This is a genomic window from Pseudomonas rubra, assembly GCF_028656935.1.
Taxonomy (GTDB): Bacteria; Pseudomonadota; Gammaproteobacteria; order Pseudomonadales; family Pseudomonadaceae; genus Aquipseudomonas; species Aquipseudomonas rubra.
This window is the reverse complement of record NZ_JAMDGZ010000065.1, coordinates 1-45,843: the sequence shown is the minus strand read 5'-3', so window position 1 is coordinate 45,843 and position 45,843 is coordinate 1. Positions and strand designations below refer to the sequence as shown.

The following is a 45,843-nucleotide window of genomic DNA, read 5'->3' as shown; positions in this document are numbered from 1 at the left end:
TAGATGTCACGGGACAGGCCCATACTTACTTTTTACTTTGGTTTCACTTGTCTCCCTGACCGCGAATGCAGACACCATCGCGGAAAAGCTCACCACTTTGAGCCTTGATAAAACGGTCAAGGAGAGCTCGCCAGAGGTAAAGCGCACACAGGCTGCGCTTACTAGAGGCCTAACCGTATGCAACTTTGAGAGTGAGGAAAAGCTAGCCAACGTTGCGTGGTTCATCACGAAGAAAATTCGTGAAAGCGGTCAGTACGCAGAGTCAACGGATATCATCGAAGGGGTCAACGCAGCCCTCTTGGGGGCAAAGGCCAAGCAGGACTGCTCTGAGGTTATGTCCCTGTATGCAGTGAACCGTATCGAAGGGAACACTCACTCGGATGCTGTAACTGGAGCTCGTGGAATTTACCGGGCAATGGGACTGGTTAAGTAACCTTGTAGGAGTGCACCCTTTACTTTAGCCATCTCTTTAAACCCGATTAAAAGCGCCTCCCACACACACCGCCGATCATGGCGGTGTGTGCATTCTGGCGCCTGAACTTACCAAGGGCGCCTTAATCAGGAGGCGTCCCATGCGACCCGAAAAGCAATCCCCTCGCGGCATCCGCAACTACAACCCCGGCAACATCCGTCACGCCAAAGGTGTGCGCTGGCAAGGCCAGGCTGCACTCCAGGGCGACAGTGCGTTCGTCCAGTATGTAGACCCACGCTGGGGTATTCGTGCCATTGCTCGGGTACTGATCACTTACCAGGACAAGCGCCGCGCCGCGAACGGCACCCGCATCGACAGCGTGCGGGAGATCATCGAGCGTTGGGCACCGGCCTCTGAAAACAACACCGATGCATACGCCATGGCGGTCGCGCGTGCCCTGGGCGTAGCCCCCGATGACGAGCGCCTGGATGTCTACAACTTTGACACCATGCGCGCCCTGGTGCTGGCCATCATTCGTCACGAAAACGGCCCAGGCCCGCTGCCAGGTGGGCTCTGGTACGGCGAAGCAATCGTCGCCGATGGACTGCATTTGGCCGGGATTGAGCGCGGCGCTACCCATGGCCGAGGCGCTGGGGTGCCAGCATGAAGCCGATCTGCGGCTGGCGTTGTTGCTACAAGCTCTACAGCGTCCAGATCAGTGTGCTGATCGCGCTGTTCGGCTTCGCGCAACTGGAGTTGCTACCGATGTGGCAGGCACAACTTTCACCCAGGGCGTATGCCGTACTCAACAGTGCCCTGGGTCTGCTCCTGTTCATTGCCCGCCTGATCAAACAAGGCCCTGACCAGGACATTCAATCATGAGGCTGCTGGCATCTGCATTGGTCTCCTGCCTGACCAGGCTCTGGACCTGGTCGTCACCCAGCACTGCAGCAGGTAGTTGGCTGACCTGCGCCACCAGGATGCCGGTAAGCCGCAGACATTCTGGTGTTGCTGCAGCCAAGCGACGTGCACGTAAGCCCCATAACCGCAGGAGCCACCAGCATGGCCGTTCTTAGTGCTTTGCCCCTGCGCAATGGGTTGGCCTGGGCGCTGGCCGCCTGCGTGCTAAGCGCAGCGGCTGGTGGTTCGGTTGCCTATGGCCTGGGGTTCCGCCACGCCCAGGCCCTAGGCGACACCGCGCTGGGAGATCTGAAAACCAAGAACGCAGAGCAATCCGCAACCAATGCAAAACAGAGCCAAGAGCAGCTATTGGCCCAGGTCATCCGTGCCAATGCTGCCGATGCCTTGCTGATCCAACTCCAGGAACAACATAAAACCGAGCTGCAGCTGCTGCAGGAGCGCATCCCTCATGTCACCACCCACTACCGTCCTGCACCTGGTGCGACGACTCAGCCCATTCCTCGTTGCGTGTTCACTGCTGGCTGGTTGCGTGACTACAACGCCGCCCTCGGTGTGCCAGCCACAACCCAAGGCGCCGCTGCCAGCCACCCTCAAGCAGCGACCAGCGCCGCCCCCGGCACTGACGCCGAACTACTGGAAAGCGGCGTCACTCCCGCCGACATCCTGGCTCACGCCCAGGACTATGGGCTGTGGGCTCGCAACAACCTGGCCCACCTCAATGCCTTGCTCGATCTACAAGAAAAGGACTGACAGCGTATGGATGTAGCGGACCTGGCCAATGACAACGACTTCACCGAAGCCGCGTTGCTGGCTCACAACAGCGGCCTGCAACGTCGCTCGGGCCCCTCGGCCTATCGCTGCGAAGAATGCGGCGATGCGATACCTGAAGACCGCCGCCAGGCAGAGCCCGGTACCGAGCACTGCTTTGACTGCAAGACCACCCTGGAACACTTGGCCAAGCGAGGGTTGCGATGAACCTGAACGAATTGAACTTCGGCTTTCAAACCGTGCAGTGGCTGATTCTCACCGTGCTTGGCATCTACACCTGGTTGACCAAACGCCAGGCCGCCAGTGCCCAGGAACTGCTGGAGCTGCGTACCCGCATCGTCGCCCTGGAAGAGCGCGTGCGTCACCTGCCGGACCACGCCGCCATCGCCGAGCTGCTGGGCGATATGAAAGCGGTGCGCGCCGAGCTGGCCGGGATGCAGGCTATCTCCCGTGCGGTGGACCGAATCAATGATTACTTGCTGCGAGAAAAGCCATGAGCCAATACGCCGAATTCCTGCGCCAGGACATGCGCCTGGTGATCCTGCGCCTGTTGGTGGAAATGCCTGCCTACCGGGCCAACAGCTCCGTACTCAATGCCGCCCTGGATAACTTCGGGCACAGCGTCAGCCGCGACCAGGTCAAGACAGAGCTGCAGTGGCTGTTGGAGCAAGGCGCTGTTTCGTTGGAGGACATCGGCCCAGTGCTGGTGGCCAGCCTCACCGAACGTGGCCAGGACATCGCTGCAGGTCGTGCGCGTGTACCTGGCATCAAGCGTCCGGGGGCCTGATCATGGCGGGAAAATCCTCCATCAGCCGCTTGCCGCCCATGGTCAAGGCGTACATCCAGAAGCTCTTGCGCGAAGACCGCATGACCCTGGATGACATGATCGCCGACATCCAGGGGCGTTTCCCGAACGAAAAAGCGCCCAGCCGCAGTGCGCTGGGGCGCTTCAAGCAGGGCTTCGAACAATTGACCGAGAAAGCCCGGCAACACCGTGAGCAGGCTGAGGCCTTTGTCGGCGCTTTCGGCGAAGACGCCAGCGACAAGACCGGTGCCTTGCTGGTCGAAGCGATCTCGACCCTGACCTACCAGGCTGCCATGGGCGCTCATGAAAAGGACGAGGTGACCATCAAGGAAGTGGCCACCTTGGCCCGTGCAGCCAAGGCCACGATGGAGGCCCGCACCCTCAGCGTCAAAGAGCGCCAGGCTATCGCCAAAGCCGCCCGCGAACAGTTGCTGGCCGAGCAAGCCGCCGAGCTGGAGAAGTCAGTCCAGACTGGCGGCATGAACGAAGATCAAGCGCTGTTCTGGCGCGAGAAATTCTTGGGGGTCAAATGAGCGCCCCAGCGGTCAAGCCCTCTTCGAGCACGCTGCGCGTCGTCGAGTGGGACGAGCTGCCGGACAGCGTTCGGCAGATCCCAGAGGGTTACAACCCGATTGCCGAAGGCATCCTGATGGCGCACCAGGTGGACTGGTTGCGCATTCAGGCGCAGATCAAACTCTGCGAGAAAGGTCGCCGTACCGGTATCACCTTTGCCGAGGCCCTGGACTCGGTGATCACCGCCGCTTCACGCAAAAGCGCGGGCGGCATGGACATCTTCTATGTCGGTGACACCAAGGAAAAAGGCCTGGAGTTCATTGGCTACTGTGCCAAGTTCAGCCGGGTGATCGCCGAGGCCCAGGCCTCCGGTGTCAGTCAGATCGAAGAGTTCCTGTTCGAGGACCAGGACGAGTCGGGCAACACCCGACAGATCAACGCCTACCGCATTCGCTACGCCTCAGGCTTCAAGATCGTCGCGTTGTCGAGCAACCCGGCCAATCTGCGCGGCCTGCAGGGCAAGGTGATCATCGACGAAGCCGCCTTCCACCGCGATGTGTCGGCAGTGCTCGATGCCGCAACCGCCTTGCTGATCTGGGGCGGTCGCATCGTCATCATCAGCACCCACAACGGCAAGAGCAACGCCTTCAACCAGATGGTCAACGACATCCGTGACCAGCGCTATGGCGACGCCGCCCAGGTCTATAGGGCGACCTTTGACGATGCCGTGGCCAACGGCTTATTCGAACGCGTTTGCTTCATGAAGGGCGAGCCCGCAACACCTGAGGGCAAGGAGGCCTGGTACAAGAAGATCCGCAACGCCTACGGTCCACGCAAGGCCCAGATGCGTGAAGAGCTGGATGCTGTGCCCCGTGATGGCAATGGCGTGTGCATTCCAGGCGTGTGGATCGAGGACGCCATGCGTCCAGGTCGGCCCGTGCTACGCCTGGCGCTGCCGGACGATTTCACCCAGCAACCGGTGTACCGCCGTGATGCCTATGTCGAAGAATGGATCGAACGCAACCTGGCCCCCGTCGTGGCCCAGCTCAATCCCGACCTGCGTCACTTCCTGGGTATGGACTATGCCCGCCACCGCGACTTCTCCATTGCCTGCCCGATGTCGGTTGACCAGGCCCGTCACCGCGATGTGCCGTTTGTGATCGAGATGCACCGAGTGCCAGCCCGCCAGCAAAAGCTGGTGCTGTTCTACACCTTGCGTGGCTTGCCGCGCTTCATCGGTGCCGCCCTGGACGCTTCGGGCAACGGCGAGACGCTGGCCGAAGAAACCGCCGATGAGTTTGGCCACAACCGCATCCAGCAGGTGAAGCTCAGCCGTGCCTGGTACGGCGCCTGGATGCCGAAGTTTGTCGGGCTCTTTGAAGACAGCACCATCACCATCCCCCAAGACGACAACCTGCAACAGGACGTGCGCGGCATCGAACTGGTGGATGGCATCCCGATGATCGTCAAAGCCCGTTCGCAAGACCTCAAGGACCCCGACCTGTATCGCCATGGCGACTTTGCCGGTGCCGGGGTGCTCGCGCATTTCGCCACACTGGAGGTTGCCTCCGGCCCGGTCTCCGCCAAATCACGCCGCCCCCGAGCGGCTTCTCGCATCATCCAGGGGTACGCATGAGCACCAAAGGATTGTGGGTCAGCCCCACTGAATACGTTCGATTTGCCGAGCCCCGGCGCGACAAGGGACTCACCGACCATATCGCCACCCGTGGGCGTAGTTTCGATGCCCAGGCACTAGGCATGTACCTGCCGAATCCGGACCCGATCCTCAAAGCCCAGGGCAAGGACATCAAGGTCTATCGTGACCTGCGCAGCTCGGCCCTGGTCGGCGGCAACATCCGCCGCCGCAAGTCTTCCGTGCTGGCCCTGGAGCGCGACCTTAAACGCGGCTCAGCACCAGTGCGGGTCGAGCGGTTCATCCGTGACTGGCTGGCCGACCTTGATCTCGACCGGATCATCCGCGAGCTGCTCAACGCACCGCTGTTCGGTTACCAACCGATTGAGTTGATGTGGAAACCGCTGGGCTTGAACCTGGTGCCAGAGGATCTGCTGGGTAAACCTGCTGAGTGGTTCCTCTATGACCAGGACGACCAGTTGCGCTTCCGTGCCCGTGATGCGGGTATTGCCGGTGAACAATGCGACCCACAGCGCTTTGTCGTTGCTCGGCAAGATGCCTCCTACGACAACCCCTACGGCTTCGCTGACCTGTCCATGTGTTTTTGGCCGGTGATGTTCATGAAGGGTGGGCTGAAGTTCTGGGTCCAGTTCACCGAGAAATACGGCAGTCCCTGGGTCATCGGTAAACACCCACGTGGTGCAACTGATGCCGAGACCAACTTGCTGCTCGACAGCCTGGAGTCGATGGTCCAGGACGCGGTGGCAGCGATACCGGATGACTCCAGCATCGAGATCAAAGAAGCGGCGGGCAAAAGCTCCAGCGCCGAAGTCTACCGCGAACTGCTGACCTACTGCCGCAGTGAAATCAACGTCGCCATGCTGGGCCAGAACCAGACCACTGAGGCCAATGCCAACCGCGCCAGTGCGGTGGCAGGCCTGGAGGTGACCGAAGACATCCGCGATGGTGACGCAGGCATTGTCGCCGCGACCCTGAATGCGGCCATCCGCCTGGTCGTCGATCTCAACTTCGGTGAGCAGGTCACTGCACCTGTGTACGAACTGTGGGAACAGGAAGAGATCGACAAGGTGTTGGCCGAGCGCGACCGGGGTCTGACAGAAGCCGGTGTGCGGTTCACGCCGCAATACTGGAAGCGCACCTACAACCTGCAGGACGGTGACATCATCGAAGGGCCAGCCGCCGCTGACCCGGCGTTCGCCGAAGCCGCGGTGCGCCCGATCCTCGACCAGGTCGCGTTGGACCAGGCCATCGATAGCCTCACCGCAGAGCAGCTGCAGGAACAGGCAATGGAGGCCTTGCGCCCCGTCATTGAGGCGCTGCAGCAGGGACGCGATGAGGTCGAAGTGTTGGGGCTGTTGGCCGAGACCAGTCCCGACCTAGATGCGGTAGCACTGCAAGCGCTGTTGGCCCGGCTGATGTTTGTTGCCGATGTCTGGGGACGCCTGAACGCCGTAGCGGATCAGGAGAGCTGAGATGGCGGCCAAGGCGAAAGAACCAAACCCAGCCGACCTCAAGGCCATCTTCGGCCTTGAACCCGCGAAAGCCATCGACTACCTCAAAGGCAAAGGCTACGCGATCACCTGGGACTGGCAGGAGATGCTTGATCAGGCCCATGACCAGGCCTTCACCGTGGCCAAAGCCATGTGCCTCGATCTACTCTCGGACATTCGTGAAGCCCTGGAAACAGCGTTGCAGAAAGGTCAAACCCTCAAGCAATTCACCGAGGCGCTGCAGCCTACCCTTGAGACTCAGGGTTGGTGGGGCAAGCAGGTGATCGTTGATAGCCAGGGCGTCGGCGAGCTGGTCCAGTTGGGCAGTCCGCGTCGTCTGCAGACGATCTACCAGACCAACCTGCAGAGTGCCTACATGGCTGGTCGAAAGGCCAGCATGGAAGAAACTGCGGACACCCACCCGTACTGGATGTATGTGGCCATCCTGGACGGCAAGACCAGGCCGAGCCATCGTGCCTTGCACGGCAAGGTGTTTCGCCATGATGACCCAATCTGGTCTTCGATCTTTCCACCGAACGGCTTTAACTGCCGTTGCCGAGTGACGGCATTGACTGAGGCCGCCGTTAAACGCCGTGGCCTGGCGGTGATGTCCAGCCAGGGGCTTAGCTTCAATGACACCGTTGAGATCGGTACCAACAAGCGCACGGGCGAGATCAGAACGGCTTCTGTGACCGGACTTCGCCTCACCGACCAGGGCGGCAAGCCCATCACATTCCGCACTGACCCCGGTTTCAACCATGCTCCAGGTACGGGGCTTGCCGACGCCCTCCAACGCAAGCAGGCCGCTGCTGGCCTAGACGAGGTTTAACATGATCACTGTCGAGCTCGACCACTCCCGGCTGCAGGAAGCCTTACGCAAGGTTGAATGGGCCGTGGGTGATCTGGCGCCCCTGATGAAAGGCATCGCCGCCGAGATGGCCAGCGTGACCGAAGAGAACCTGGAAGAACAAGGGCGGCCAGACTGGGAGTCATTGTCCAGCGTCACCACCGAACGTCGCGAGCAAGCCGGCACCTGGCCTGGACAAATGCTCCAGGTCAGCGCCGGGGGCCTGGCCGCCTCGATCACTACCCAAGCCACCGACAGCTCGGCGTTGGTCGGTAGTAACAAGCCCTACGCCGCGATGATGCACTTCGGTGGCAAGAAGGCCGACTTCCCGCACCTGTGGGGTGATATCCCAGGACGTCCGTATCTGCCCATGGATGTTGAAGGCAAGCTGCAGCCTGAAGCAGAGGAAGCATTACTGGATCTCGCTCTCCAGCATCTCGCTAAGGCGACCCGCTCATAGCGTGCTCGTGACGTTCGCTTGCATATGTCACCCCATCTTGCCTTGCCCGACTGGAAAAAGCCTGTAAACGCTTTATAAAGTCGTACGGAGTTCAATTTAAACGAGGATGGTGATGAAGGTGGCGATAACAGAGCGTATTGAACAAGAGGTTGTGTACTTGCTTGCTGTGATCGACCTTATCAGGTCGATGGTGAACAAGGAGCTGCTTGAGGTTGTTGGTAAGCCTGGAGACCAGAGTATCTGTTTCAAAAGCATGGTTCACAAACGCTTTTTCTCGATTGCGTTGGTGGATTTCCTTTCGCTCACAGACGCGAAAGCACCGGTTCCGAAGACATCCTACTTGAGTGCACTGCGCGAGATATCGTCATCTCCTTGCTTCGAAGCCAACGGTTCAGCGCAAAAGCTCAAGCACGCAGTGAATGCTTTTATCGATTGGCTCAACGTTGAAATGTCGATGGACATCTGGCTTGGGTCGATCAACGTCGAAGTTAAGAACTTACGAATCTCAAGGCTGCTTCTGTTTAAAATCGGGGGGAATCTATCGAAGCACAACTTTCTGCGGGCTGTTGGTGTCGCAGAAGATCTACAAAAACTACTTGCCAGAGCAGGTGTTGAGGTAGAGCTACATGATGCAATACTGGCTCAAGAAGAGGTCTATGACACTTTTCATGGAGATGTCGGGGCTTACCATGACAGCACCGTCGCTGAGTTTTTGAACGAGCTAGCGTGGGGAATCCAAGCTTATCTGCTTCCAGAGTTTCAGCGGAGCATCGTCTATGAGGGAGGCGACTCTCTTCGATACTGGTATCAACCGCCAGGTGACTTAAAGCATCCCTTCAGTAAGACGTGTTACTGGAATCTCATGAACCAGGTCCGCACGGGTCCAATCGTCAAACCGTTCACCGTGACCTGCCACCTAAAAGGTCGGTACTGATCGCTACTCTTTAAACCCGATTAAAAGTCCTGGGCGGAACATTCGCCCAGGCTGTGCGCATCACCTCCATTACCTGCGCACAGACCATGAAACCACTTCACATATTCAGGCCAGGCAAACACACCGCCATGAGCGGTGACAGTTTCAACTTCAGTGAGAGCGACATTGCCGCGACCGTGCTGGCCTATGACCCAGCCTTGCACGAAGCTCCACTGGTGCTCGGCCATCCCAAGCACGATGCACCAGCAGCGGATTGGGTCAAATCGCTGTCGGCATCGGCAGCAGGGTTGATCGCTGAGCCTCAGCAGATTGATCCGGCCTTCGCCGAACTCATCGCCACAGGCGCCTACAAGAAGATCTCGGCTTCCTTCTACCACCCCAACGCAGCGAACAACCCTGTGCCCGGCGTGTACTACCTGCGCCATGTCGGTTTCCTGGGAGCACAGCCACCCGCCGTCAAAGGCTTGCGCCCCATCGAACTGGCAGATGACGAGGAAGGTGTCATTGCCTTCGGCGACTTCGGGCACGAGACCACTGCCAGCCTCTGGCGTCGCCTGCGCGAATTCCTGATCGGTGATCGTGGCCAGGAGGTTGCCGACCAGGTCATTCCGACCTGGGCAATCGACACCATCGCCGAAGCGGCCCGTAACGAGGACAAGCCGCACCCGGCCTTCAGTGACCCCACTCAAACCAAACTACCCATCATCGAGGACACGCCCGTGACCGAAGAAGAGAAAACCAAACTGCTGGCGGACAACGCCCGCCTGCAGCGTGAAGTCCAGCAGCACAAGGATGAGAAACGCCAGAAAGCGCAGACCGCCATCCATACCGGCAACGTTGCGTTCGCCGAAGGACTGGTGGCGGCCGGTCGTTTGCTGCCCAAACACAGCGCTGCGCTGATCGCCGTCCTGGACTTCGCTGAAGGCACCGATAAGCCACTGGAGTTTGGCGAAGGTGATGATCGTCAACCGGTCGCCACCGGCCTGAAGGCCATCTTCAACGACCTGCCAAAGCAGATCAGCTTTGCCGAGCAGGCCAGCAAGGACCGCAAATCCAACGGTGCACGTACTGGCGCTGAGCTGGAATTCGCCGAGGTGGAAACCGATCCGGGGCGCCTCGATCTGCATGTCCGCGCTTCGCAATTGGCCGCCGACAAAAACATCCCCTACGAGTCGGCTGTACGCCAACTCATCAATCAGTAAGGAGCCGTCATGGCTGACCGTTTGAAGATTCTGCGGGTCGTTGACCCGGTACTGACGAGCCTGGCGCGGGGTTACCGCAATGCCCAGTTCATCGGTGAAGCTTTGTTTCCGGTGGCTTTCATGGACAAGGAAGCAGGCACCATCCCGCTGTTCGGCAAGGAAGCGTTCGAGGTCTATGACACCGAGCGGGCCATCCGGGCGCAGTCGAATGTCATGACCCCGGATGACCTGGACGGTTTGGACGTGGTCCTACGTGAACACGACCTGGCCTACCCGGTGGACTACCGCGAGCAGAACGAATCCATGTTCGATGCCCAGTCACGCGCCTCGCGCCGCGTAGTCGGCGCCATTGATCTGCGTCGCGAGGTCAGCTGTGCCAAGTTGGCGCAGAACCCCAGCACCTACCTGCCAGGAGCCAAGGTGACGTTGTCTGGTTCCAGCCAATGGAGCAATGGTGGCGGCGATCCGATTCTGGTGGTCGAGCAAGGCAAGGAAGTGGTGCGTCGCCGGATCGGTATTCGCCCCAACACGATGACCATGGGGGCATCGGTCTACCTGTCACTGAAGTTTCACCCGAAGCTGCAGGCCGCTCTGGGCAGTGACGAGCGCAAGATGATCACCCTTGAGCACCTCAAAGCGATCTTCGGTGTGCCGAACATCTACATCGGCGAAGCGGTTGCAGGCAGCAGCAACACGTCCGACATCTGGTCCGACAGTATGACCCTGGCCTACGTGGCCCAGCCCGCTGCCGGTGAGAAGGCCGACCATGAAGAACCGAGCTTCGGCTACACCCTGCGTCGCAAGGGCATGCCGGAAATCGATACCTTCGATGGGGCTGGTGGCAAGGTGCACTTCGTGCGCAACACCGACATCTATAAACCCGTCGTGGTAGGTGCCGATGCGGGCTACCTCATCTCCGACATCAACGGTTGAGGTGCTAGATGACTTCCAAAACCCCAGCCAAGGACAAAGCCACACCTGACATGTCTGGTGAGCCGAAACCGCAGGGCAACGCCCCTGCAACGACTTCGCCGGTTGAGCCATCGCCTCCAGCGGTAGTGCCTGTTCCAAACGCACCACCGGAACCAGGACCGGAGCCTGAACCAGGCCCAGAGCTGGGCAGCTACACGGTAACGGGACGCTCTGATGTTTTGCACAACGGCGATCTGTACCACGAAGGCGACGATATCGACCTAAGCGATGCAGATGCAGCACCACTTCTCAAGCGCGGCCACGTAGTGGCTGAAGGACGGTAACCCGTGAAAACCCAACAACCTGTACTGACCACCTCGGTGGTCGCCCTGGTTGATCTGCCACGCTTTCGCTTTGCCGGGTTCGACGGTGGACTGTGTCCGGCAGGTGCTAAGGCGCTGGGGTCAGTGGCGGCGGATACCGAGGCTGACAATGTCGCCCCGGTCAATGTGCTGGGCATCTGCCTGGTGACTGCAGGCGGTGCTTTTGCTGCAGGCGACCAGGTGGAATCGGACGCCAATGGGCGCGCCATCAAACTGGCTACAGGTGCGAGCAACGGCATTGCCATGGACGTGGCTACCGCGTCCGGCGATATCGTCCGCATTGTCCGGGGCATCTGAGGTCTGCCATGCGCTACTGCACTCGCGTCGACATCGGCAAGGCCATCCCTGAGCTGATCCTGATCCAGCTGTCCAATGACGACCCAGCTGCCCAGCAGCCGGACGATGCCGTGATCGAGGACGGTGTCCGTCAGGCTGAAGAACTGATTGATGGCTACCTGCGCGGTCGTTACAACCTGCCGCTCGATCCGGTGCCCACGGTGTTGCGCGATGCAGCGGTGTATCTCACACGGCACTGGCTATATCAACGTCGCCCCGAAAGCCCTGTGCCCGATGCGGTCAAAGACAGCCGCCGAGACACCGTCAAGCTGCTGGAAAGTATCCGCGATGGCATGGTCACCCTGGGCATGCCGACCGGCCAAGCTGCTCCTGAACCCGGTGAAATTCGCGTTCGCTCACGCCGTCAGCAGTTCGATGATCGCCGCTGGGAGGGTTACCGATGAACGACGGCAAAACGCAGACTGAGCAGCTGATGGACGCCGTGTTGGCTCGGCTCAAGGAGGCTTTCGGTAAGGAACTGATGGTCGAGTTGTTTCCGGAGAACCCCCAGGGATATCGACTGAATCATCCCCGTGGCGCAGTGCTACTGGCATACGGCAGGTCGAGCTTCGGGCACTCGGAGGCGACCGATGCAGTGTTCCAACAACGCAACTTGGTGATTCGACTGACCTTAGTTTTCCGCCAGCTCCATGGCAAAGACGGTGTCATCAGCTACCTCGACCGACTGCGCGGCTGTCTTGCGGGCTGGTTTCCACCGCATTGCGACAAGGCCTGCTGGCCTGTAGCCGAGCATTTTATCGGGCATTTGAATGGCGTTTGGCAGTACGCCCAGGACTTCAGCACCCGTGCCACCCAAGTCCAGGTCGTGTTGCCAGGCAACGAGCCTGGGCTTGCCCTAGCCACCTTTGAACATGAGGGCTTTCGATGAAACTTACTCGCTATCGCTACACCGGCCCACAAAGCGCTGCCTCTTTGCGTGTAGGGGCCAAGGAGGAGCTGCTCGATGTGCAGTTGTTGCCTGGGCTGCCGGTCGATCTACCCGCTGACCATGAATACACCCAGATTCTGCTGGAGCTCAAGCACCTGGTGCTGGAGCCCGTAGAGGCCGACACCACCAAGCCAAGTGCGATTGCACCTGGTGCGGAAAAGAAAGGAGCCAAAGCCAATGTCAGCTAACTACCTGCACGGCATCGAAACCCTGGAGATAGAGCGCGGCCCCCGTGCTATCCGTGTAGTCAAGTCAGCGGTGATTGCCTTGATTGGCACCGCACCCGCTGGGCCGGTAAAAACCCTGACGCTTTCGCTCAACGACATTGACGGCGCCCAGTTCGGCACTCACTTGCCAGGCTTCAGTATTCCCGAGGCCTTGGATGGCATCTATGACTTCGGTGCGGGGACCGTACTGGTCTACAACGTGCTTGACCCTAGCGTGCACAAGAGCAACCTGGTAAGCCAGCCTGGGCGCTTTGCCGACAACGACTTGCTGCAGCTCACCCATGGCGCGCTGCAAGCACTGGCTGTGAAGTCCGAAGATGGTTCTGCCACCTACGACCTCGGCACGGACTACAGCGTTGATATGCTCAGCGGTCGAGTGCGGCGCTTGAGCACCGGCAGCATTCCGGTCAATGGCTCGGTCAAGAGTGACTACACCTATGCCGACCCGAGCAAAGTGACGCCCGCCGATGTTATCGGCGCCGTCTCGCTGGCAGGTCAGCGCAGTGGGCTGCTGGCCTTCCAGGATAGCTACACCCAGTTCGGCTTCTTCCCGAAGATCTTCATCGCGCCAGGCTTCAGTACCCTCAATGCGGTGAGCGTCGAGTTGATCGCGGCAGCAATCAAGATGGGCGGCGTCACCTACATCGATGCGCCAATCGGCACCACGGTGCAGCAGGTGATTGCCGGTCGTGGCCCGTCTGGCACCCTCAACTTCAACACCAGCAGCGACCGGGTGCGTCTGTGCTATCCCCATGTGAAGGTGTACGACCAGGTCAATGGTGATCGCCTGCAGCCGCTGTCGATCCGCGCCGCTGGGTTACGCGCCAAGGTCGACAACGACAATGGCTACTGGTGGAGCAGCTCGAACAAAGAGCTGCTGGGCGTGATCGGCTTGGAGCGTCCACTGACTGCCCGGATCGACGATGCCAGCAGTGAGGTCAACCTGCTCAACGAAAACGGCATCACCACCGTCTTCAATTCGTTCGGTACCGGCCTGCGCCTGTGGGGCAACCGCACAGCGGCCTGGCCAACCGTGACGCATATGCGCAACTTCGAAAACGTGCGCCGAACCAAGGACATCATCGACGAATCCATCCGCTACAGCTCGTTGCAGTTCGTTGACATGCCGGTCACTGACTCACTGATCGACAGCATTGTTGAGAGCGTCAACCTGTTCATGCGCAAGCTGATTGGCGACCAGGCCTTGATTGGTGCCGAGTGCTGGTATGACCCAGCACGTAACCCACAGACTGAGGTCGAGCAGGGGCATCTGCTGTTCAACTACAAACTGACGGTGCCATTGCCATTTGAGCGCGGCACCTTTGAAACCGAAATCACCGGGGAGTACCTGGTCAACCTGGGAGCTGCGTAAATGGCAGGCTTTAGCGCACACCGTATTACCAACGCGGCGGTCTACCTGGACGGCAACAGCTTCTTTGGGCGTTGCGAAGAGATTGACCTGGGTACGGTCAAGACCGTCATGAGTGACTTCCAGGGCCTGGGCATGGTCGGCCTGATTGAACTGCCGGACGGCATCGACAAGCTGGAAGGCAAGATCGTCTGGAACAGCCTGTACTACGACGCCGCCAAGCGCCTGGCCACGCCCTTCAAGACTGTCCAGCTGCAGTGCCGTTCCAACGTCCAGGTCTTCAACAGTGCTGGCCTGACCGATGAAATGCCGTTGGTCACGATGATGACCATCATGTTCAAGGAGTACCAACTGGGCAGCTACAAGCCCCGCGACCCGAGCAAGTTTGAATCGCCGTTCTCGGCTACCTACGTGCGGCAGATCCTGAACGGCAACGAGGTGGTGTTGCTGGACTATCTGGCCAACATCTTCAAGGTGGGGGGCGAAGATCAGTTGGCCAAGTACCGGAAGAACATCGGACAGTGAAACACTCCCGTAGTCCGAAGTGACTCACCGAAGCCCCGCCACCGTGCGGGGCTTCTCTTTAAACCCGATTAAAAGTCAGCGGTATGACCAGGTGCGATGCTCAAGTCTCTTAGAGCAACAGATCATTCCGATCAACCTGGAGTATCAGATGGCTGACAACGTCCGCTTCACCCTCAACTTCCCTTTCCAGTCCGCCACCGGCGACACCGTGACCTCGATGTCGGTCACCCGCCTCAAGCGCCGCGAGTTGAGCACCGCTCAACTGCACGCGAAAGGTGATGAGGCGGCACTGGAGGATCACCTCGTCGCGAAGATGCTGGGCATCACCGTGGAAGACCTGATGGAGTTCGATATCGCCGACTCTAAGCGTGCCAGCGACTTGTTTCGCGCAATGGTGGGTGGAGGAGACCTCGCTGCATTCCTGGGACGAAGCGCTTCTGCTAGTGCTGAGGATGCAGCCGTCGGAGATTAGCCGGCTGCCGATGGATGAATACTGGCGCTGGTGTGAGGTCTGCGAACGGGAGATAAACCGCCGCGTTGCGGCCGCCGAGCAACTGAACCGGCCATAGCCGCATGCACGCCGCCAGTAATACGCCACCCGCCGCAATGGGGGTGGCCATGGCAGCCCCCTGGGCTGAACGTCAACACCACCGTCCCTTTCCAATCACTCTTGCAGCGTAGCGAATTATGGCCAATGAAGTCCTGGTGGGATTAAGGATCGGCGCAGCCGTATCGGGCACGCTGAGTGCCGCGTTTGGTTCTGCAAAGTCAGTGGTCCAGCAACTCGGTCGGGCGACCGATGGCTTGAAAATCAAGCAAAAGCAGATCGGTAGCGAGCTTGCCGCCTCAATCGCCCGTGGCGGTACGGGCGTTGAACGCTTGCGTCGCCAGTATGACCAGGTCGGTCGTGCGATTGATCAGCTCAAGTCGAAGCAGGAGCGCCTAAACACCAGCATCGCTCGGGGCGAGACCCTGAAGAATGAACGATCCGAGCTTCGCGGCGAGGCCATGGAGACCGTTGCCACCGCAGCGGTTGTAGGGGCGCCAGTGGCCAAGGCGGTAGATATCGCCATCGATTTTCAAGACTTGGTGCGTGACATCGCCATTACTGGAGAGTTTGACGAAGCAAAGGAAAAAGGACTCAGTGATGTGATGCGTGGTGCGGCGTTACGTTGGAATCAGACTCAGATGGAAGTTGCCACCGGGGTTAACGTTCTGATCGCTGGCAACATTTCTGATCTCGAAGAATTGAAATCCTATGCTCCAGTAATGGCGAAGTCGGCAACTGCAACCCGAGCGTCGATGGATGATCTCGGTGCCGTAGCTATTTCGCTAAATGACATTCTTGGTATCACCGCTGCAGGTTTTGAGCGTTCCATGAACATGTTGGCTTTTGCAGGGAAAAGTGGGCAGTTTGAATTGGCGGATATGGCCAAGTGGTTACCTCAGCTCACGCCGCAGTTCAAGGCTCTGGGGATCACTGGAGAGCGGGCAGTATCGGAGATCGGTGCATCGCTGCAGATTGCCCGGAAGGGCGCGGGTAGCAATGATGAGGCGGCCAACAACTTCAAGAACTTTCTAAACAAACTAACGGCTCCCGACACCTTGAAGTCGTTCAACGACGCTGGAGTAGATCTCGAAGACGCAATGAAGAATCTGGTCAGCCAGGGCCTGTCGCCTGCCGAGGCGATGATAAGGATCATCACCAAGTACCTTGGCAGTGATGCTCCTGCCGCTGCAAGTAAGTATAGAAAGGCACTGGATATTAAAGATGAGCAGGAGCGCCAGACTGCTCTGACGCGCCTGGATGAAGCCTACAAGCTCAGTTCCTTGTTTGCTGATCAACAAGTCTTAGCGTACGTTCGACCAGCGTTAGCCAATCAGAGTGAAGCTGCCCGAATACAACAAGGCAGTAAGGATGCTGCTGACAAAGGGGGCCTTGATGCCGATTGGAACATGCGAATGGGCAGCGCCAAGGAGCAGCTCAAGGTACTGACCGTGGGGCTCAGCGATTTGGGGATCGCCGTAGGCTCAATCCTATTGCCAACGATTGTCGACTTGACGCAAAAGATCGTGCCGGTGGTGCAAGCATTCTCAAACTGGGCTGAGAACAACTCCGAACTGATCAGCGGTACCTTGAAGCTTCTGGCCGGGGCCGTCGCGCTGAAGTTGGGGCTCATCGGTATTCGGTATGGTATGAATCTCGGTGCCACCGCGCTCAATGGTTTCGGTACGTTTCTCTCGCTTGCCACAGGCAAGTTGGCGCTCTTTAACTGGACGCTCATCTCCACTCAAATGGCGCCGTTTATTGCAGGGGTCAAGCACCTGGTTAGCGTAATCCCAGGACTGTCTTACGTGACAGGTGTGTTCGGTAGTGTACTCGCGGCAACGCCTATCGGCTGGATCATTGCGGCGTTCGCCGCTATCGCGATAGCAGGGCTCTTGATCTACAAATATTGGGAGCCAATCAGTGCCTTTTTCTCTGGCTTCTTCACCGGATTTGTTGAAGGCCTCAAGCCGATTCGCGATGCTTTCTCAGCAGCTTTCGAACCTATCGCGCCTTTATTCTCTGCCTTGGGCCAGATGATCAAACCGGTGATCAGGTGGTTCAGTGAGTTGTTTACTCCGGTCCACCTCACCGGTGATGAACTGGGTCGGGCGACAATGTCAGGTATTGAGTTTGGTCGGGCTGTGGGCGCCGTGGTTGCCGCGCTGTTCACACCTATCCGCTGGTTGCTTGAATTCATTGGCGAGATCCCGAAAGCCTTTGAAGGTGGCATTGCCGGCATGGCCAAGCTGATCCTCGATTTCTCACCGTTAGACCTGTTCTATCGTGCGTTCAGTGGCGTTATGAGTTACTTCGGCGTCGAGCTGCCAGCCAAGTTCAGTGATTTCGGCGGCATGATCATCAGCGGACTGGTCAGCGGTATCGGCAACGCCCTGAATACTGCCAAAGAGTCCATCGTCGGCGTTGGTACGTCGATCAAGACCTGGTTCGCCGAGACGCTCGGCATACAGTCGCCAAGCCGGGTCTTCATTGGCTACGGTTCCAACATCAGTGAAGGTGCCGCCATCGGCATCACTGCTCAGGCTGGCCTGGTCCGTAAGGCAGCCTTGGATATGGCGGGGACCACGGCAGTTGAGTTGGCGGCACCGAAGGGGCGGTCGTATTCATTACCGCAACCACCAAGCGCCGAGGCAGTATCAGTGGCTAGCCGCATTGGAACCTCAGCTGGTGGAGGTCCTGGTGTCGGTGGCGACCTGGTAGTTCACTACTCGCCCAAAATCGAGTTGCCTGCAGGTGCACAGCGACAACAGGTTGAGCAGGTTCTCAGAGGGGGTTACGACGAGTTCGTGCGTTTCATGGAGCGTTTCCAGCACGATCAACGGCGCCGCAGCTATGGCCCTGACACCGGAGGTAGAGCCTGATGTTTGCACTCCTGGGTGACATCGAGTTCACCGTCGCGGACGGTATCGCGGGTATGGAGCAACGCGGCACTGTGGATTGGGCCGAGCATGCTCGGATCAAGGGTAAGCCGCTGCTGGAGCGGGTTGGTGATGGGCTCGATGAGGTCAACTTGAGCATTGAGCTGCATCCGAAACTGGGTGACCCGGAGAAGCGTTGGCGAGCGCTGCGCGAGGCCAAGAGCAAGCACGAACCGCTGGCGCTTGTCCTGGGCAGCGGCGACTACCTTGGACCGCACGTGATTGCGGACCTCACCCTGCAGCATCGGCGCATGTCAGGCACCGGGCAACTGCTGTCCGCCACCGTGCTACTGAGCCTGCGGGAGTACACCGGTGCGTTCACCCGCAAGGTGCTCGCCAAGCCAGGGCTGATCAACCCGGCGCTCAGCGGCACTCCAGCGGCAGCAGCCGGGACACCTGGTTTGCTCTCCAAGTTCATGCCTTCGCCCAGCACCACGCAGTTGGTGGTTGGCCATGCCAAGACCGCAGCCAACGTGCTGCAGGCAGGAAAAAATCTCTATGACCAGGTCAAGAGCGGCAACGCCTCGATGATTCTTGGTCAAGTCCCGCAACTGTTGGGCCTGACGGTGCGCGCCATCGAGCCGCTGCAGAACCTGACTGAAGCTGCTGGCCTGCTCCAGGACGGGGCTGATCTGGCGAAACTGGGTGAAGACATCTTGGGCAGCGTTAGCGGTGCACGCTCCAGCCTTGATCCGGTTGACCTGGGCAACATCGTGGAACGCTTCGCCGCATCCCGCGAGTCTCTGGACCAGGCGTTGACCACCATGGATGGCGCAAGACCCCGTTTGGCTGGGCTGGCGGCCCAAGTGCTGACTCGGAGGGCCTGATGTTCATACCCCATATCACCACCGAGGGCGAGCGCTGGGACCAGTTGGCCTGGCGCTACTACGGCGATGCTCATCGCTATCTGCCCATCGTGCAGGCCAATCCGCATGTACCGCTGACGGGAGCTTTGCCCGCAGGCTTGGCGCTGGCCATCCCCATGCTCGAACCTGTACCCGCTATCGAGGATCTGCCCCCATGGATGCGCTAACCCCGCAGCAAGTACCTGAGGCGCGTTTCGTGTTGAGCTACCAGCACCGAAACATCAGCCATGACATCAGCCAGCACTTACTGTCACTGACTTACTCGGACTTCCTCACCGGCCAGGCTGACAGCCTGGACGTTGAGCTAGAAGACACTGACGGCAAGTGGATCGATGCCTGGTATCCCGGACATGGCGACATGCTGACCTTGTCGTTGGGCTGGCAGGGCAAGCCACTGCGCACGCTGGGCAACTTCGAGATTGATGAAGTGGAGCTGAACGCGCCACCCTCGACGGTGAACATTCGCGCTCTGGGCGCCGGTATCCAGTCCGCCTTGCGCACCACAGAGTACCGGGCTTATGAAAACACCACCCTGGACGCCGTAGCCAGGCAGGTCGCGGCTCGGCAGGGTCTGGAGTTGGTTGGTCGAATCGAGCCAATCAAGCTCGACCGCCTTACCCAGCAGGACTCTGACCTGACCTTTCTACGCAACCTGGCTGGCGAGTATGACTATGCCTTCAAGGTCACAGGCAAGCGCATGGTGTTCCACGCCATCAGTGACCTGGCCAAGGGCAGACCGGTAGCCAGCCTGGTGTTGAAGGACCTGACCAGCGTACGGGTGCGGGACCAGATCACCGTTGTGCCGAAGAAGGTCGCGGTCAAACACAAGGACCCGGTTAAGAAAAAGCTGATTTCCTACGACATCGTCAATGGCGAGACCGTGGCGGTGCCGAGCAGCACCAGCAAGACCACCACCAGTGCGGACACCAAGAAACAACGCAAGCGCGCTGCCTCGGAGGAAGTCGCCAAGGCTCGTGCCAAAGCCGACCTGGCCAAGGCCAACCGAGAGCGCACAACAGGGGGCTGGACGGCCATGGGGCGTCCTGAGCTGGTAAGTGGCAACGTGGTCACCCTGGTTGCTGCAGGCAAGATGGGGGGTGACTACCTGATCACCGCCGCACACCACCGGCTTACCCGCAGCGGTGGTTATACCGTGGACCAAGAAGTCTGCCGCGTTGCGGCGGCTTCGATCGCGATGACTCGGCAGAACGTCCAGCCTGATTTGGCCCTGTCCAGTTATGGCCCGCAGCGAGAGGTCGTAGCCTGATGGGTGTTGAATTGGAATATGGCGAGGTCAGCGCCGTGGATTATCTGACGTGCCGCATCCGCGTGCGCCTGGATGATCGCGATGGGGTCGAGAGCTTCTGGCTCAATGTCCCGCAGCGCAACTCCCAGGGCACAAAGCGCCGACCGTTGATGCCGGAGATCGGCGAACAGGTGGCGGTGCTGCTCGATGAGGATGGCGTGGGTGGTGTGTACCTGGGCGGGATCTACTCGACCGCTGAGCCACCGCCCGTGGTCGATGAAGATACCGATTATGTGCGTTACAGCGACGGAACTGTTGTCAGCTATGACCGGGCGGCGGGGGTGATGACCCTGAACAGCGTCGGCGAGCTCGTGGTGAAATGCACTCGCAGCGTGACTTTGGAGGCTGGCCAGCCTGTGGTCGTGATGGCCCCCTCTGCCACGCTACGGATTCCGCAGGTCACCTTGGAGGGCAATCTGCAAGTCAATGGCAACATCAATGCGACAGGCGCGGTGATGGATGCAGGGGGGAACTCTAACCACCATTCACATTAGGTTTCGGTTTATCCCGATTCTCTATTTGTTTGCGAACACCCTCTGGCAATTTTTCGAATTTCTCGGCGATGAGCTTGGGCCTATGAATAAGGTCTTCTACGATCCAGTTGATCATGGCGAACATAACACCCACATGTTCAGGCATATCGTCTTCAGAGATCTTCCCTGGATGCACCGCGTGGTTACCTGTGACTCGCACGTAATCCAAGGCCATTTGAATTTGGGGGGCTAGCCCGCCCTTTACCAACTGCGCAATGTCCTCATTGATGTCTTTACCTTTTCCTCCGAGCTGGATGCATAGTCGCTGCAAGCAAAGGCGCAATAGAGCTGCCGCTCCACGAGCCGAATGAACTGAAATTTCACGGGCCTCATCAAAATTTCGTTTGCACTCTTCAGGCAGGTCGATGTGAGCTAAAGGAGCGACGCATGCGCTGGGGTCTAGCAGTCGGCCAAGCGAAACCCGATTGCCAGCTTCATCAAAGTCTTCACCCTGGTCCAACCATAAGCTAACTTGAGAGCAATGGTTACAAGTGCAGTCCCAGCGCGAAGTATGGTTATAGCCATTTCCGAATCCCTGTGGAATGCAGAGCCGAACCCATTCCATTGACGTTAGGACGCCACAAAAAATGCAAGTGAACGCTTTGGCCTTGAAAGCCGGAGGCACTAGTTTCATTCCGAGCCAACTCCTTGTGAAAGTACCTCTCAGCATATCCAGCTACCGGTTCTTTAACCAAGATTAAAAGCGACGAAGCCGTTGGGCATGGATCATTGCTTCCATGACCACGCCAACTTCCTATACCAGCATCACCGCCGCCCATTGGCAGCCCGCTCTCGGTACACCCGGTGAGGTGGTCGAGGGCTTACGCGATATCGACCAGTCCATCCGGATCATCCTGGCCACCCCCAAGGGCAGCGATGCACACCGGCCTGAATTCGGCAGTGACCTGCACCTTTATATTGACTGGCCGCATGATCGCGTCACGCCGTACCTGGTGCGCGAAACGATAGAGGCTATCCGCCGCTGGGAGACCCGCGTGCAGGTAGTTCAGGTCCAGGTGCAGATCGACACGTCCCATCTCACCCTGAAAGTGCTATGGCGCGTGGCTGACAGCATTGAGCAAATGACCGAGGTGCCGTATGCGCGAGCTGCCTAAGCCGGAGTTCGTGAAGATCGATCCAGCCGCTACCGAAGCAGACTTGATCGCCCGATACGAACTCAAGTCCGGCAAAACCCTGTATCCGGCGCAGGTCGAACGGCTATTCATCGACCAGGTCGCCTACGCCACCTCTCGTCTACAGATGGCCATTCAGAACGCTGGAGAGCAGCTGTTGGTCCGCTTTTCCAATGGTCCGATCCTCGACTACTTGGGCGAACTGGTCGCGACCCCTCGACTTCTGGCCCAACCGGCTCGCTGCATGCTGCGCTTCAGCATGGCTACTGTGCGGTCACAGCCACTGGTGATCGCTGCAGGCACTCGCGTCAGCACCCAGGATGGCAAGTTGAGCTTCGCTACCAATCAGGATTCCGTAATCGTTCCAGGACAGCCGCAGGTCAGTGTTGCGGCGACCTGCTTGACGGCTGGGGTCCAGGGCAATGGTTGGGCGATTGGTCAAATCAATGTCATCAGCAACAGCCCCTTGGCCGGGCTGGTTGCCAACAACACGACAGTGACCGCTGAAGGCTTTGAAGATGAGGGTGACGAACGTTATCGCGAGCGGATCATCCTGGCCCCTGAAGCCTTCAGCAACGCCGGTAGCCGTGGCGCTTACCGCTATCACACACTTGCAGTTCACCAATCAATCATCGATGTGGCAGTACACGGCCCTCATGAGGGACAGCAAGACGGTCATGTCGCGCTGTATCCACTGACTAGCACGGGCCTACCGTCGGCCGAACTGCTGGAGCAGGTAAAGAGCCATGTAAGTGCCGAAAAGGTCCGTCCGCTCTGCGACACGGTTCATGCCCTCACTCCCATCGAAGTCGCTTACATCATCAAAGCGCGGCTGACGTTCTACGATACTGCCGAACAGGGCGAGGTAATGGCTGCGGTGCAGCGGGCCGCCGAGCGTTTCGCTGCCGACAGACGATCCAAGCTGGGGCAAGACCTGGTGCGCGAGCAACTGATTGCCACCCTGCAGGTCGCGGGTGTGTATAGGGCAGATCTAGAGTTGCCTGCGGGCTTGGGTGAGCTGCAGGGCAACGCATGGGCGAACTGCACGGCTATTCAGCTGATTCCAGCGGGGGTGGCCATTGGCTAAACAGCAGCTACCTCCTGCGCTTGCCGGTGACGAACGCTTCGCCATGCTGTGCGAGCTCTTGGACGAAAGCATGGCAGAGGTCGATCTCGACGCGATGCTGGTCTATTTGGTTGACCTGGTTAAACCAGCGCTGCTGCCGGTGCTAGCGCACCAGTTCTCCATGCTGGATGAGGCGGCTTGGTTGCTGGCCGAGTCGACCACCGCACGTCGCAACCTGATCAAGCACTCCGTCGAGCTGCACCGTTACAAGGGCACGCCCTGGGCTGTCCGCGAAGTCATCAGGCTACTCGGCTTCGGCGAGATCACCTTGCAGGAGGGCTTAAACAGCAAAGTCCACGACGGCTCGATCTTTCGGGATGGCCGCTATGTGCATGGAGATCCGTCCTCTTGGGCCGTTTACCGGGTTTTCCTCAAACGCCCGATTACCAATGACCAGGCTGTCCTACTCAGGCGCCTTCTACTTTACGTCGCTCCGGCGAGATGCCGCCTGATGTCTCTCGACTACCAGGCTGTTGCCATCCGCCACAACGGCGAGGCCCGCCGCGACGGTCAATACAATCACGGGAGCAGTTGATGGCCGACTTACCAGAGCGCGAAGAGTGGACCCCAGGTATCTACCAGATTGAAACCTCTGATCCAGTACTCGGGGGGCCGGATGGCGTTGATAACCGACCCGCTAAGGATTTGGCAAACCGCACTCGCTGGCTCAAGGGTCAGTTCGAAAAGCTGATCAATGGCGTTGTCGCAGCCGGCAAAGCAACTCAACTGGCTACAGCTCGGGCTTTCAAGGTCACAGGTGCTGCGTCGGGATCTGTGGCATTCGATGGCAGTGCGGATGTGGCGTTGAACCTGACGCTGTCTGACAGCGGGGTAGCGCCAGGCTACTACACGCTACTCGGGGTGAATCGCCAGGGGCTGGTCATCGATGGGAAGAGACCCACTTCTCTGGTTGACCTGGGGATCAATGATGCCCTGCTACTGACGGGAGGTACGATGCACGGCCCGGTGATCATGTCAGGGGCCAATAGCATTTATGTACAACCTCGTGTTGGGGAGTCATGGGCGGGCGGTTTCCTGACTGCAAGCGCGGACTTGGCACGTATCCAGGGAGGGATCGGTTTCTCCGGCCAAGGCGAGACCCTCCAGAATATCTACTTAGGACTTGGCGCTTCGCCTTGGAACGCTGGGCCAGGTATACGCATCACTTCTGCGGGAGTCGTAGTAGAAGGCCCCATCAATGGCGTAGGTAGCGGCCTCACAGGCGTGCCATGGACATCTCTCATCAATGTGCCCAAGACGCTGCCTGGGTTGGGCGTTCTGTTTGCCACTCAACCTGAGGCTGAGATTGGGGTAGAGAGCAGCAAGCCCATGAGTGCTTTGAGGGTTTCTCAGGCCATTGCTGCGAAAGTTGTCCAAGCTACTGAAAGCGCTCTTGGGATTGCTGCAGTCGCGTCGCAGACGGACCTCAATGCGGGCACGAACGACTCCAGGTTCGTCACCGCGAAAAAACTTACCGCTTGGCTGTCTACAAAGCTGATTCAGGCGAGCTACACCGCTGCCGGGATTGTGAGCTTTGCCAACGCCGATGAGCTGATCAACTCCAACCTAGAGACGAAGGTATTAAGCCCGGCCGTCGTGAAGTATGGCTTTGCGATGCTCAATGCTCGCAACGGGTACATCGCGTTCCCTTCTTGGTTGGGCGGTTTCATCATTCAGTGGGGATCGGCCACGATTCCAGCTACGACGACAGACGTTGCCTATCCCCTGACTTACCCCAACGCGGAGTTTGTCACCCTAGCCAATGCATCCAACGCGACAGTTGGGCTGGATGGCGTGGAGATCAACTACGCCGAGACCGGCTTTTTCAGGGCGACGATTGTTTCTGCGAATGGCGCGGCAAACCAGGTCCCCGGAACCTTCAAGTTCGTTTCGTTTGGACGATAGGAGCACAGCCATGACGTTCTATGTGACAACTCGTGAGAATGGCGACATCGCCACAAGGCATATCAAGGGGCTGGGGCAGTTGCCCAGCAATGCAATCCAGCTGGATGAAACCGACTGGATACGACTCACCCAGGAGAACGACGGTATCTGGTCCTGGGACGGCCAAACCCTGGTGAAGCGCCCGCATCCTGTCGTTGAGGGGGCGATAGAGGACTTGATCGCCAGAACGCGCTACGCGCATGAGATCGCTGGAATTCTGGTCGATGACTGGAAGATCAGCACAAGCCGTGAAGGGCAGGCGCTGGTGGCCGGTGCCACGATTCAGGCGATGCTGGAGCCCAACTGCCGAATCCAGTGGAAAACGATTGAGGGATTTACCGAACTGGATGCGGCGCAGATCATCAGGATCGCGGTGGCTGTTCGCTCACATGTCCAGGCTTGCTTTGACAGAGAGTCGGTGTTGCTGGCCACTTACAACGCAGGCACGTTTGACGAAACCATGTTGACAGAGGGGTGGCCCTGATCGAGGACGTACACAAGGGCCACTCTCTTTTCACAATTCCTTTGCAGTTCATGCAAAGGAATGCTTTCGCATTTATCGCGCAGCGGAAGGATCAGTTTTCGCGCGCGGCATCAGTCTCGCTCTTCAGCAGCGCAGTTCCCCGCCCCCCTTCCCCCTTGGATAGAACATAGACGAAGGCATTGAACTTCCGGTGCAAAGGATCAACAGCAGAAACAGGCTCAGGGATGTAGGCGTCTAAAAGGGCCTGCAACTTCCTAATCGCGCTGCCACCCATACCATTAACGTCTTGACTTTCCAGTGCCATTCGAGCGGAACCGATGATCATCGGGGTGTCATCGCCTGGAAAGCCGTAGTCGGTGAGCAGCTCGCGAATGCTGGCTTCGATCGCTGGTGGCACGCCGTCGTCACCCAATAGATCCGCTTTGTTCAGGAACACCACGATGTGGTGTATACCGAGCATCTGGCAAAGGAGCACATGATCACGGGTTTGTGGTGTCGGGCCTTGCGTGGCCGAACATACCAGTATCGCGCCATCCATGCGCGGCGCACCGGTAATCATGCTGGTTTCATAGTCAATGTAGCGAGGGAAGTCCATATGAATGTAATGACGGCTGTTCGACTCATACTCGACGCGGGAAAAACTGATACCGACACCATTGACACTTTTTACTGCGGCGTCATTGACTGCCTCGACACTCAACCCTGACAGCGCCGCTGTCAGGGTGGTCTTGCCATGGTCGTTTTGACCAATCGTGCAAATGTGGATGCGCCGCTGCGTGGCCTTTGAGCTGTGCACGATGACCGGTCCTCCGCTGCTACCCTGAACGTCTTAGGTGCCTATTCAATGCGCGGTTTCGATTAGCGTCTACTGACAAAAATGCCAGGTATCCATCAACGGGTCATTCTTGTTCAGCAAACGCCGCCTGCGAGTCCCACCCGCCCCCCAACGCCGCGATCAACTGCACGCTGGCCACCAGTCGCCCCTGCATCAGGTTGAGCACGCTGCGTTCGTTGCTAAGCGCGGTGGTCTGTACGTTGACCACGTCCAGGTAGGCGATCAGCCCGGCCTTGTACTGGTTGTTGGTCAGGCGCAGGGATTCGCGGGCTGCGGCCAGGGCTTCGCTGCGCACCTGGGCTTCGTCCTGGTAGACCTTGAGCTGTACCAGGTAGTTTTCCACTTCCTTGAAACCGTCGAGCACGGTCTGCCGGTACTGGGCCACGGTCTGGTCGTAAACCGCTTCGCTGCGGTCGATTTCGGCGGCACGCTGGCCGCCGTCGAACAGGGTCATGGCCAGTTGCGGGCCAACCGACCAGAAGCGGTTCGGCAGGCTGATCCAGTCGCTGAAGCTGCTGCTGCTGTAGCCGCCGCTCATGCTCAGGGTCAGGTCCGGGAAGTAGGCGGCGCGGGCCACGCCAATGCTGGCGTTGGCCGACATCACGTTGCGTTCGGCCTTGGCGATGTCCGGGCGGCGCTCGAGCAGTTGCGAAGGCAAAGCCAGCGGCACCTGCGGTAGTGCCGGGATGGCCTGGCTGTCGGCCAGGGCGAACTCGGCCGGGGCCTTGCCCAGCAAGACGGCGATGGCGTTTTCCAGTTGCGCGCGCTGCCACACCAGGTCGATCAGGTCGGCCTGGGTGCTTTTGAGCTGGGTCTGCGCCTGGGCTACCGCGTCCTTGCCCGAGACTCCGGCTCGGTACTGGTTCTCGGTCATTTTCAGTGAACGTTCGTAGGCCTCGACGGTAGCCTCGAGCAGACGCTTCTGCTCGTCGATCACCCGTAGTTGCAGGTAGTTCTGCACCAGCTCCGACTGCAGGCTCAGGCGGATCGCCGCCATGTCGGCGAGGCTGGCCTGGGCGCTGGCCTGGTTGGCGGCCAGGCCGTCGCGCAGCTTGCCCCACAGGTCGGCCTCCCAGCTCACGCCCAACTGGGTGTTGTAGGTGTTGCGGATGCCGCTGCTGTTGTTGCTCAGGCTCGAACTGGAACTGCCGGTGCCCTGGCTTGAGCGGGACTTGCCGGCCGACAGGTCAAGGCTTGGGAACAGTGCACCCCGGGCACTGCGCACCAGGGCCTGGGACTGGCGGTACTGGGCTTCATACTGGGCGACGGTCTGGTTGCCGGCGTTGAGCTGCTCGACCAGGCCGTTGAGCTGGGCGTCACCGTACAACTCCCACCAGGCACCACGGGCGATGGCGTCCGAGGGGTTGGCCTGGGTCCAGCCTTCGGCGTGCTTGAACGCCACTGGCGCCGGCGTCTCGGGGCGCTGGTAGTCCGGGCTCAGGGTACAGGCGCTGAGCATCGCCAGGCACAGGGCCGAGGCCAGCAGGCGCGAGCCACGGGTAGCCAGCAGCGGCTGCAGCGAACGGTCGGAAAGAAGCGGACGTCGGGTCATAGCGGGGTTTCCAAAGCAGCGTCGGTACGCACGCCGCGCCAGCGGTTGAAGCGATGGCGCAAGCGGTCCAGATAGAGGTAGACCACCGGGGTGGTGTAAAGCGTGAGGATCTGGCTAAAGACCAGCCCGCCGATGATGGTCAGGCCCAGGGGCTGGCGCATTTCGGCGCCTTCGGCGTGGCTGAGCAGCAGCGGCAAGGCGCCGAGGATGGCCGCCAGGGTGGTCATCAGGATCGGCCGCAGGCGCAGCAGGCAGGCACAGCGGATCGACTCCTCCGGGCTCAGCTGTTCGTGGCGCTCCAGTTGCAGGGCCAGGTCGATCATCATGATCGCGTTCTTCTTCACCACGCCGATCAGCAGGAACAGGCCCAGCAGGGAGATCAGGCTGAACTCGCTGCCAACCACATACAAGGTGAGCAAGGCTCCTACCCCGGCCGATGGCAGGGTCGAGAGGATGGTCAGCGGGTGAATGTAGCTTTCGTAGAGGATGCCCAGCACCAGGTACACCGCCAGCAAGGCGCCGAGGATCATGAACGGCTGACCCTTCTGGCTTTCGGCGAAGGCATCGCCGGTGCCGCCGATCTTGGCGATCACGTCTTCGGGCAAGCCGACCTTGGCCACTGCCCGCTCCACTGCGGCCATGGCCTGGTCCTGGCTGTAGCCTTCGGCGATGTCGAAGTTGATGCTCTCGGAGGCGAACTGGCCTTCGTGACTGACACGGTCGTCAGCCAGGCTGTTCTCGTAGTGGGCGAAGGTCGCCAGCGGCACCCGGGCGCCCTCGGCGGTGATCACCTGGACCTGTTCCAGGGTGCGCGGGTCCTGGGCGTACTTGGGGTTGATCTCCATCACTACCTGGTACTGGTTGAGGCTGTCATAGATGGTCGAGATCTGTCGCTGGCTGTAGGCGTTGTTGAGCACCGAGGTGACCATGCTCATGTCGATGCCCAGGCGCTTGGCCTGTTCGCGGTCGACCACCAGAGTAATCTGCTGGGTGCCGCCACCTTCGCGAGCGTCGATGGCGGTCAGCTCCGGCAGCGCCTTGAACGCTGCGACCACCTTCGGGTACCACTCGCGCAGGGCCGACAACTCGCTGCTTTGCAGGGTGTAGAGGAACTGCGAGGTGCTCTGGTCGCGGCCGCCGCCGAACTGCAGGTCCTGGTCGGCCATCAAGAACAGTCGGCCACCCGGCACCTTGGGCATCTCTTTGCGCAGGCGCTCGATGATCTTCTGCGCCGAGACCTTGCGCTCGCTGATCGGCTTGAGGCGCACCAGCACCATGGCGTTGTTGGTGCCGCTGTTGCCACCGATGAAGCCGGCGACGCTCTCCACCGCAGGGTCGGCCAGCAAGGCGCGGCGGTAGATTTCCATCTTCGGCTGCATGACCTGGAACGACAGGCCGTCGTCGCCGCGGACAAAGCCCATCAGCTGGCCGGTATCCTGCTGCGGCAGGAAGGTCTTGGGCACCACCACGTACAGGGCGATGTTGACCGCGATGGTCACCAGCAGGCTCAGTACGGTCAGGCGTCGATGACGCATGACCCAGTCCAGACTGCGCCCGTAGCCGGCCATCATGCGCTGGTTGAGCTGCTCGCTCCAGCGCTGCAGGCGGGTCTGTTCGCCCTCTGGCTGGGCCTTGAGCCAGCGCGCGCAGAGCATCGGCGTGAGGGTCAGGGACACCAGCAAGGACACCAGGATCGCCACCGCCAGGGTGATGGAGAACTCGCGGAACAGCGAGCCGACAATGCCGCCCATGAACAGGATCGAGACGAACACCACCACCAGCGACAGGTTCATCGACAGCAAGGTGAAACCGACTTCCTTGGAGCCCATGTAGGCGGCGCGCATCGGCGGCACGCCGTCGTCGATATGCCGGGAGATGTTCTCCAGCACCACGATGGCGTCATCGACCACCAGGCCCGTGGCAAGAATCAGCGCCATCAGCGACAGGTTGTTCAGCGAAAAGCCGCACAGGTACATGGCGGCGAAGGTGCCCACCAGGGACACCGGTACCGCCAGGGTCGGGATCAGCGAGGCGCGCAGGTTACCGAGAAACAGAAACACCACCAGGATCACCAGGACCACGGCGATGATCAGGGTGTGCTCGGCTTCTGCGAGGGTCGCCTTGATCACCGGCGAGCGGTCCATGGCCACGTCCAGTTTGACGCTGGCGGGCATAAGCGACTCCAGGGCCGGCAACTGCTCCTTGATCTTGTTCACGGTCTCGATGATGTTGGCGCCGGTCTGGCGGTTGATCACCAGCAGCACCGCGTCCTGGTCGTTGAAGAAACCGCTGTTGTAGCGGTTCTCCACCGCGTCGCTGACCTTGGCCACATGGCTCAGGCGCAGCACCGCGCCGTCCTGGTAGCGAATCACCAGCGGTTCGTAGTCCTTGGCTTTCTCCAACTGATCGTTGGCCTGCACCTGCCAGTTGCGCTGGCCGTCTTCGATAAAGCCCTTGGGCCGACGCTGGTTGGCGTTGGCGATGGTCTGGCGCACGTCATCCAGGGCCACGCCATACTGGTTGAGCAACTGCGGTTCGAGCTCGACGCGCACCGCCGGCAGCGAACTGCCGCCGATCTGCACCTCACCTACCCCCGGCACCTGGGACAGGCTCTGGGACAGAATGGTCGAGGCCAGGTCGTACAGCTGGCCCTTTTGCAGCACGCTGGAGGTCAGTGCCAGGACCATGATCGGCGCCTGGGACGGGTTGAATTTCTTGTAGGTGGGCATGCTGCGCATGCCACTGGGCAGCAGGTTGCGCGAGGCGTTGATCGCCGCCTGTACCTCACGCGCGGCGGCATCGATGTCGCGGCCCTGGTCGAAGCCGAGGATCACCCGGGTCGAGCCCTGGCTGGAGCCGCTGGTCAGGGTGGTGACCCCGGAGATTGCCCCCATCGAGCGTTCCAGCGGCGTGGCCACGGTCGCCGCCATGACCTCGGGGCTGGCGCCCGGTAGGTTGGCCTGGACCACGATCACAGGGAATTCGATCTGTGGCAACGGCGCCACCGGCAACAGGCCGAAGCTGACGCCCCCGAGCAGCATGATCGCCAGGCTCAGCAGCATGGTCGCCACCGGACGGCGGATGAACGGTGCGGACAGGTTCATGGCTTGGCCTGCACCACGGCATCAGGCTCGCGGCGCCAGCGCCGCGCCAGGCGATCGAAGTACAGATAGATGACCGGTGTGGTGAAAAGCGTCAGCACCTGGCTGACCAGCAACCCGCCGACCATCACCAGGCCCAGTGGTTGGCGCAACTCGGCGCCGGAGCCGGTGGCGAGCATCAACGGGATGGCGCCGAACAACGCCGCCAGGGTAGTCATCAGGATCGGCCGAAAGCGCAGCAACGCCGCCTGGTAGATGGCCGCCTCGGGGGCCATGCCCTGGTTGCGTTCGGCTTCAAGGGCGAAGTCGATCATCATGATCGCGTTCTTCTTGACGATGCCGATCAGCAGGATGATGCCGATGATGGCGATCATGCCCAGGTCGTTACCGGAGAGGATCAGCGCCAGCAAGGCCCCGACCGCCGCCGACGGCAAGGTCGAGAGGATGGTCACCGGGTGGATGTAGCTCTCGTAGAGCACGCCAAGCACGATGTACATGGTCACCACTGCCGCCAGGATCAGCAGCAAGGTGCTCGACAGCGAGGCCTGGAAGGCTTCGGCCGCGCCCTGGAAGCGGGTTTGCACGCCCACCGGCATACCGATGTCCTGCTGTACCTGCTCGATGACCTTGACCGCTTCGCCCAGGGCCACGCCGTCACCGAGGTTGAACGACATCATTACCGCCGGGAACTGGCCTATATGGGCAATCGCCAGCTGCGCCTGGCGCTGCTCGATGCGCGCCAGGCTCGACAGGCGCACCTGGCCGCCATCGCTGGCCTTGACGTGAATCTGCTCCAGCACCTGCGGGCCGATGCTCGACGCAGCCTCGGCCTGCAGCACCACGCGGTACTGGCTGGCCTGGGTGTAGATGGTCGAGATCTGCCGCTGGCCGAAGGCGTCGTACAGGGCGTTGGTGATGTCGGCGACGTTGATGCCCAGGCGGCTGGCGGCGTCGCGGTCGATCACCAGGTACACCTGCAGGCCCTTGTCCTGTAGGTCGCTGGCGACATCGGTCAGCTCCGGGCGCTGCTGCAGGGCATCGACCAGCTTGCCGCTCCACTGCGCCAGCAGCTCGGCATCAGGCGATGACAGGCTGAACTGGTACTGGGTACGGCTGACCCGGTCCTCGATGCTCAGATCCTGCACCGGCTGCATGAACAGGCGAATGCCAAGCAGTTTGTCGACTTCCGGCTGCAGCCGGGCAATCACCTGGGCGGCAGTCAGGTCGCGCTCGCCATGGGGCTTGAGGTTGATCAGCAGGCGGCCGCTGTTGAGCGTGGCGTTGTCGCCATCCACGCCGATATAGGACGACAGGCTCTGCACCGCCGGGTCCTTGAGAATCACTGCGCTAAGCTGCTGCTGGCGCTGGCTCATGGCTGTGAACGACACCGACTGCGGCGCCTCGGAAATACCCTGGATCACCCCGGTGTCCTGCACCGGGAAAAAGCCCTTGGGCACCACCAGGTACAGCAGCACGGTCAGGCCCAGGGTGGCCACGGCCACCAGCAGGGTCAGCGGCTGGTGCCTGAGCACCCACTGCAGGCCACGGCCGTAGTAGTCGATCATCCAGTCGATCCAGGCACCGCTGGCCCGGTAGAAGCGCCCCTGCTCTTCCTCCTTGGGCTCACGCTTGAGCAAGCGCGCGCACATCATTGGCGTCAGGGTCAGCGACACCACCAGGGAAATCAGGATCGCCACCGCCAGGGTAATGGCGAACTCGCGGAATAGCCGGCCAACCACATCGGCCATGAACAGCAGCGGGATCAGCACCGCGATCAGCGAGAAGGTCAGCGAGATCAGGGTAAAGCCGATTTGCCGGGCGCCCTTGAGCGCTGCCTGCATCGGCGTTTCGCCCTCTTCGATATGCCGCGAGATGTTTTCCAGCATGACGATGGCATCGTCGACCACAAAGCCGGTGGCGATGGTCAGCGCCATCAGCGTCAGGTTGTTGATCGAAAAGCCGGCCAGGTGCATCACCGCGAAGGTGCCGATCAGCGACAGCGGCACAGCCACCGATGGAATGATCGTGGCGCTGACCCGGCGCAGGAACACGAAGGTGACCATCACCACCAGGGCAATGGCGATCAGCAGCTCATGCTGGACGTCCTTGACCGAGGCGCGGATGGTCTGGGTGCGATCGGTGAGTACCGTGACGTCCAGGCCCGCCGGCAGGTTGTCGGTGATCGACGGCAGCATGGCCTTGATCCGGTCGACCACCTCGATGACGTTGGCCCCGGGTTGGCGCTGGATGTTCAGCAGCACCGCCTGGTTCTGGTTGGCCCAGGCCGCCAGGCGCTCGTTCTCGGCGCCATCGACGATCTCGGCGACGTCCTTGAGGCGCAGCGGCGCGCCGTTGTTGTAGGCGAGGATGAGGTTGGCGTATTCCTCGGGCGAGCGCAGCTGGTCGTTGGCATCGAGCATCGAGACCCGGGTCGGGCCGTCGAAGTTGCCTTTGGGCTGGTTGACGTTGGAGGCACCGATCAGGCTGCGCACGTCGGCCAGGTTGAGCCCGGCTGCGGCCAGGGCGTCGGGGTTGACCTTGATCCGCACCGCCTGGCGCTGGCCGCCGGCGATGCTGACCATGCCGACGCCGCCGATCTGGGCGATTTTTTGCGCGACCCGGGTGTCGACCAAGTCGTTGAGCTTGGGCAGCGGCATGGTTTGCGAGGCAATCGCCAGGGTCAGCACCGGGGTGTCGGCCGGGTTGACCTTGTTGTACACCGGCGGTGCCGGCAAGTCGCTGGGCAACAGATTGCTGGCAGCGTTGATCGCCGCCTGCACCTGTTGCTCGGCCACGTCCATGTTCATGTCCAGGCTGAAGCGCAGGGTCAGCACCGAGGCGCCGCCGGAGCTGGTCGAGGCCATCTGGGTCAGCCCGGGCATCTGCCCGAACTGACGCTCAAGGGGCGCGGTGACCGCACTGGTCATCACCTGGGGGCTGGCGCCGGGGTACAGGGTCATGACCCGGATGGTCGGGTAATCGACCTGGGGCAAGGCCGCCACGGGCAGCATCTTGTAGGCGATCAGGCCAGCCAGGACGATGGCCAGCATGCTCAGGGTGGTCGCCACCGGGCGCAGGATGAACAGCCGCGAGAGGTTCATGCGCCGGCCTTGCCCTGTGCGCCATTAACGGCCGAGGCTTCCTTCTTGTCCTGGCCCTGCAGGTGCTGGCCTGGGGTGACCGGTACTTCGGCGCTGTCGTTGACCACCTCGACGTCACTGCCATCGCGCAGGCGGTCGGTGCCTTCGAGCACCACTCGCTCGCCCTTGGCCAGGCCTTCGCTGACCACCGTGAGGTCGCCATCACTGGCACCCAGCTTGAGCTTGCGGATACGCACCCTGTTGTCGCCTTCCATGACATAGACGAACGAGCCGTCGGTACCGAACTGGATCGCCGCCGAGGGCGCCAGCACTACCCCCTTCAAGGTGTCGGCCAACAGCCGCACGTTGACGAACTGGTTGGGGAACAGCGCCTCGTCCTGGTTCTCGAAATAGGCCTTGAACTTCAGGGTGCCGGTGGTGGTGTCGATCTGGTTGTCGAGGCTGCGCAGCACGCCGAGCGCCTGTTGCTTGATGTCGCTGCGGTCCCAGGCCTCGACGGGCAACTGGGCACCGCTGCGGTAGCGAGCCAGCACGGCGTTGAGTTCCGATTCGGGCAAGGTGAAGGCCACGGTGATCGGCTGGGTCTGGGTGATGACCACCAGTGCGGTGGCGTCGTTGGCTGCCACCAGGTTGCCGAGGTCGAGCTGGCGCAGGCCCAGGCGGCCGCTGATGGGCGCGCGGATGCGGGTGAAGTCGAGGTTGAGCTTGGCGTCACCGACCGCCGCCTGGTTGGTCTTGATCGTGCCCTGGTACTGGCCGACCAGCGCCTGCTGGGTGTCGAGGGTCTGCTTGGCGATACTGTCTTCGGCGTACAAGCCTTTATAGCGCTGCAGGTCGAGCTGGGCGTTCTTCAATTGCGCCTGATTCTGCGCCAGGGTGCCTTCGGCCTGCTGCAGGGCGATCTGGTAGCTGCGCGGGTCGATCTCGGCCAGCAGCTCGCCAGCCTTGACCTTCTGCCCTTCATGGAAGTTGACCTTGACCAGCTCGCCGCCCACCCGACTGCGCACGTTGACGGTGTTGGTGGCGGTAACGGTGCCGAGGGCTTTCAGATAAACCGGGAAATCCCCCACGATGGCCGGCTCGACCCGTACCGGCACGGGCCCGGCGAAGGCGCCAAAGCCCGGCCGCCCGCCCTTGCCGCCCGCTGCTGCGCCGCCCTTTTGCGCGGCCGGCGACGGCCACAGCCACCAGCACAGGGCCGCGGCCAGCAGCAGGATCAGCAGGCCGACAAGCCAGCGACGAGGGGAACGGGAACGAGAAAGCATGGGTTGATCGACCATTGTGCGGGAACGAATTCTTTTGAGGAGGCTGAACGATAAGCACTGATGAAGGATAAGCAAAGCGCCTTTACCGGCACTTTACCTTGAGCTTACGTTGCTAAAGTAATGAACTATAAATAAAAACGGCCTGAACTATGTCCAGGCCGCAACAACTTTTAGCAATTACTAACAATAATCGCGTCGCCTTCATCGCCGGCAAGGCCGGCTCCCACAGGAACAGCGTACCCAGGACCATTGTGGGAGCTGGCGTTGCCAGCGATGGACTGCGCAGCAGTCCCGACGGGTTTGCTATTACTTCAGAACAGCCAGAGCAGCCTCATAGTTCGGCTCTTCAGCAATTTCGCCAACCAGTTCGCTGTGCAGCACCTTGTCGTTCTCATCCAGCACTACCACGGCGCGGGCAGTCAGACCGGCCAGTGGGCCATCAGCGATAGCTACACCGTAGTTTTCCTTGAACTCAGCGCCACGCAGGGTCGACAGGTTCTGCACGTTTTCCAGACCTTCAGCACCGCAGAAACGCGCTTGCGCGAATGGCAGATCGGCAGAGATGCACAGCACGACAGTGTTGGCGACATCATTGGCCTGGGCGTTGAATTTGCGCACAGAAGTTGCGCAGGTCGGGGTATCGACGCTTGGGAAGATATTCAGCACTTTGCGCTTGCCGGCCAGGGAGGCCAGGGTCACATCGGCCAGGCCTGCACCGACCAGGGAAAACGCAGGTGCCTGGGCGCCCACTTTCGGCAGCTCGCCGTTGACCTGAACCGGGTTGCCTTTAAGAGTCACTTGAGCCATGAACGAAGTCCTTATGCGGGGGTTAAGTAAAGGACCAGAGTTAACCATGAAAGTGCCCGTCTACCTATGGGCCGGTGTTAAATTGTTGAATTGCCAGACAACTTTTGTGGACAATTTTTAGTTGTTCGGGAGCCGATTGCCGGCTCCCGAATCCAGCGGTTCAGCTCAGCAGCGAGTAAACCAGCGCCGAAATGGCCACCAGGCCTACGGCAACGACGAAGACGTTGGACATCTGCCCGCGGTACTTGCTCATGGCCGGCACCTTGCGGATGGCGTACATCGGCATCAGGAACAGGATCGCGGCGATCACCGGGCCGCCGAGGGTCTCGATCATGCCGAGGATGCTCGGGTTGAGGGTGGCGACAATCCAGCAGATGATCAGCATGAAGGCTGCGGTCATGCGGTCCAGAGCCTTGGCGCCCGGACGCTTGCCAGTCTTGACGATCAGGCCCTTGAGGCCTTCGCTGGCGCCGATGTAGTGGCCCAGAAACGACTTGGCGATGGCGATGAAGGCGATCAGCGGCGCGGCAAAGGCGATGGTCGGGTTGCTGAAGTGGTTGGCCAGGTACGACAGGATCGACAGGTTCTGCGCCTTGGCTTCGGCCAGTTGCGCAGGGGTCAGGGTCAATACGCAACTGAACACGAAGAACATCACCATGGCCACCATCAGCAGGTGGGCGCGGCACAGGATCTGCCCGCTGCGCTCATCGGCGTGCACGCCATAGCGGCGTTTCTGGTCAACGGCAAAGGCCGAGATGATCGGCGAATGGTTGAACGAGAAGACCATCACCGGGATCGCCAGCCACAGGGTGTGCAGGAACGCCGAGCCCGAGGGCATCTGGGTCGCGGTGGTGAGGATGCCGCCGCTCCAGTGCGGGATCAGGAACACCGCGAGGAACGCCAGGGCGACAATGAACGGATAGACCAGCCAGCTCATGACCTTGACCGTGGCCTGCTCGCCGCAGCGCACGATGGCTAATAGGCCAAGGATCAGCACGAACGACAACACCGCACGCGGGGGTGGCTCGATGTGCAACTGGTGCTCCATGAAGCTGCCAACGGTGTTGGTCAGGGCCACGCTGTAGATCAGCAGGATCGGGAAAATGGCGCAGAAGTACAGCAGGGTGATCAGCGCACCGGCACTGATACCAAAATGCTCTTCGACCACGTCGGTGATGTCGGCGCCGTCACGCCCGGAGAGCACGAAGCGGGTCAGGCCGCGGTGTGCATAGAAGGTCATCGGGAAGGCCAGCAGCGCCAGGATCAGCAGCGGCCAGAAGCCGCCGAGACCGGCGTTGATTGGCAGGAACAGGGTTCCGGCGCCGATTGCCGTGCCAAACAGACCCAGCATCCAGGTCGTGTCCTGACGGGCCCAGCTGCCGAGGGCGGCGGGGGTCGATTCGAAGCGTTGTTCAACGCTTGGGGCCTGCTCATTCATCCGGGTGCAACTCCACTCGCAAGACTGCAACAGAGCTGAGAGTGGCGAAACAGACGCTTCGCCCCTCTTAGCCACACAAAGAGGGGCGCGATTGTGCGCCGTTTGGTTGCACTTGCAAAGCCCTGGCCGAGGAGTGGTTGCACCTTGGGTTAAAAGCATCGCGGGGCAAGCCCGCTCCCACAGGGTCTGGATGACCTCTGTGGGAGCGGCGATGCGGCGACCCGACTTGCCCCGCGATAGATTTTGCTTATTGAACCGCAGCGAACGCCTTGGCCACCTGCTGCAGGTTATCCGGACGCAGGCCCGCCATGCACACCCGGCCGCTGTCGATCAGGTACACGCCGAACTCGTCTCGCAGGCGACGCACCTGCTCGACGCTGAAGCCGGTGTAGCTGAACATGCCGCGCTGGCGCAGGAAGAACTGGAAGTCCTGGCCCGGCAGCAGCTCGCCCAGGGTGTCGACCAGGGCCTGGCGCATGTCGAGGATGCGCAAGCGCATCTTCTCCACTTCCGCTTGCCACTGGGCGTTCAGCTGGGCATCACCGAGCACCGCCGCCACCAGTTGGGCACCGAAGTTTGGCGGGCTGGAGTAGTTGCGGCGCACGGTGGCCTTGAGTTGGCCGAGCACGCTTTGCGCGCTGTCAGCGTCGTCACAGACCACCGACAAACCGCCGACCCGCTCGCCATACAGCGAGAAGATTTTCGAGAACGAGTTGCTCACCAGGCACGGCACGCCGGCACGGGCCACTTCGCGAATGGCGTAGGCGTCGTCCGCCAGGCCTTCACCAAAGCCCTGGTAGGCGATGTCGAGGAACGGGATCAGCTGGCGCGCCTTGAGCACTTCGATCACCTGTTGCCATTGGTTCTGGCTCAGATCGACCCCGGTCGGGTTGTGGCAGCACGGGTGCAGCAGGACGATGCTGTTGGGCGCCAGGCCCTGCAGGGTGGCGAGCATGGCGTCGAAGTCCAGGCCGCGGGTGGCCTGGTCGAAGTACGGGTAGGTGTTGACCGTAAAACCTGCGCCTTCGAAGATCGCCCGGTGGTTGTCCCAGGTCGGATCGCTGACCCAGACCTGCGATGCGGGGAAGTAACGCTTGAGGAAGTCGGCGCCGACCTTCAGCGCGCCAGAGCCACCCACCGTCTGCACGGTGGCCACGCGGCCGCCTTCAACTGCCGGGTGGCCTGCGCCGAACAACAGCGCCTGGATCGCCTGGCGGTAGCTGTTCAGGCCTTCCATCGGCAGGTACATCGAGGCTTCGTGAGGCTGGGCGGCAAAGCGCTGCTCGGCTTCGCGCACCGCATCCAGCTGTGGCACCACGCCTGCGGCATCGTAATACAGGCCGATACTCAGGTTGACCTTGGCGGCGCGCGGGTCGGCCTTGAAGGTCTCCATCAGGGAGAGAATCGGATCGCCGGCATAGGCATCGACATGTTTGAACACAGCGCACAGCTCCTTGGGTCAGGACAATTCGGAGTAAAAGCTGTGTCGAGGATACCTGTACCGGGGGCAGAGGAACATTACCCTGGGTGCAACTGATTAGTGCATGGGTGCACAGTGGTCGGTGGTGGCCGCATCGCGGGACAAGTCGAGGCGTCGCACCGCCGCTCCCACCCCTACCCGGCCAATGCCTGCAATTGTTCAAGCTCTGCCACAGTCAGGGTCACCCCGACCTTCGCCGACTGCTCGCGCTCACGGTAGCGCCGTTCACCCGGCATGCGCTGCAAGCCCACTGCCTGCATCTGCCGCACCAGTTCACGGCTGCGCTCGGCAAAGCGGTTGCCTTCGGCCTTGCTCGGGTCAATGACGATGATCAACTGCCCGGTCCAGGGGGTCTTCGCCCCCGGGTGCTGCGACCAGTCGAACTCGAAAGAGAAGTGGCCACCGGTCAGCGCCGCCGCCAGCAGTTCGACCATCATCGACAGCGCCGAACCCTTGTGCCCGCCAAACGGCAGTAAGGCGCCGCCGTCGAGAATCGCCTGGGGATCGCAAGTCGGCTCACCCTTGTTGTCCACGCCCATGCCTTCAGGCAGCCGTTCACCCTTGCGCGCGGCGATCTGCACATCGCCATGGGCTATGGCGCTGGTGGCCATGTCGAAGACGATCGGGTCGCTGCCGGCACACGGCGCGGCGAAGGCTATGGGGTTGGTGCCGAACAAGGGTTGATGGGCGCCATGGGGCACCACGCAGGTCATGCTGTTGACCACGCTCAGGGCCACCAGGCCTTCATCAGCGAAGGGCTCGACGTCTGGCCACAAGGCGGCGAAGTGGTGCGAGTTGTGAATCGCCAGCACAGCAATCCCGGCGCTGCGGGCTTTTTCTACCAGCAAGCTGCGGGCCGCCGCCAGGGCCGGTTGGGCAAAACCGCCACCGGCATCGACGCGCACATAGCCACTGGCGACGTCTGTCACTTCAGGCACGGCCTGGCCGTTGACCCAGCCGCTGGCCAGGGTCGAGACATACCCGGGAATACGGAACACACCATGGCTGTGAGCGCCATCGCGTTGGGCGCTGGCGCAGTTGAACGCCAGAGCCTGGGCCACCGCCTGGCTGCAACCATGACGGACAAAAATGCGCTGCAACAAGGCCTGCAAGTCGGCAAAGGCAATCTGCGCGACAGCAGTGTCGGGACGTGCGGACATCTGAAGCTCCCTTATTGGAATTGGAATGGGCGACAGCGATGGACAATGCCTTGACTTTCCTCTTGTGACAGCAAACTGTCAAATATTGACTTGATGACAGAAAACATTCATTTTCTGTTTCCACGTGCCACTGCCTTCGAGTATCGCCCTGTGAGCCAACCGATCAAACAGCGCCTGGAACACAGCCTGCAGCACGCAGCGGCGTCCGGGCGCAAGATCGCCAGCCACATGCTCGCCAACCTCACCGACCTGCCTTTCGAAACCTCCGCAAGCCTTGCAGCAAAAATCGGCGTCAGCGAGTCGAGTGTCGGGCGCTTCTGCCGCTCGCTGGGCTACGAACACCTCAAGGCGCTCAAACACGACCTTAAAGACGACCTGGGCGAAGGCCCCTGGCTGGTTGGTGATCGCCTGCAAGAGTTTCGCCAGCAGCACGGCCAGGATGCCGCCGGCCTGGCCCGCAGCCTGGAGCAGGAAGTCGGCGCGCTGGTGCGGGTTTACGAGTACAGCCGCACCCCGACCTGGCAGGTGGTCAGCCAACGTCTGGCGCAGCGGCGCAAGGTGTTCGTCGCAGGTTTTCAGACCGAGCGCGGCATCGCCCAGTGCATGGTCCACTTGCTGCAATACCTGCGCGACGGCGTGCAGGTGGTCGACGGCAGTGCCGGGCATTTTGGCGAGGTGCTGCTCAGTGATCCGGCCGACTGCGCCCTGGTGGTGTTCGAAGCGCGCCGTTACTCGCGCCATGCCCTGACCTTGTGCCGCAAGGCGCACGCTGCGGGCATTGCCGTCACCCTGGTGACCGACACGTTTTGTGACTGGGCCGATGCCAACGCCAGTGAGGTGTTTCGCATCCCTACCGAATTCAATCTGTTCTGGGAGTCCACCGCGACGATGCTGTCGTGGGTACACCTGATGGTCAACGAGGTCTGCAAGAAGCTAGGACCGGATGTTGAAAAACGCTTGGAAGCAACTGCAGCTCTACACAACGAATTCGTTGGCTACACGTCAACGAGCAAACAATAGCAAGAGTGCAAACAACAGATCGAGGTGTGTCATGAAACCTGTTATCCGCTTCGCAGGGGCTTGCGCCCTGCTGCTCGCCGGCTCGACCATGGCCCAGGCCGAAACCCTGAAGATCGCCACCGAAGGCGCCTACCCCCCGTTCAACTACGTCGATTCGGATAACAAACTGCACGGCTTCGACGTCGACATCACCCATGCCCTGTGCGAGCAGATGAAAGTCGAATGCACCCTGGTGGCCCAGGACTGGGAAGGCATCATCCCGGCCTTGATGGCCAAGAAGTACGACGCCGTAGTGGCCTCGATGATCAATACCGAAGAGCGACGCAAGAAGATCGCCTTCACCAACCACTACTACAAGACCCCCTTGTCGGTAGCCGTGGCCAAGGACAGTGAAATCACCGACGCACAGACCGACTTCAAGGGCTACACGGTCGGTGCGCAAGCGTCCTCGACCCAGGCCATTTATGCCGAAGACGTGTACGGCAAGGCCGGCGCCGACGTCAAACTCTACCCGACCCTCGACGAAGCCAACGCCGACCTTGCCGCCGGCCGCCTGGACGGGGTGATTGCCGACAAATTCCCGCTGACCGAGTGGCTGGGCAAGGCCGGCAAGGACTGCTGCAAGATCCTTGGCGACGTCAACGGCACCAAGGCCGACGCCTCGATTGCCGTGCGCAAGGAAGACCAGGCCCTGCGCGAGCGTCTGAACACGGCCCTGGACGCCATCGTCGCCAACGGCACCTACCAGAAGATCGCCAGTCGTTACTTCGCCTTCGATATCTATCAGTAAATCTCACGCCCTGTGAGGGACCTGTGGGAGCTGGCCTTGCCAGCGATGCAGACGCCGCGCACTGCCTGACTGCGTGTCGATGCCATCGCCGGCAAGGCCGGCTCCCACAGGGGTGTCTGTCTTGCAAGAGGGTTTGAGCATGCTCGAACAACTGTCACTGCTTTCCTTCGCCAGCGGCGGCTGGGGCCAGGCGTTGCTGGCCGGCGCCCTGGTAACCATTTCCCTGGCCCTGGCCTGCCTGCCCATCGGCCTGCCGCTGGGCCTGGGCGTGGCCCTCGCCGCCCGCTCCTCCAAGCGCTTCCCACGCGCCGCCGCCACGGTGTTCTCCACCGTGTTCCGTGGCCTGCCGGAGTTGCTCACGCTGCTGATCATCTATTACGGCTGCCAGATAGCCGCGCAAAAAATCCTCCTGGCCATGGGCTATGAAGGCGAAGTGCTGATCAACACCTTCCTGGCCGCGATGATTGCCTTCAGCCTGGTGTTCGCTGCGTTCTCCAGCGAGATCTGGCTGGCCGCGTTCAAGACCGTCGCCAAGGGCCAATACGAAGCCTCGGCCGCGCTGGGTCTGAGCAAGGCCACTACCTTTCGCAAGGTGGTGTTCCCGCAACTGGTGCGTATTGCCCTGCCGGGCCTGTCGAACAACTGGCTGTCGCTGCTCAAGGACACCTCGCTGGTGTCGACCATCTCCCTGGTCGACCTGATGCGCCAGACCAACCTTGCGGTCAGCGTGACCAAGGAGCCGATGTTCTTCTACGGTGTTGCCTGCCTGGGTTACCTGCTGTTCTCGGCGCTGTCGGGGCGGGTGTTCACCTTTATCGAACAGTACTTCAGCCGCCATCTGCGGGGGGCACGCACATGAGCTTCGATCAACTGCTGGCGCTGGTGCTCGACCCCGACCTGCTGGAACGCTACGGCCCGCGCTTTATCGACGGCCTGCTGGTGACCGGCAAGCTGGTGGCGCTGTCCTTCACCCTCGGCGCCCTGCTCGGCATGCTGCTGGCCCTGGCCAGGCTGTCGAACAACCTGGTGCTGCAACGCCTGAGCGCCGGCTATATCTACTTCTTCCGCGGCTCGCCGTTGCTGGCCCAGCTGTTCCTGCTGTACTACGGCCTGGGTTCGCTCAAGGGTTTCTGGCAGGAGGTCGGCCTGTGGTGGTTCTTCCGCGATGCCTGGTACTGCACAGTGCTGGCCTTCACCCTCAACACCGCCGCCTACCAGGCCGAGATCTTCCGCGGCAGCCTGTTGGCGGTCGCCCCGGGCCAGTATGAAGCCGCCAAAGCCCTGAGCCTGAAACGCTCGACCACCTTCTTCAAGGTGATCCTGCCGCAGTCGCTGATCGTTGCCATCGGCCCGCTGGGCAACGAGCTGATCCTGATGATCAAGGCCAGTGCCATTGCCTCGCTGGTGACGATCTATGACCTGATGGGCGTGACCAAGCTTGCCTTCTCGCGCAGCTTCGACTTCCAGATCTACCTGTGGGCCGCAGTGCTTTACCTGCTGATCGTCGAGATCGTGCGCCGCAGCCTGAAACACATCGAAGCCCGCCTGGGCCGCCACCTGCGCTGACCGCCTGCTTGTGAGGACCGTTCCAATGCATTGTCAAACCATCGTTCTGGGCGCCGGTATCGTTGGCGTGTGCACCGCCCTGCACCTGCAGGCACGCGGGCGCAAGGTCATCCTCATCGACCGCGAAGAGCCCGGCAGTGGCACCAGCCATGGCAACGCCGGGCTGATCGAGCGCTCCAGTGTCATCCCCTATGCCTTCCCCCGTGAGCTGTCGAGCCTGCTGCGCTATGGCCTGAACCGCCAGCCCGACGTGCGCTACAGCTTCACCCACCTGCCGAAGATCAGCCCCTGGCTGTTCAAGTACTGGAAGAACTCCTCGCCTGCCGGCATTGCCGTGGCGACCCAGGCCATGCTGCCGCTGGTGCAGCGCTGTGTCGAAGAACACGACGCCTTGATCGACGCGGCCGGCCTTGGCGAGCTGGTCAAGGCCAATGGCTGGATCGAGGTGTACCGCAATGAGGGCGCCTACCAAAAGGCCGTGGCCGATGCCCATGCACTGCAAGCCTATGGCTTGAAGTACGAGATCCTCGACCGCCAGCAATTGCACGCACGTGAAGCCGACCTCAGCGACACGGTGGTCGGCGGCATCCACTGGCTCGACCCCAAGACCGTCAGCAACCCCGGCGGCCTGACCCGCGGCTACGCCAAGCTGTTCGTCCAGCGCGGCGGCCAGTTCATTCATGGCGACGCCCGCACCTTGCGCCAGGTCGCCAGCGACTGGCAGGTCGACAGCCGCCAGGGGCCGATCACCGCCCCCGACGTGGTGGTCGCCCTCGGCCCGCAGTCGGCCGAGCTGTTCAAGCCGCTGGGCTACCGCATCCCGCTGGAGATCAAGCGCGGCTATCACATGCATTACCGTGCCCGTGACGGCGCCGAGCTTACGCATTCGATCTGCGATGCCCAGGGCGGTTACGTGCTAGCGCCCATGGCCATGGGCATTCGCCTGACCACCGGCATTGAGTTTGCCGCCAGCAGCGATGCCGCCAACCAGATCCAGTTGCAACGCTGCGAAGCCCTGGCGCGCAAGGTCTTTGCACTCGGCGAGCGGGTCGATGCCGAGCCTTGGCTGGGCCGCCGCCCGTGCCTGCCGGACATGCGCCCGGTAATCGGCCCGGCCGCCCGCCACAAGGGCCTGTGGTTCAACTTCGGTCATGCCCACCACGGCCTGACCCTGGGACCGGTGAGCGGCCGCCTGCTGGCGGAAATGATCACCGGCCAAACTCCATTCACCGACCCTGCGCCTTACCGCGCGAGCCGCTTCGACTGACCGCGGGAGAATAACAATATGACCGCTACTCTGAGCCTTGCTACCCCAACCCCTGCCCCGCAGGCCGACCCGCGCAAGGTCGTGGTGACCGTCGAGGGCCTGAACAAGCATTACGGCGCCTTCCATGTGCTGCGCGACATCAATCTGCAGGTACGCGAGGGCGAGCGCATCGTCCTCTGTGGGCCGTCCGGTTCGGGTAAATCGACGCTGATCCGCTGCATCAACCGCCTGGAAATTGCCGAGCAGGGCAACATCCGCGTCAACGACACCGATCTGGCCCTGACCACCCGCCAGGCCGCCGAGGTACGCAGCGAAATCGGCATGGTGTTCCAGCATTTCAACCTGTTCCCGCACATGAGCGTGCTCGACAACTGCACCCTGGCACCCATGAGCGTGCGCGGCCTGTCGCGCAGGGAAGCCGAAGACCGCGCGCGCTTTTACCTGAGCAAGGTAGGGATCGAGAGCCAGGCCGGCAAATACCCCAGTCAGCTGTCGGGCGGCCAGCAGCAACGGGTAGCGATTGCCCGGGCGTTGTGCATGAAGCCGAAGATCATGCTGTTTGACGAGCCGACCTCGGCGCTGGACCCGGAGATGGTGGCCGAAGTGCTGGATGTGCTGGTGAAACTGGCCGACACCGGCATGACCATGCTCTGCGTCACCCATGAAATGGGCTTTGCCCGCCAGGTGGCCGAGCGCGTGCTGTTTCTTGATGGCGGGCAGATCATCGAAGACGCCAGCCCCGAGGCGTTCTTCAACAACCCGCAGAGTGCGCGGGCCAAGGGATTTCTGGCGCAGATACTGCACTAATCCGGGATGGCGATCGCGGGTCAAGCCCGCTCCTACAGGCCCTGCACTTCTCCTGTGGGAGATTCTATG

The 45,843-nt window shown here is 61.0% G+C and carries 49 protein-coding genes; 39 read left to right on the top strand and 10 right to left on the bottom strand.

Features of this window, described 5'->3' with window-relative positions:
- From M5G17_RS24645 to M5G17_RS24515, 28 genes are all read left to right on the top strand, one after another.
- A partial coding sequence (locus M5G17_RS24645) for a hypothetical protein (RefSeq protein ID WP_273895471.1) occupies window positions 1–433 on the top strand: 433 nt, incomplete at its 5' end.
- Between the two features lie 139 nt (window positions 434–572).
- Complete coding sequence (locus M5G17_RS24640; protein WP_273895470.1) at window positions 573–1,079, top strand: structural protein; 507 nt, start codon at window positions 573–575, stop codon at window positions 1,077–1,079.
- Window positions 1,076–1,294 carry a DUF7940 domain-containing protein gene (locus M5G17_RS24635; RefSeq protein ID WP_273895469.1) on the top strand — a complete coding sequence of 73 codons (219 nt, stop codon included), beginning with the start codon at window positions 1,076–1,078 and terminating at the stop codon, window positions 1,292–1,294. The genes M5G17_RS24640 and M5G17_RS24635 overlap by 4 nt, the downstream gene beginning before the upstream one ends.
- 180 nt (window positions 1,295–1,474) lie before the next feature.
- Window positions 1,475–2,083 carry a lysis protein gene (locus M5G17_RS24630; RefSeq protein WP_273895468.1) on the top strand — a complete coding sequence of 203 codons (609 nt, stop codon included), beginning with the start codon at window positions 1,475–1,477 and terminating at the stop codon, window positions 2,081–2,083.
- 6 nt (window positions 2,084–2,089) lie between these two features.
- Window positions 2,090–2,308 carry a TraR/DksA C4-type zinc finger protein gene (locus M5G17_RS24625; protein WP_273895467.1) on the top strand — a complete coding sequence of 73 codons (219 nt, stop codon included), beginning with the start codon at window positions 2,090–2,092 and terminating at the stop codon, window positions 2,306–2,308.
- Complete coding sequence (locus M5G17_RS24620; RefSeq protein WP_273895466.1) at window positions 2,305–2,598, top strand: DUF2730 family protein; 294 nt, start codon at window positions 2,305–2,307, stop codon at window positions 2,596–2,598. Before M5G17_RS24625 ends, M5G17_RS24620 begins: the two co-directional genes overlap by 4 nt.
- Window positions 2,595–2,888, top strand: coding sequence for a VpaChn25_0724 family phage protein (locus M5G17_RS24615; protein WP_273895465.1), 294 nt, complete (start codon window positions 2,595–2,597; stop codon window positions 2,886–2,888). The genes M5G17_RS24620 and M5G17_RS24615 overlap by 4 nt, the downstream gene beginning before the upstream one ends.
- A gap of 2 nt (window positions 2,889–2,890) precedes the next feature.
- The gene (locus tag M5G17_RS24610) at window positions 2,891–3,439 is read left to right on the top strand and encodes a phage protein Gp27 family protein (RefSeq protein WP_273895464.1); all 549 of its coding nucleotides are present in this window, start codon (window positions 2,891–2,893) and stop codon (window positions 3,437–3,439) included.
- Complete coding sequence (locus M5G17_RS24605) at window positions 3,436–5,055, top strand: hypothetical protein (RefSeq protein WP_273895463.1); 1,620 nt, start codon at window positions 3,436–3,438, stop codon at window positions 5,053–5,055. Before M5G17_RS24610 ends, M5G17_RS24605 begins: the two co-directional genes overlap by 4 nt.
- Window positions 5,052–6,545, top strand: a complete 1,494-nt coding sequence (locus tag M5G17_RS24600; protein ID WP_273895462.1) for a phage portal protein family protein — start codon at window positions 5,052–5,054, stop codon at window positions 6,543–6,545. The genes M5G17_RS24605 and M5G17_RS24600 overlap by 4 nt, the downstream gene beginning before the upstream one ends.
- A 1-nt stretch (window position 6,546) precedes the next feature.
- Complete coding sequence (locus M5G17_RS24595; protein ID WP_273895461.1) at window positions 6,547–7,392, top strand: phage head morphogenesis protein; 846 nt, start codon at window positions 6,547–6,549, stop codon at window positions 7,390–7,392.
- 1 nt (window position 7,393) lies between these two features.
- Window positions 7,394–7,870, top strand: coding sequence for a phage virion morphogenesis protein (locus M5G17_RS24590; protein WP_273895460.1), 477 nt, complete (start codon window positions 7,394–7,396; stop codon window positions 7,868–7,870).
- Window positions 7,871–7,982: 112 nt separating this feature from the next.
- Window positions 7,983–8,804, top strand: coding sequence for a hypothetical protein (locus tag M5G17_RS24585; protein WP_273895459.1), 822 nt, complete (start codon window positions 7,983–7,985; stop codon window positions 8,802–8,804).
- A 128-nt stretch (window positions 8,805–8,932) separates the two neighbouring features.
- Complete coding sequence (locus M5G17_RS24580) at window positions 8,933–10,006, top strand: peptidase (protein WP_273895458.1); 1,074 nt, start codon at window positions 8,933–8,935, stop codon at window positions 10,004–10,006.
- Window positions 10,007–10,015: 9 nt separating this feature from the next.
- Window positions 10,016–10,939, top strand: a complete 924-nt coding sequence (locus tag M5G17_RS24575; RefSeq protein WP_273895457.1) for a major capsid protein — start codon at window positions 10,016–10,018, stop codon at window positions 10,937–10,939.
- 8 nt (window positions 10,940–10,947) lie between these two features.
- The gene (locus M5G17_RS27825) at window positions 10,948–11,262 is read left to right on the top strand and encodes a DUF7210 family protein (RefSeq protein ID WP_476453928.1); all 315 of its coding nucleotides are present in this window, start codon (window positions 10,948–10,950) and stop codon (window positions 11,260–11,262) included.
- Window positions 11,263–11,265: 3 nt separating this feature from the next.
- A complete protein-coding gene (locus M5G17_RS24570) occupies window positions 11,266–11,598 on the top strand; it encodes a capsid cement protein (RefSeq protein WP_273895456.1) in 333 nt (110 codons plus the stop codon).
- Between the two features lie 8 nt (window positions 11,599–11,606).
- The gene (locus M5G17_RS24565) at window positions 11,607–12,041 is read left to right on the top strand and encodes a gp436 family protein (protein WP_273895455.1); all 435 of its coding nucleotides are present in this window, start codon (window positions 11,607–11,609) and stop codon (window positions 12,039–12,041) included.
- The gene (locus tag M5G17_RS24560; RefSeq protein ID WP_273895454.1) at window positions 12,038–12,526 is read left to right on the top strand and encodes a Gp37 family protein; all 489 of its coding nucleotides are present in this window, start codon (window positions 12,038–12,040) and stop codon (window positions 12,524–12,526) included. The genes M5G17_RS24565 and M5G17_RS24560 overlap by 4 nt, the downstream gene beginning before the upstream one ends.
- A complete protein-coding gene (locus tag M5G17_RS24555) occupies window positions 12,523–12,774 on the top strand; it encodes a hypothetical protein (protein ID WP_273895453.1) in 252 nt (83 codons plus the stop codon). The genes M5G17_RS24560 and M5G17_RS24555 overlap by 4 nt, the downstream gene beginning before the upstream one ends.
- Window positions 12,764–14,185: a phage tail sheath subtilisin-like domain-containing protein gene (locus tag M5G17_RS24550; RefSeq protein ID WP_273895452.1), complete on the top strand. Its 1,422-nt coding sequence runs from the start codon at window positions 12,764–12,766 to the stop codon at window positions 14,183–14,185. The genes M5G17_RS24555 and M5G17_RS24550 overlap by 11 nt, the downstream gene beginning before the upstream one ends.
- The gene (locus M5G17_RS24545) at window positions 14,186–14,707 is read left to right on the top strand and encodes a phage major tail tube protein (RefSeq protein WP_273895451.1); all 522 of its coding nucleotides are present in this window, start codon (window positions 14,186–14,188) and stop codon (window positions 14,705–14,707) included.
- Window positions 14,708–14,855: 148 nt separating this feature from the next.
- Window positions 14,856–15,179 (top strand): phage tail assembly protein, encoded by a 324-nt coding sequence (locus M5G17_RS24540; RefSeq protein ID WP_273895450.1) that lies wholly within the window; start codon window positions 14,856–14,858, stop codon window positions 15,177–15,179.
- Between the two features lie 215 nt (window positions 15,180–15,394).
- The gene (locus tag M5G17_RS24535) at window positions 15,395–18,136 is read left to right on the top strand and encodes a phage tail tape measure protein (RefSeq protein WP_273895449.1); all 2,742 of its coding nucleotides are present in this window, start codon (window positions 15,395–15,397) and stop codon (window positions 18,134–18,136) included.
- A complete protein-coding gene (locus M5G17_RS24530) occupies window positions 18,136–19,020 on the top strand; it encodes a phage tail protein (protein ID WP_273895448.1) in 885 nt (294 codons plus the stop codon). The genes M5G17_RS24535 and M5G17_RS24530 overlap by 1 nt, the downstream gene beginning before the upstream one ends.
- Window positions 19,020–19,226 (top strand): tail protein X, encoded by a 207-nt coding sequence (locus tag M5G17_RS24525; protein ID WP_273895447.1) that lies wholly within the window; start codon window positions 19,020–19,022, stop codon window positions 19,224–19,226. Before M5G17_RS24530 ends, M5G17_RS24525 begins: the two co-directional genes overlap by 1 nt.
- A complete protein-coding gene (locus tag M5G17_RS24520; protein ID WP_273895446.1) occupies window positions 19,214–20,326 on the top strand; it encodes a phage late control D family protein in 1,113 nt (370 codons plus the stop codon). Before M5G17_RS24525 ends, M5G17_RS24520 begins: the two co-directional genes overlap by 13 nt.
- On the top strand, window positions 20,326–20,859 hold the full coding sequence (locus M5G17_RS24515; protein ID WP_273895445.1) for a phage baseplate assembly protein V: 534 nt from the start codon (window positions 20,326–20,328) through the stop codon (window positions 20,857–20,859). Before M5G17_RS24520 ends, M5G17_RS24515 begins: the two co-directional genes overlap by 1 nt.
- Here M5G17_RS24515 and M5G17_RS24510 read toward each other — a convergent pair.
- Window positions 20,840–21,532: a DUF4145 domain-containing protein gene (locus M5G17_RS24510; protein WP_273895444.1), complete on the bottom strand. Its 693-nt coding sequence runs from the start codon at window positions 21,530–21,532 to the stop codon at window positions 20,840–20,842. The genes M5G17_RS24515 and M5G17_RS24510 overlap by 20 nt on opposite strands.
- A gap of 103 nt (window positions 21,533–21,635) precedes the next feature.
- On the opposite strand from M5G17_RS24510, the gene M5G17_RS24505 reads away from it, so the two are divergent.
- The 5 genes from M5G17_RS24505 to M5G17_RS24485 are packed head-to-tail and all read left to right on the top strand — an operon-like array spanning window position 21,636 to window position 25,585.
- Complete coding sequence (locus tag M5G17_RS24505) at window positions 21,636–22,013, top strand: GPW/gp25 family protein (protein ID WP_273895443.1); 378 nt, start codon at window positions 21,636–21,638, stop codon at window positions 22,011–22,013.
- Window positions 21,997–23,118 carry a baseplate assembly protein gene (locus tag M5G17_RS24500; RefSeq protein WP_273895442.1) on the top strand — a complete coding sequence of 374 codons (1,122 nt, stop codon included), beginning with the start codon at window positions 21,997–21,999 and terminating at the stop codon, window positions 23,116–23,118. Before M5G17_RS24505 ends, M5G17_RS24500 begins: the two co-directional genes overlap by 17 nt.
- Complete coding sequence (locus M5G17_RS24495; RefSeq protein WP_273895441.1) at window positions 23,111–23,692, top strand: phage tail protein; 582 nt, start codon at window positions 23,111–23,113, stop codon at window positions 23,690–23,692. The genes M5G17_RS24500 and M5G17_RS24495 overlap by 8 nt, the downstream gene beginning before the upstream one ends.
- A complete protein-coding gene (locus M5G17_RS24490) occupies window positions 23,692–25,062 on the top strand; it encodes a gp53-like domain-containing protein (RefSeq protein ID WP_273895440.1) in 1,371 nt (456 codons plus the stop codon). Before M5G17_RS24495 ends, M5G17_RS24490 begins: the two co-directional genes overlap by 1 nt.
- A gap of 10 nt (window positions 25,063–25,072) precedes the next feature.
- Window positions 25,073–25,585, top strand: a complete 513-nt coding sequence (locus M5G17_RS24485) for a DUF4376 domain-containing protein (RefSeq protein ID WP_273895439.1) — start codon at window positions 25,073–25,075, stop codon at window positions 25,583–25,585.
- A 91-nt stretch (window positions 25,586–25,676) separates the two neighbouring features.
- On the opposite strand, the gene M5G17_RS24480 is transcribed toward M5G17_RS24485, so the two are convergent.
- The 9 genes from M5G17_RS24480 to M5G17_RS24440 all read right to left on the bottom strand — a co-directional run bounded on the left by M5G17_RS24480 (window position 25,677) and on the right by M5G17_RS24440 (window position 40,324).
- Window positions 25,677–26,381, bottom strand: a complete 705-nt coding sequence (locus M5G17_RS24480; protein WP_273895438.1) for a GTP-binding protein — start codon at window positions 26,379–26,381, stop codon at window positions 25,677–25,679.
- A 103-nt stretch (window positions 26,382–26,484) separates the two neighbouring features.
- A complete protein-coding gene (locus M5G17_RS24475) occupies window positions 26,485–27,972 on the bottom strand; it encodes an efflux transporter outer membrane subunit (protein WP_273895437.1) in 1,488 nt (495 codons plus the stop codon).
- Entirely contained in the window at window positions 27,969–31,076 is a 3,108-nt protein-coding gene (locus M5G17_RS24470; protein ID WP_273895436.1) for an efflux RND transporter permease subunit, read from the bottom strand. Before M5G17_RS24470 ends, M5G17_RS24475 begins: the two co-directional genes overlap by 4 nt.
- Window positions 31,073–34,174, bottom strand: coding sequence for an MdtB/MuxB family multidrug efflux RND transporter permease subunit (locus M5G17_RS24465; protein ID WP_273895435.1), 3,102 nt, complete (start codon window positions 34,172–34,174; stop codon window positions 31,073–31,075). The genes M5G17_RS24470 and M5G17_RS24465 overlap by 4 nt, the downstream gene beginning before the upstream one ends.
- Window positions 34,171–35,454 carry an MdtA/MuxA family multidrug efflux RND transporter periplasmic adaptor subunit gene (locus M5G17_RS24460; protein WP_273895434.1) on the bottom strand — a complete coding sequence of 428 codons (1,284 nt, stop codon included), beginning with the start codon at window positions 35,452–35,454 and terminating at the stop codon, window positions 34,171–34,173. The genes M5G17_RS24465 and M5G17_RS24460 overlap by 4 nt, the downstream gene beginning before the upstream one ends.
- Before the next feature lie 291 nt (window positions 35,455–35,745).
- Complete coding sequence (gene tpx / locus M5G17_RS24455; protein ID WP_273895433.1) at window positions 35,746–36,246, bottom strand: thiol peroxidase; 501 nt, start codon at window positions 36,244–36,246, stop codon at window positions 35,746–35,748.
- A 160-nt stretch (window positions 36,247–36,406) separates the two neighbouring features.
- A complete protein-coding gene (locus M5G17_RS24450; RefSeq protein WP_273895432.1) occupies window positions 36,407–37,684 on the bottom strand; it encodes a serine/threonine transporter in 1,278 nt (425 codons plus the stop codon).
- Between the two features lie 247 nt (window positions 37,685–37,931).
- The gene (locus M5G17_RS24445) at window positions 37,932–39,125 is read right to left on the bottom strand and encodes an amino acid aminotransferase (RefSeq protein WP_273895431.1); all 1,194 of its coding nucleotides are present in this window, start codon (window positions 39,123–39,125) and stop codon (window positions 37,932–37,934) included.
- Window positions 39,126–39,298: 173 nt separating this feature from the next.
- Window positions 39,299–40,324 carry an Ldh family oxidoreductase gene (locus tag M5G17_RS24440; RefSeq protein WP_273895430.1) on the bottom strand — a complete coding sequence of 342 codons (1,026 nt, stop codon included), beginning with the start codon at window positions 40,322–40,324 and terminating at the stop codon, window positions 39,299–39,301.
- Between the two features lie 150 nt (window positions 40,325–40,474).
- Between M5G17_RS24440 and M5G17_RS24435 the strand changes: the two genes are divergently transcribed.
- The 6 genes from M5G17_RS24435 (at window position 40,475) to M5G17_RS24410 (ending at window position 45,774) form a co-directional block, all read left to right on the top strand.
- Window positions 40,475–41,344 carry a MurR/RpiR family transcriptional regulator gene (locus M5G17_RS24435; RefSeq protein WP_273895429.1) on the top strand — a complete coding sequence of 290 codons (870 nt, stop codon included), beginning with the start codon at window positions 40,475–40,477 and terminating at the stop codon, window positions 41,342–41,344.
- Window positions 41,345–41,375: 31 nt separating this feature from the next.
- Window positions 41,376–42,134 (top strand): transporter substrate-binding domain-containing protein, encoded by a 759-nt coding sequence (locus tag M5G17_RS24430; protein WP_273895428.1) that lies wholly within the window; start codon window positions 41,376–41,378, stop codon window positions 42,132–42,134.
- Between the two features lie 139 nt (window positions 42,135–42,273).
- Window positions 42,274–42,993, top strand: a complete 720-nt coding sequence (locus M5G17_RS24425) for an ABC transporter permease (RefSeq protein WP_273895427.1) — start codon at window positions 42,274–42,276, stop codon at window positions 42,991–42,993.
- Complete coding sequence (locus M5G17_RS24420) at window positions 42,990–43,700, top strand: ABC transporter permease (RefSeq protein ID WP_273895426.1); 711 nt, start codon at window positions 42,990–42,992, stop codon at window positions 43,698–43,700. Before M5G17_RS24425 ends, M5G17_RS24420 begins: the two co-directional genes overlap by 4 nt.
- 25 nt (window positions 43,701–43,725) lie before the next feature.
- Window positions 43,726–44,967: an NAD(P)/FAD-dependent oxidoreductase gene (locus M5G17_RS24415; protein ID WP_273895425.1), complete on the top strand. Its 1,242-nt coding sequence runs from the start codon at window positions 43,726–43,728 to the stop codon at window positions 44,965–44,967.
- 18 nt (window positions 44,968–44,985) lie between these two features.
- Window positions 44,986–45,774, top strand: coding sequence for an amino acid ABC transporter ATP-binding protein (locus tag M5G17_RS24410; RefSeq protein ID WP_130264829.1), 789 nt, complete (start codon window positions 44,986–44,988; stop codon window positions 45,772–45,774).
- Window positions 45,775–45,843: the final 69 nt, after the last annotated feature.

What these genes read in the sequence shown, in the direction of transcription:
- M5G17_RS24525 (WP_273895447.1), top strand. Translation starts at nt 19,020, where the DNA reads ATGTTCATACCCCATATCACCACCGAGGGCGAGCGCTGGGACCAGTTG.
- M5G17_RS24485 (WP_273895439.1), top strand. Translation starts at nt 25,073, where the DNA reads ATGACGTTCTATGTGACAACTCGTGAGAATGGCGACATCGCCACAAGG.
- M5G17_RS24425 (WP_273895427.1), top strand. Translation starts at nt 42,274, where the DNA reads ATGCTCGAACAACTGTCACTGCTTTCCTTCGCCAGCGGCGGCTGGGGC.
- M5G17_RS24505 (WP_273895443.1), top strand. Translation starts at nt 21,636, where the DNA reads ATGACCACGCCAACTTCCTATACCAGCATCACCGCCGCCCATTGGCAG.
- M5G17_RS24490 (WP_273895440.1), top strand. Translation starts at nt 23,692, where the DNA reads ATGGCCGACTTACCAGAGCGCGAAGAGTGGACCCCAGGTATCTACCAG.
- M5G17_RS24465 (WP_273895435.1), bottom strand. Translation starts at nt 34,174, where the DNA reads ATGAACCTCTCGCGGCTGTTCATCCTGCGCCCGGTGGCGACCACCCTG.
- M5G17_RS24640 (WP_273895470.1), top strand. Translation starts at nt 573, where the DNA reads ATGCGACCCGAAAAGCAATCCCCTCGCGGCATCCGCAACTACAACCCC.
- M5G17_RS24450 (WP_273895432.1), bottom strand. Translation starts at nt 37,684, where the DNA reads ATGAATGAGCAGGCCCCAAGCGTTGAACAACGCTTCGAATCGACCCCC.
- M5G17_RS24530 (WP_273895448.1), top strand. Translation starts at nt 18,136, where the DNA reads ATGTTTGCACTCCTGGGTGACATCGAGTTCACCGTCGCGGACGGTATC.
- M5G17_RS24565 (WP_273895455.1), top strand. Translation starts at nt 11,607, where the DNA reads ATGCGCTACTGCACTCGCGTCGACATCGGCAAGGCCATCCCTGAGCTG.
- M5G17_RS24610 (WP_273895464.1), top strand. Translation starts at nt 2,891, where the DNA reads ATGGCGGGAAAATCCTCCATCAGCCGCTTGCCGCCCATGGTCAAGGCG.
- M5G17_RS24550 (WP_273895452.1), top strand. Translation starts at nt 12,764, where the DNA reads ATGTCAGCTAACTACCTGCACGGCATCGAAACCCTGGAGATAGAGCGC.
- M5G17_RS24515 (WP_273895445.1), top strand. Translation starts at nt 20,326, where the DNA reads ATGGGTGTTGAATTGGAATATGGCGAGGTCAGCGCCGTGGATTATCTG.
- M5G17_RS24585 (WP_273895459.1), top strand. Translation starts at nt 7,983, where the DNA reads ATGAAGGTGGCGATAACAGAGCGTATTGAACAAGAGGTTGTGTACTTG.
- M5G17_RS24545 (WP_273895451.1), top strand. Translation starts at nt 14,186, where the DNA reads ATGGCAGGCTTTAGCGCACACCGTATTACCAACGCGGCGGTCTACCTG.
- M5G17_RS24475 (WP_273895437.1), bottom strand. Translation starts at nt 27,972, where the DNA reads ATGACCCGACGTCCGCTTCTTTCCGACCGTTCGCTGCAGCCGCTGCTG.
- M5G17_RS24625 (WP_273895467.1), top strand. Translation starts at nt 2,090, where the DNA reads ATGGATGTAGCGGACCTGGCCAATGACAACGACTTCACCGAAGCCGCG.
- M5G17_RS24615 (WP_273895465.1), top strand. Translation starts at nt 2,595, where the DNA reads ATGAGCCAATACGCCGAATTCCTGCGCCAGGACATGCGCCTGGTGATC.
- M5G17_RS24420 (WP_273895426.1), top strand. Translation starts at nt 42,990, where the DNA reads ATGAGCTTCGATCAACTGCTGGCGCTGGTGCTCGACCCCGACCTGCTG.
- M5G17_RS24635 (WP_273895469.1), top strand. Translation starts at nt 1,076, where the DNA reads ATGAAGCCGATCTGCGGCTGGCGTTGTTGCTACAAGCTCTACAGCGTC.
- M5G17_RS24415 (WP_273895425.1), top strand. Translation starts at nt 43,726, where the DNA reads ATGCATTGTCAAACCATCGTTCTGGGCGCCGGTATCGTTGGCGTGTGC.
- M5G17_RS24600 (WP_273895462.1), top strand. Translation starts at nt 5,052, where the DNA reads ATGAGCACCAAAGGATTGTGGGTCAGCCCCACTGAATACGTTCGATTT.
- M5G17_RS24555 (WP_273895453.1), top strand. Translation starts at nt 12,523, where the DNA reads ATGAAACTTACTCGCTATCGCTACACCGGCCCACAAAGCGCTGCCTCT.
- M5G17_RS24470 (WP_273895436.1), bottom strand. Translation starts at nt 31,076, where the DNA reads ATGAACCTGTCCGCACCGTTCATCCGCCGTCCGGTGGCGACCATGCTG.
- M5G17_RS24430 (WP_273895428.1), top strand. Translation starts at nt 41,376, where the DNA reads ATGAAACCTGTTATCCGCTTCGCAGGGGCTTGCGCCCTGCTGCTCGCC.
- M5G17_RS24620 (WP_273895466.1), top strand. Translation starts at nt 2,305, where the DNA reads ATGAACCTGAACGAATTGAACTTCGGCTTTCAAACCGTGCAGTGGCTG.
- M5G17_RS27825 (WP_476453928.1), top strand. Translation starts at nt 10,948, where the DNA reads ATGACTTCCAAAACCCCAGCCAAGGACAAAGCCACACCTGACATGTCT.
- M5G17_RS24520 (WP_273895446.1), top strand. Translation starts at nt 19,214, where the DNA reads ATGGATGCGCTAACCCCGCAGCAAGTACCTGAGGCGCGTTTCGTGTTG.
- M5G17_RS24460 (WP_273895434.1), bottom strand. Translation starts at nt 35,454, where the DNA reads ATGGTCGATCAACCCATGCTTTCTCGTTCCCGTTCCCCTCGTCGCTGG.
- M5G17_RS24605 (WP_273895463.1), top strand. Translation starts at nt 3,436, where the DNA reads ATGAGCGCCCCAGCGGTCAAGCCCTCTTCGAGCACGCTGCGCGTCGTC.
- M5G17_RS24440 (WP_273895430.1), bottom strand. Translation starts at nt 40,324, where the DNA reads ATGTCCGCACGTCCCGACACTGCTGTCGCGCAGATTGCCTTTGCCGAC.
- M5G17_RS24580 (WP_273895458.1), top strand. Translation starts at nt 8,933, where the DNA reads ATGAGCGGTGACAGTTTCAACTTCAGTGAGAGCGACATTGCCGCGACC.
- M5G17_RS24590 (WP_273895460.1), top strand. Translation starts at nt 7,394, where the DNA reads ATGATCACTGTCGAGCTCGACCACTCCCGGCTGCAGGAAGCCTTACGC.
- tpx (WP_273895433.1), bottom strand. Translation starts at nt 36,246, where the DNA reads ATGGCTCAAGTGACTCTTAAAGGCAACCCGGTTCAGGTCAACGGCGAG.
- M5G17_RS24500 (WP_273895442.1), top strand. Translation starts at nt 21,997, where the DNA reads ATGCGCGAGCTGCCTAAGCCGGAGTTCGTGAAGATCGATCCAGCCGCT.
- M5G17_RS24410 (WP_130264829.1), top strand. Translation starts at nt 44,986, where the DNA reads ATGACCGCTACTCTGAGCCTTGCTACCCCAACCCCTGCCCCGCAGGCC.
- M5G17_RS24540 (WP_273895450.1), top strand. Translation starts at nt 14,856, where the DNA reads ATGGCTGACAACGTCCGCTTCACCCTCAACTTCCCTTTCCAGTCCGCC.
- M5G17_RS24510 (WP_273895444.1), bottom strand. Translation starts at nt 21,532, where the DNA reads ATGAAACTAGTGCCTCCGGCTTTCAAGGCCAAAGCGTTCACTTGCATT.
- M5G17_RS24630 (WP_273895468.1), top strand. Translation starts at nt 1,475, where the DNA reads ATGGCCGTTCTTAGTGCTTTGCCCCTGCGCAATGGGTTGGCCTGGGCG.
- M5G17_RS24595 (WP_273895461.1), top strand. Translation starts at nt 6,547, where the DNA reads ATGGCGGCCAAGGCGAAAGAACCAAACCCAGCCGACCTCAAGGCCATC.
- M5G17_RS24560 (WP_273895454.1), top strand. Translation starts at nt 12,038, where the DNA reads ATGAACGACGGCAAAACGCAGACTGAGCAGCTGATGGACGCCGTGTTG.
- M5G17_RS24535 (WP_273895449.1), top strand. Translation starts at nt 15,395, where the DNA reads ATGGCCAATGAAGTCCTGGTGGGATTAAGGATCGGCGCAGCCGTATCG.
- M5G17_RS24575 (WP_273895457.1), top strand. Translation starts at nt 10,016, where the DNA reads ATGGCTGACCGTTTGAAGATTCTGCGGGTCGTTGACCCGGTACTGACG.